The organism is Bacillus sp. V3-13 (assembly GCF_002860165.1).
Taxonomy (GTDB): Bacteria; Bacillota; Bacilli; order Bacillales; family Cytobacillaceae; genus Bacillus_BJ.
Window position 1 is genome coordinate 57,672 of the sequence record NZ_PGUZ01000022.1, and the last position, 51,188, is coordinate 108,859.

General features: G+C 45.0%; 47 protein-coding genes (1 of these 47 only partly in view). 8 read left to right on the top strand and 39 right to left on the bottom strand.

Annotated features, from left to right (window positions below; genetic code table 11):
- The 13 genes from coaE to CU633_RS08955 form a co-directional block, all read right to left on the bottom strand.
- Window positions 1–161: the beginning of a dephospho-CoA kinase gene (gene coaE, locus CU633_RS08895; protein WP_101659542.1), read on the bottom strand. It extends 442 nt beyond the left edge of the window; the window shows 161 of its 603 coding nt (coding positions 1–161); it begins with the start codon at window positions 159–161; its stop codon lies beyond the left edge, outside the window.
- Window positions 162–182: 21 nt separating this feature from the next.
- On the bottom strand, window positions 183–818 hold the full coding sequence (ytaF, locus tag CU633_RS08900; RefSeq protein ID WP_101659544.1) for a sporulation membrane protein YtaF: 636 nt from the start codon (window positions 816–818) through the stop codon (window positions 183–185).
- Between the two features lie 106 nt (window positions 819–924).
- Complete coding sequence (mutM, locus tag CU633_RS08905) at window positions 925–1,749, bottom strand: DNA-formamidopyrimidine glycosylase (protein WP_101659546.1); 825 nt, start codon at window positions 1,747–1,749, stop codon at window positions 925–927.
- Between the two features lie 23 nt (window positions 1,750–1,772).
- Entirely contained in the window at window positions 1,773–4,406 is a 2,634-nt protein-coding gene (gene polA, locus CU633_RS08910) for a DNA polymerase I (RefSeq protein ID WP_101659548.1), read from the bottom strand.
- Between the two features lie 195 nt (window positions 4,407–4,601).
- Window positions 4,602–5,537 (bottom strand): protease modulator HflC, encoded by a 936-nt coding sequence (gene hflC / locus CU633_RS08915; RefSeq protein ID WP_101659550.1) that lies wholly within the window; start codon window positions 5,535–5,537, stop codon window positions 4,602–4,604.
- Window positions 5,530–6,507, bottom strand: a complete 978-nt coding sequence (gene hflK, locus CU633_RS08920; protein ID WP_101659648.1) for an FtsH protease activity modulator HflK — start codon at window positions 6,505–6,507, stop codon at window positions 5,530–5,532. Before hflK ends, hflC begins: the two co-directional genes overlap by 8 nt.
- Before the next feature lie 257 nt (window positions 6,508–6,764).
- Window positions 6,765–8,531, bottom strand: a complete 1,767-nt coding sequence (pnpS, locus tag CU633_RS08925) for a two-component system histidine kinase PnpS (RefSeq protein WP_101659552.1) — start codon at window positions 8,529–8,531, stop codon at window positions 6,765–6,767.
- Window positions 8,528–9,244: a response regulator transcription factor gene (locus CU633_RS08930; RefSeq protein ID WP_101659554.1), complete on the bottom strand. Its 717-nt coding sequence runs from the start codon at window positions 9,242–9,244 to the stop codon at window positions 8,528–8,530. The genes pnpS and CU633_RS08930 overlap by 4 nt, the downstream gene beginning before the upstream one ends.
- Window positions 9,245–9,473: 229 nt before the next feature.
- Window positions 9,474–9,950: a MaoC/PaaZ C-terminal domain-containing protein gene (locus tag CU633_RS08935; RefSeq protein ID WP_101659556.1), complete on the bottom strand. Its 477-nt coding sequence runs from the start codon at window positions 9,948–9,950 to the stop codon at window positions 9,474–9,476.
- Window positions 9,951–10,298: 348 nt separating this feature from the next.
- Window positions 10,299–11,237, bottom strand: a complete 939-nt coding sequence (gene mdh / locus CU633_RS08940; RefSeq protein ID WP_101659558.1) for a malate dehydrogenase — start codon at window positions 11,235–11,237, stop codon at window positions 10,299–10,301.
- Window positions 11,238–11,336: 99 nt separating this feature from the next.
- Window positions 11,337–12,605: an NADP-dependent isocitrate dehydrogenase gene (gene icd / locus CU633_RS08945; protein WP_101659560.1), complete on the bottom strand. Its 1,269-nt coding sequence runs from the start codon at window positions 12,603–12,605 to the stop codon at window positions 11,337–11,339.
- A 191-nt stretch (window positions 12,606–12,796) separates the two neighbouring features.
- The gene (citZ, locus tag CU633_RS08950; protein ID WP_101659562.1) at window positions 12,797–13,918 is read right to left on the bottom strand and encodes a citrate synthase; all 1,122 of its coding nucleotides are present in this window, start codon (window positions 13,916–13,918) and stop codon (window positions 12,797–12,799) included.
- Window positions 13,919–14,326: 408 nt separating this feature from the next.
- Window positions 14,327–14,785, bottom strand: coding sequence for a DUF441 domain-containing protein (locus CU633_RS08955; RefSeq protein ID WP_101659564.1), 459 nt, complete (start codon window positions 14,783–14,785; stop codon window positions 14,327–14,329).
- Between the two features lie 200 nt (window positions 14,786–14,985).
- Between CU633_RS08955 and ytvI the strand changes: the two genes are divergently transcribed.
- Entirely contained in the window at window positions 14,986–16,107 is a 1,122-nt protein-coding gene (gene ytvI, locus CU633_RS08960; RefSeq protein WP_101659566.1) for a sporulation integral membrane protein YtvI, read from the top strand.
- Window positions 16,108–16,753: 646 nt separating this feature from the next.
- Here the strand turns inward: ytvI and CU633_RS08965 are convergent.
- The 8 genes from CU633_RS08965 to dnaE form a co-directional block, all read right to left on the bottom strand.
- Window positions 16,754–17,140, bottom strand: coding sequence for an FxsA family protein (locus CU633_RS08965; RefSeq protein ID WP_101659568.1), 387 nt, complete (start codon window positions 17,138–17,140; stop codon window positions 16,754–16,756).
- A 120-nt stretch (window positions 17,141–17,260) separates the two neighbouring features.
- Window positions 17,261–19,021, bottom strand: coding sequence for a pyruvate kinase (pyk, locus tag CU633_RS08970; protein ID WP_101659570.1), 1,761 nt, complete (start codon window positions 19,019–19,021; stop codon window positions 17,261–17,263).
- Window positions 19,022–19,054: 33 nt separating this feature from the next.
- Window positions 19,055–20,014, bottom strand: a complete 960-nt coding sequence (gene pfkA / locus CU633_RS08975) for a 6-phosphofructokinase (protein ID WP_101659572.1) — start codon at window positions 20,012–20,014, stop codon at window positions 19,055–19,057.
- A 365-nt stretch (window positions 20,015–20,379) separates the two neighbouring features.
- On the bottom strand, window positions 20,380–21,357 hold the full coding sequence (gene accA, locus CU633_RS08980; RefSeq protein ID WP_101659574.1) for an acetyl-CoA carboxylase carboxyl transferase subunit alpha: 978 nt from the start codon (window positions 21,355–21,357) through the stop codon (window positions 20,380–20,382).
- The gene (gene accD, locus CU633_RS08985) at window positions 21,351–22,220 is read right to left on the bottom strand and encodes an acetyl-CoA carboxylase, carboxyltransferase subunit beta (RefSeq protein WP_101659576.1); all 870 of its coding nucleotides are present in this window, start codon (window positions 22,218–22,220) and stop codon (window positions 21,351–21,353) included. Before accD ends, accA begins: the two co-directional genes overlap by 7 nt.
- Window positions 22,221–22,411: 191 nt before the next feature.
- Window positions 22,412–22,975 carry a FadR/GntR family transcriptional regulator gene (locus CU633_RS08990; RefSeq protein ID WP_374703359.1) on the bottom strand — a complete coding sequence of 188 codons (564 nt, stop codon included), beginning with the start codon at window positions 22,973–22,975 and terminating at the stop codon, window positions 22,412–22,414.
- A 68-nt stretch (window positions 22,976–23,043) separates the two neighbouring features.
- The gene (locus CU633_RS08995; RefSeq protein WP_101659578.1) at window positions 23,044–24,282 is read right to left on the bottom strand and encodes an NAD(P)-dependent malic enzyme; all 1,239 of its coding nucleotides are present in this window, start codon (window positions 24,280–24,282) and stop codon (window positions 23,044–23,046) included.
- 128 nt (window positions 24,283–24,410) lie between these two features.
- Entirely contained in the window at window positions 24,411–27,776 is a 3,366-nt protein-coding gene (dnaE, locus tag CU633_RS09000; protein WP_101659580.1) for a DNA polymerase III subunit alpha, read from the bottom strand.
- A gap of 189 nt (window positions 27,777–27,965) precedes the next feature.
- On the opposite strand from dnaE, the gene CU633_RS09005 reads away from it, so the two are divergent.
- Together CU633_RS09005 and ytrI are read left to right on the top strand one after the other, a co-directional pair.
- On the top strand, window positions 27,966–28,307 hold the full coding sequence (locus CU633_RS09005) for a YtrH family sporulation protein (protein WP_101659652.1): 342 nt from the start codon (window positions 27,966–27,968) through the stop codon (window positions 28,305–28,307).
- The gene (gene ytrI / locus CU633_RS09010; protein WP_101659582.1) at window positions 28,304–28,807 is read left to right on the top strand and encodes a sporulation membrane protein YtrI; all 504 of its coding nucleotides are present in this window, start codon (window positions 28,304–28,306) and stop codon (window positions 28,805–28,807) included. Before CU633_RS09005 ends, ytrI begins: the two co-directional genes overlap by 4 nt.
- A gap of 34 nt (window positions 28,808–28,841) precedes the next feature.
- Here ytrI and CU633_RS09015 read toward each other — a convergent pair whose 3' ends face one another.
- Window positions 28,842–29,777, bottom strand: coding sequence for a DHH family phosphoesterase (locus CU633_RS09015; protein WP_101659584.1), 936 nt, complete (start codon window positions 29,775–29,777; stop codon window positions 28,842–28,844).
- A gap of 126 nt (window positions 29,778–29,903) precedes the next feature.
- On the opposite strand from CU633_RS09015, the gene CU633_RS09020 reads away from it, so the two are divergent.
- Window positions 29,904–30,221, top strand: a complete 318-nt coding sequence (locus CU633_RS09020) for a YtpI family protein (RefSeq protein ID WP_101659587.1) — start codon at window positions 29,904–29,906, stop codon at window positions 30,219–30,221.
- A 210-nt stretch (window positions 30,222–30,431) separates the two neighbouring features.
- On the opposite strand, the gene CU633_RS09025 is transcribed toward CU633_RS09020, so the two are convergent.
- From CU633_RS09025 to CU633_RS09035, 3 genes are all read right to left on the bottom strand, one after another.
- Window positions 30,432–31,751, bottom strand: coding sequence for a CBS domain-containing protein (locus CU633_RS09025; RefSeq protein ID WP_101659589.1), 1,320 nt, complete (start codon window positions 31,749–31,751; stop codon window positions 30,432–30,434).
- Between the two features lie 130 nt (window positions 31,752–31,881).
- Window positions 31,882–32,130 carry a hypothetical protein gene (locus CU633_RS09030; RefSeq protein ID WP_101659591.1) on the bottom strand — a complete coding sequence of 83 codons (249 nt, stop codon included), beginning with the start codon at window positions 32,128–32,130 and terminating at the stop codon, window positions 31,882–31,884.
- A gap of 81 nt (window positions 32,131–32,211) precedes the next feature.
- Window positions 32,212–32,892, bottom strand: coding sequence for a metal-dependent hydrolase (locus CU633_RS09035; protein ID WP_101659593.1), 681 nt, complete (start codon window positions 32,890–32,892; stop codon window positions 32,212–32,214).
- Window positions 32,893–33,057: 165 nt separating this feature from the next.
- Here CU633_RS09035 and CU633_RS09040 point away from each other — a divergent pair, with 165 nt between their 5' ends.
- A complete protein-coding gene (locus CU633_RS09040) occupies window positions 33,058–34,155 on the top strand; it encodes a M24 family metallopeptidase (protein WP_101659594.1) in 1,098 nt (365 codons plus the stop codon).
- Window positions 34,156–34,241: 86 nt separating this feature from the next.
- On the opposite strand, the gene ald is transcribed toward CU633_RS09040, so the two are convergent.
- Complete coding sequence (ald, locus tag CU633_RS09045; protein WP_101659596.1) at window positions 34,242–35,363, bottom strand: alanine dehydrogenase; 1,122 nt, start codon at window positions 35,361–35,363, stop codon at window positions 34,242–34,244.
- A 265-nt stretch (window positions 35,364–35,628) separates the two neighbouring features.
- Here ald and CU633_RS09050 point away from each other — a divergent pair, with 265 nt between their 5' ends.
- On the top strand, window positions 35,629–36,081 hold the full coding sequence (locus CU633_RS09050) for a universal stress protein (RefSeq protein ID WP_101659598.1): 453 nt from the start codon (window positions 35,629–35,631) through the stop codon (window positions 36,079–36,081).
- 64 nt (window positions 36,082–36,145) lie between these two features.
- Here CU633_RS09050 and argH read toward each other — a convergent pair whose 3' ends face one another.
- Both argH and CU633_RS09060 read right to left on the bottom strand, forming a co-directional pair.
- Window positions 36,146–37,540, bottom strand: coding sequence for an argininosuccinate lyase (gene argH, locus CU633_RS09055; RefSeq protein WP_101659600.1), 1,395 nt, complete (start codon window positions 37,538–37,540; stop codon window positions 36,146–36,148).
- The gene (locus CU633_RS09060) at window positions 37,537–38,742 is read right to left on the bottom strand and encodes an argininosuccinate synthase (protein ID WP_101659602.1); all 1,206 of its coding nucleotides are present in this window, start codon (window positions 38,740–38,742) and stop codon (window positions 37,537–37,539) included. Before CU633_RS09060 ends, argH begins: the two co-directional genes overlap by 4 nt.
- Window positions 38,743–38,942: 200 nt before the next feature.
- On the opposite strand from CU633_RS09060, the gene CU633_RS09065 reads away from it, so the two are divergent.
- Complete coding sequence (locus CU633_RS09065) at window positions 38,943–39,257, top strand: hypothetical protein (protein ID WP_101659605.1); 315 nt, start codon at window positions 38,943–38,945, stop codon at window positions 39,255–39,257.
- Between the two features lie 212 nt (window positions 39,258–39,469).
- Here CU633_RS09065 and CU633_RS09070 read toward each other — a convergent pair whose 3' ends face one another.
- From CU633_RS09070 to sppA, 9 genes are all read right to left on the bottom strand, one after another.
- A complete protein-coding gene (locus tag CU633_RS09070) occupies window positions 39,470–39,985 on the bottom strand; it encodes a MogA/MoaB family molybdenum cofactor biosynthesis protein (RefSeq protein WP_101659607.1) in 516 nt (171 codons plus the stop codon).
- Window positions 39,972–40,820: an EcsC family protein gene (locus CU633_RS09075; RefSeq protein ID WP_101659619.1), complete on the bottom strand. Its 849-nt coding sequence runs from the start codon at window positions 40,818–40,820 to the stop codon at window positions 39,972–39,974. The genes CU633_RS09070 and CU633_RS09075 overlap by 14 nt, the downstream gene beginning before the upstream one ends.
- Window positions 40,821–40,961: 141 nt before the next feature.
- On the bottom strand, window positions 40,962–42,158 hold the full coding sequence (locus CU633_RS09080; RefSeq protein ID WP_101659621.1) for an acetate kinase: 1,197 nt from the start codon (window positions 42,156–42,158) through the stop codon (window positions 40,962–40,964).
- A gap of 234 nt (window positions 42,159–42,392) precedes the next feature.
- The gene (locus CU633_RS09085; RefSeq protein ID WP_101659624.1) at window positions 42,393–43,376 is read right to left on the bottom strand and encodes a class I SAM-dependent methyltransferase; all 984 of its coding nucleotides are present in this window, start codon (window positions 43,374–43,376) and stop codon (window positions 42,393–42,395) included.
- A gap of 121 nt (window positions 43,377–43,497) precedes the next feature.
- Entirely contained in the window at window positions 43,498–43,998 is a 501-nt protein-coding gene (tpx, locus tag CU633_RS09090; RefSeq protein ID WP_101659626.1) for a thiol peroxidase, read from the bottom strand.
- Between the two features lie 233 nt (window positions 43,999–44,231).
- Entirely contained in the window at window positions 44,232–44,810 is a 579-nt protein-coding gene (gene ytfJ / locus CU633_RS09095) for a GerW family sporulation protein (RefSeq protein WP_101659628.1), read from the bottom strand.
- Between the two features lie 17 nt (window positions 44,811–44,827).
- On the bottom strand, window positions 44,828–45,517 hold the full coding sequence (locus tag CU633_RS09100; RefSeq protein ID WP_101659630.1) for a DUF2953 domain-containing protein: 690 nt from the start codon (window positions 45,515–45,517) through the stop codon (window positions 44,828–44,830).
- A gap of 84 nt (window positions 45,518–45,601) precedes the next feature.
- Window positions 45,602–46,162 carry an RDD family protein gene (locus CU633_RS09105; protein ID WP_101659633.1) on the bottom strand — a complete coding sequence of 187 codons (561 nt, stop codon included), beginning with the start codon at window positions 46,160–46,162 and terminating at the stop codon, window positions 45,602–45,604.
- A 12-nt stretch (window positions 46,163–46,174) separates the two neighbouring features.
- On the bottom strand, window positions 46,175–47,185 hold the full coding sequence (gene sppA / locus CU633_RS09110) for a signal peptide peptidase SppA (protein ID WP_101659635.1): 1,011 nt from the start codon (window positions 47,183–47,185) through the stop codon (window positions 46,175–46,177).
- A gap of 202 nt (window positions 47,186–47,387) precedes the next feature.
- Here sppA and CU633_RS09115 point away from each other — a divergent pair, with 202 nt between their 5' ends.
- A complete protein-coding gene (locus CU633_RS09115; RefSeq protein ID WP_101659637.1) occupies window positions 47,388–48,188 on the top strand; it encodes an NAD kinase in 801 nt (266 codons plus the stop codon).
- A 53-nt stretch (window positions 48,189–48,241) separates the two neighbouring features.
- On the opposite strand, the gene rarD is transcribed toward CU633_RS09115, so the two are convergent.
- Window positions 48,242–49,171: an EamA family transporter RarD gene (rarD, locus tag CU633_RS09120; RefSeq protein WP_101659638.1), complete on the bottom strand. Its 930-nt coding sequence runs from the start codon at window positions 49,169–49,171 to the stop codon at window positions 48,242–48,244.
- A 107-nt stretch (window positions 49,172–49,278) separates the two neighbouring features.
- On the bottom strand, window positions 49,279–50,889 hold the full coding sequence (locus CU633_RS09125) for an amidohydrolase (RefSeq protein ID WP_101659640.1): 1,611 nt from the start codon (window positions 50,887–50,889) through the stop codon (window positions 49,279–49,281).
- Window positions 50,890–51,188: the final 299 nt, after the last annotated feature.

The window sequence follows — 51,188 nt, forward strand, 5'->3', positions numbered from 1 at the left end:
AAATAATCGACAATTTCCGTGTACGCACGCTCGCCTCTTTGGACAGCCGCACGCGCTTCTGCATCCGCATCGATTACGGTTATTCCCATTTCTTTCAGCATGTTCGCAACCGTGCTCTTCCCGCTCGCGATGCCGCCTGTTAATCCTGCAACGAGTGCCATGGCATATTCCTTTCTATCGGTTCACATTTTCCAGATTCCGATCATGATCAGAAGAATTCCGGGGATAAACGAAAATTTTTGCAGCCAGCCGTATGTTGAAAACATCGAACCTGTTCTCATCCCGATGAAAACAAACAAAGAGCTCATAATCGCGACTGTAACAGCAAGGTACAGCGGGGAAAAATCGAGCATTGCCGCGCCGGCCCCTGCACCGAATGCATCAAAAGACAGCGCAAGCCCAAGCAGCACAGCTTCAATTCCGGTAATCGTTCCCGATTTGTCAAGATCGGCTGACATCGGCTTGCGCAAAATATTGACAGCCAGTCCCAACGATTTAATTTCAAAGTTGACAATTGTTTTTTCTTCGAGTGCTCCATCTTTTGTTTTTGCCGGGCGGAATACTTGAAATAAAATCCACGCCCCCAATAGTACAAATATCAACCCTCCAATGCGATCCGCCGCAGCTGCCGATAATAAGGCTGATAAAATATGCCCTACTGCCATCGCAGCCATTAAAGAAGCGGCCGAGCAACAGGCAATGATGAGAATGGATTTAAACGGAATCCGCATTTTTCTGAGCCCGTACGTAAAGCCAACACTAAAACTGTCAAGACTGACAGCAAATGCCAATAATAGAAGTGAGATCGTCTGCGCCATTGGTAGAGCCCCTTCCTGTCAAACGCTACGATAGTATATGGAAGGAGCCCATCCAATGTGAAGCGGCGGGCAGTATCTTTAGTATTTGCTTTTTAATGAGCAAAAGCTATTTCTGGCATTGCGGGCAATAATGCGTACCCCTTCCGCCGACAACGATTTTCTCGAGCGGAAGGCCGCAATGTTTACATGGTTCATTTTTTCGTCCGTAAACAAAAAGCTCCAATTGAAACATCCCCATTTCTCCCTGCGAGTTCACATAAGAGCGAACCGTGCTTCCGCCTTTTTCAACGGCCTCTGTCAATGTCGCGATAATTTCTTTGTACAGGGTCTCCAGCTCTTCGTTTGAAAGGGAAGCGGCAAGCCGTTCCGGATGGATTCCGGCTCTGAATAATGCTTCATCGACATAAATATTGCCAAGCCCAACGACGATCGATTGGTCGAGAAGGGCTGTTTTAATTTTTCTGTTTGTTTTCGTCAGCTTCCCACGCAAAAGCTCCAAAGTAAAAGCTTCATCAAAAGGCTCCGGCCCTAGCTGAAGGAGCGGCGGTGAGAGGAATTCTTCGCCTTTTTTGAACAAGTGCATCGTTCCGAACTTGCGGACATCCCGGTACCGAAGTTCTGTGCCATCGGTAAAATGGAAAATCGCATGGGTATGCTTATCCACAACGTCTGCCTTATTAAAAAGGGCGTAGCGCCCCTCCATTCGCAAATGCGAAACAAGCGCATAATCATTCGTATAAAAAATTAAAAACTTTCCCCGTCTGCCAATCTCGATGATGCGCTGCCCTTTAAGGGCATCTGCGAATTGCGCAGCTTCATCAGGGAGTTTAATGATCTTTGGCCAAAAAACGGTGACGTGTTCAATCTCTTTCTGAAGCACTAAGTTTGTTAATGTTCTTCTGACTGTTTCTACCTCAGGAAGCTCCGGCATATTCTCTCTCCTTTTTCAGGCCGTTATTTTGCATCAAACCAGGTCGGTCCGTAAGCATAATCGACTTTAAGCGGAACCTTTAATTCTACGGCATTTTCCATTACTTCCGGCACAATCTTCTTCAGCCGGTCGATTTCGTCTTTTGGCGCTTCAAAAATTAATTCATCATGGACCTGGAGAAGCAATCTCGTTTTCAGCCCTTCTTCTTTTAAACGGGCGGCCATGTCAATCATTGCTTTTTTAATAATATCAGCAGCACTTCCCTGGATCGGCGTGTTCATCGCTGTCCGTTCCGCAAAGCTGCGCAAATTAAAGTTGCGGCTCGTAATTTCCGGGATATACCTTCTGCGCTGAAGCAAGGTTGAAACATACCCTTTTTGCTTCGCTTCCTTGACGATATCTTCCATATATTCTTTAACACCGGGATAGCTCTCAAGATAGCGTTCAATAAATTTTCCGGCTTCTTTCCGGGTAATCCCCAGGCTTTGCGATAAACCGTAATCGCTGATTCCATAAACGATCCCGAAGTTGACCGCCTTCGCATGGCGGCGCATATTCGCTGTGACTTCATCGGCGCTGACATGGAAAACCTGCATCGCCGTATTGGTATGAATATCAAGGTCTTCCTGAAAGGCCTCGATCAATTTTTTATCACCGGAAATATGGGCAAGCACCCGCAGTTCGATTTGTGAATAATCAGCAGCGAATATAACCCAATCGGGCTCCGATGGAACGAACGCCTGACGGATTTTCCTGCCCTCTTCAAGCCGGATCGGAATATTTTGCAGGTTCGGATCCGTCGAACTGAGCCTGCCCGTTTGCGTAAGCGCCTGGTTAAAGCGGGTATGAACCTTCTCCGTCCGCGGATCGACAACCTTCAGCAGCCCTTCAATATATGTGGATTGAAGTTTGCCAAGCTGGCGGTAGTGGAGAATATCCCTGACGATTCCATGCTCGTGTTCCAATTTTTCCAACACATCGGCCGAAGTTGAATAACCTGTCTTTGTTTTCTTAATGGCAGGCAGTCCGAGCTTTTCAAATAAAATGACACCAAGCTGTTTTGGAGAGTTAATGTTAAAAGCTTCGCCCGCCTGTTCGTGGATACGCTCTTCTATTTCTTTCAGCCTGATCGTTAGTTCGGTACCCATCGTACGGAGCCTTTCAAGGTCAACCTTTACACCTTGTGACTCCATATCGGCAAGAATCAGCGACAATGGCAGCTCCAAATCGGTGAACAGCTCATACTGCTGGTTATCCTTTAATTCCGCGGTTAATTTTTTCTCAAGAGCTTCCATCGCTTCGGCTTTGCGGACCAGATGTTCGCCAAGCTTCTCTTCGGCTGGAATTCTCCGTTTCGCTCCTTTGCCGTAGAAGGATTCATCAGACTGCACATTTTTTATTCCGTAGCGGTGGGCAATCGTTGCAATATCATCGATGGGCTCTGCCGGGTTAATAATGTAGGAGCCAAGCAAAATATCAAATATAACACCCTTCAGGTGAATATTATGGTGGCGAAGCGCGACTTCAGAGCGTTTTGTATCATAGACCGTTTTCTGTTTGCTCTCATCCTCAGCCCATTTTTTAAAAGCTTCCGAACGTAAAGCTGTTTCGGTTGGGATAAAATACTTGCCTTTTTCACTGACAACGGAAAAGCCGATAATATCTGCATAATGGTAATTATCCTCAAGGATCTCAACATAAAACGAGGTTTCATAGGCGAACATTCCGTCTGTCACTTCTTGAGCTACTGTATATTCAATCTTTTCAAGCTTTGCATCTTCCGTTGCTTCCGTATCTGCGCCGAGCTTGTCCAGCAGCGAATTAAAACCAAGCTCTTTAAAGATTTTAATCACTTTCTCCCGCTGGTAACCTTCATATTCCGCTTCAGCAATCTTGATCTCAACTGGTGCTTCGGTTGTGATTGTAGCCAGCTTTTTGCTCATTAATGCTTGATCTTTAAATTCCTCGAGCTTTTCCTTCAACTTTTTTCCGTTTACCTGGTCAATCGAGTTAAGCAGATTCTCCAGCGTCTCAAATTCCGCGAGAAGCTTGATCGCTGTTTTTTCGCCGATGCCCGGAACACCCGGAATATTATCGGAGCTGTCGCCCATTAAGCCTTTCATGTCAATGATTTGCCCGGGGGTAAGCCCGTATTTCTCTTTTATGTGGTCAGGCGTATACGCTTCAATATCGGTAATTCCTTTGCGGGTAATATTAACGGTCGTCCGTTCCGAGCTCAGCTGGGTCAAGTCTTTATCCCCGGAAATGACTTTAACGGAATAGCCCTCTTTTTCAGCTTCCTTTGAAAGAGTGCCAATGATATCATCGGCTTCATAATTTTCAAGCTCATACGTTTTGATACTATAAGCATCAAGCAGCTCGCGGATAAACGGAAACTGTTCGGATAGTTCCGGCGGTGTTTTCTGCCTTCCGCCTTTATATTCACTGAATGTTTGATGCCTGAACGTCGTTCTCCCGGCATCAAAGGCAACAAGGATATGCGAGGGCTTTTCATCCTCAAGGATTCTCATTAGCATCATCGTAAAGCCGTATACCGCATTCGTATGGATCCCTTTATCATTATTCAATAATGGCAAGGCAAAAAATGCCCTGTAGGCAATACTGTTTCCATCAATTAAAACAAGCTTTTTTCCCACCGGAATTCCTCCTTGATTTCACAACATCATCTATATTTAAGAAAAGTGCCCAGGACACAGATAGTCTCGTCTCATAGCTTCTTATTAAATATTAAAAACCGCTATTTCCCTTCTTTATTCTATCACGAGTAGAATCAGAAAGGGAAATAACGGTCATTGACGCATTATCCTGCTAAATGCGGACATGTATATCGATTACTGTGTGTTGCCCGTTAATAAGCTTGCATATGGAGAATTAGACGGAAGCACGATCACCGTTTCGCCGTTAATTGTTTTCTTGTATGATTCGAGTGTTCTGAACAACGAATAAAAATCCGGATCTTTTGAGAAGGACTGATTATACACCTTTGCCGCTTCCGACTCTCCTTCTGCACGAATCGTTTCTGCATCAGCCTGGGCTTTCGCCAGCATTTCCTTCACTTTTCTGTCTGTTTCCGCCTCAACCCGATTCTTTTCGGCATCCCCCATTGAGAGATATTGCTGGGCAGTTGACTGCCGTTCGGAAATCATCCGCGTGTAAACCGATTCTTCGTTTTCGGCCGGTAAATCCGTTCTCTTTATTCGTACGTCTGTCACTTTAATTCCATAATTTACATTGGCAAGCAGCTCATTGACTTTGTCGGTGACCCGGTCATTTAATGAACCGCGCGAAGATTTTTCATCGTTAATGATCTCATCATAATTGAGCTGGCCAAGCTCTGTACGAACGACTGAGTAGATGAACTCTTCCATCCTCGATTCCGCATTGATAACCGATCTGGCATTGGCAATCATTTTTTTTGGATCACTGATTCTCCAGACTGCATAATTATCAATGAGCATTCTCTTTTTATCTTTCGTATTGATTTCAGCCTCAGAAACATCGTATGTCATTTGGTGTTTTGGAAGGGTTGTAACACTTTGGACAAAAGGAATTTTATAGTTTAATCCCGGCTCGCTTTCAATCCTGACAACCTCTCCAAACTGGCGGACAACCTTATACTCGCCTTCCTTAACGATGAACAGGTTTGTAAAAATAAAGACTAAAACAAAGATAACAATGATGAAGAATATACCAACTTTAATATAATTTCGCCATTGGAAACCGTTTGCGAACCGTTCCTTCATGTTAATCACTTTTCGATCAGCCATTATTCCCGCCCCCTTCCTGTTTCTTTTCGGCTTGAACCTTCGGCTGTTCTGTTTCAAGCGGCCTGATCGGGAAATACTTCATCGTATTGCCATCATCATTCATAATGTAGATTTCCGCTCCAGGCAAAACTTTCTCAAGCGTTTCGAGCACAAGGCGCTCTCGTGTGATATCCTGGTTGTTTTGGTATTGATCATAAAGCTTATCAAATACAGCTACTTCCCCGCGCGCCCGTTCAATTCTTTCGGTTTTATCGCCCTGCGCTCTGGAAAGCAGGGCATCTCTTTCCCCTTCAGCTTCATTCGTGCGCTGATTCTCATACTTTTTTGCCTCATTGATTTTTGTATTCATCGTCTCACGGGCACTTGTGACATCTGTAAATGCCTTGCGGACTTCTTTATTTGGGAGTTCGACATCCTGAAGCTTCACACCCAATACAGAAATGCCAATATCATACTTTTCAATTAGGGTCGCCAGCAGTTCTCTGACTTGCGCCTCAATTTCTGCTTTTCCCGATGTTAAGGCATCATCAATTTTCGAGCTTCCTATGATGCTTCTTAACGATGCAGAGGTCGTATCATAGAGGATTTCTTGCGGATCTTCGGCATTATACAAATACTTGGCAGGGTCAGTAATTTTCCAGTTCACAACCATGTCTGCCAATACGATATTTTCGTCCCCTGTAATCATTTTTGTCTCATCCGGAAATTCTTTTATCTCTCCATCTTTTTCTTCATAGCCAAATTGAAGGCTGAATGTTTCTTTCGAAAGTTTTTCGACACTTTGAATCGGCCAGGGCAGCTTAAAATGCAGACCAGATTCGTCGATTGCTTCCTCGACTTTCCCAAATGTAAGAATAACAGCCTGGTCGGACTCATCAACTGTATACCAGGTAGTAAAACCAACAATGCTTAACACAATCACAAGCAGAACGAGGCCGGAAATCGTGTAAATTCTTTTCAGGCTAATCATTTCCCCTGCTCCCTCCCAAAATCTTTTCTCTTTTCTTTGTAATACGGGAAACAAGACGAAAGGTTTCAAAAAATAATTGGCAGCTCCGGACTTATAAAGTTTCACAAAATAGAAAAAGACGAAAGCGGGGTCTGCTTTCGTCTCTCTCACTTGGCTCCTTGGATGAAGGGGTTTTTCAAATATGATTGTAACAGCGCAATGTTAAGAAAAAATAAACACTATGTTAAAGTACTGTAAACTTCATCCAATCCGGCAAATTATTTATTTAACCGTTTTAAAAGTTCAATTGTAAATTCTGTCCCTTTACCGACGTCACTCCTGACAAAAATGCTGCCTTTATGCGCTTCGATAAGGTGTTTAACAATCGCAAGACCCAGGCCGGTACCGCCTGAATTCCGGCTTCTTGCTTTGTCAACCCGGTAAAAGCGTTCAAAGATGCGCGGAATTTCTTCTTTTTTGATTCCAATCCCGGTATCCTTAATCTGCACCGTGACCGTTTCCTCTGCGTCCTTGACAGAAACGGTGACATTACCACCCTCGGGAGTATAGGTGATCGAGTTATTGATTACATTGATGAACACTTGCTTCAATCGGTATTGATCTCCTTCAATCTCGAGCTCTTCTTCAGGAACTTCAAGGTTCAAAGCAATATTCTTTTCCTTCGCTTTTCCTTCTAAAATAGCAAAGACTTCATCTAATGTTGAAATGAGATCGAGAGGCTGAACATTTAAAACAAAGCCCTCTTTCTCCGTTTTCGATAAGTCGAGTAAATCCTGAATCAGCGACTGGAGCCTGTCGCTTTCTTTTAAAATAATATTCAAAAAGGCTTCAAGCGTGTCTCTGTCGTTCATGGCTCCGTCCAAAAGCGTTTCTGAAAAACCTTTGATCGAAGTAATCGGTGTTTTTAATTCATGCGAAACGTTGGCGACGAAATCCTTTCTCATTATCTCGAGCTTTTTCAATTCTGTAATATCATGAAAAACAAGCAAAATCCCTTTCCAAACATCGTTCGTTCCGATGATCGGCGCTCCATATACCTCAAAGTGACGCCTCTCAATTGAGAGGGGGATGAGCATTTGCTTTTTCACTCTTTGCTCAGTCATAAAAATTTCTTCAACCAGCTTTGAAATTTGTTTATGTTCAATCACTTCGTAATAGAGCTGGTACAAATATTTGGAAGGATCAACATTAAAAATCTCTTTGTAGGTACGGTTTATCATGTTGATATAGCCACGGCTGTCAATCAGAATCATGCCGCTGCCCATATTTTCAATTAATGTTGTCAGCCTGTCCTGCTGCATTTCCTGGGCTTTCATCATATCCTGAAGATTTCGGGCCAGCACATTAATGGATGCGCTGAGCATGCCCGTTTCATCAATGTGGTCTTCATATGTGCGGGCCCGGTAATTCCCTTTTGCGAGTTCAATCGCAACATTGGTTGCCGCCTCAACCGGCTTCGTGTAGCGGGTCGTAATTCTGATTCCGAGCAAAATAATCACAAACAGGGAGATCCCAAGGCTGACGATTAACAGCCACCAAATTTGCGTATATGCTTTTTTCAACTCATCCATTTTTGTACTTAAAAACAGATAGCCCTGCTGCTTCCCATCTTGCACGATTGGCTTCCAATAATAATGGACGTCATAGTCCCGGCCCAATTCATAACCTGCCGCTTCATCTTCACTGTCATCGACAATTTTGCGGATAATCTCGTCATGTCTTGTCACTTTTGCATTACTTAGTTCTCCGCTATCAAAAAGAATGTCGCCTTCCAAATTAGCAAACGTCACGCGCGCATCAAGCATATCGGCAATTGACAGGAATCTTTCCTGGCTGAATGCGGCAATTCCCCCGCTATCCTCAATGTATATCGAGACAAGCTCGCTTTCTTTTTCAAGTCTTTCGTTAAAAGAATTTAAGTAATAGTTTTTAAATAATTGTCCAAGCAAAAGCCCCAGTCCAAGCAATACAGCCATAATTAACGTAATAAGTGCAAAAAGGAGCCTCGTCCGAAATCTTGTCATTCCCCTTTAGGTTCCTCCAGTTTATAACCGAGGCCGCGAATCGTCTTAATATAGACCGGTTTTTTTGTATTCGGTTCAATTTTTTCACGGAGATGGCTGATGTGCACGTCGACGATTCTTGTATCGCCGGCAAAATCATAATTCCAAACAGCGCTTAAAAGCTGGTCACGGGTTAACACCCTGCCCTTATGCCTGGCCAGGTACAACAACAATTCAAATTCCTTCGGTGTCAGTTCTATTTGCTCTTCGCCAAAATACGCTTCATAATGCTCAGGATATATTTTGATTTCCGCAATTTTAAGCGCGTCCGATTCTTCGTGCCCGGTTTCTTTTGCTTCTGCTTGGAACTGCGATCTTCTTAAAATCGCTTTAACCCTGGCAATCACTTCGCGCGGGCTGAAAGGCTTGGTCATATAATCGTCTGCCCCTAATTCGAGGCCGAGGACTTTATCAAATTCATCGTCCTTTGCCGTCAGCATTAAAATGGGCGTCATTACCTTTTGCTGCCTTAGCTGTTTGCAGACTTCGATGCCATCAAGCTTCGGAAGCATTAAATCAAGAATGATCAGGTCGGGTTCTTCAAGCAGGGCAAGGTCTTTCCCTTCCTCGCCATCCATGGCCGTAACAACCTCGAACCCAGCCTGCTCCAAATTATATTGAAGCAATGTTACAATCGATTGTTCATCATCGACAACCAGCACTTTTTTGTCCATAAAAGCCTCCGATATCATTAAATTACCCCATCTATTCCTTTAATCCAGGATCCATACGTTTATTATAATATATTTTTCGCGCATAAGAGCAATTGATGTATTAAAGTGCACTAAGCCTGCGCTTAATTGCCCGGGAATGACGATGCATGGGCGAACAGTCCGCCCACTTCAGCACGGCAATCTGTAAACAAAAAATGAGATATGCGTTTGCATATCCCAAAGAAGATGATCAAAAATTATCGAGCGCCTGCCCATCCATCGCTTCCGGTTCGTATGGAGGACAAACGAGAACGGAACCATTAATAACGGTTTCGCCTTGCTCATCCGTTGCGTGGACGGTGATTTGGACAGTACGGTTTTCCTTGTTTATGTTTGTCACTTCAAACAGAAATTGAACGGTTCCGTAATGATAAACCGGCTTTGTAAATTCAATCTCAGTTTTTAAAATATGGCTGCCGGGACCGGGTAAATATTTTGAAACAGCTGATGTTATAATACCCGTTAACATGATGCTCGGAACAATCGGTTTTTTATAAGGCGTTTGCGATGCGTAATCATGCTGGATATAAAGTGGATTTGCATCATTTGTTAACCCTAAAAAGAGCAGCAAATCTTTATCCTCAATTTTTTCTGTTAATGTCAGCTTTTCACCGACCGAAATCTCTTCGATTCTCCTGCCGAGTTTTCGCTTTTTTCCGAGTAACATTCGCCTGCGCACCCCTCTTTACATATTATCGTGAACATAAAAGCAGACCTGGCCATTCTCATTGCCTCGAGTCTACTTTATTTATTCTAATACTATAACATGCTTGCCAGTTAAGAAAAGCGCAAGCGCCTTGGTCAGCCCCGACAAGCGCTGGAGGGCCTGACAGTGAAGTCGCTTTTTGACTTCATTGGCAGGACCGAAGCGACTCGAGGGGCTAGGCGCTGGAGCTGGACATCGAAACGCCCAACTATATTTAGAAACGTTTATACTTTCCTATAGCTTAAAAAAAATTCGGGGGAAGCCCCCGAATTTAGTAACCCTTTTTCAAGAAGAGCCGGCAGAGCTTCTTTAAACGAGAACCGCCATAACATTGCGAACCGCTTCGGCTGATTTATCAAGCGCTGCCATTTCATCTGCAGTTAATTCAAGTTCGATTACTTTTTCAAGGCCATTACCGCCAAGAATCGTCGGTACGCCGAGATAAATTCCGTCGTAACCATACTCTCCTTCAAGATAGGCAATCGAAGGGAGAATCCGGCGCTGGTCTTTAAGAATGGCTTCGCACATTTCAACGAGAGAAGCAGCCGGAGCGTAATAGGCGCTTCCATTGCCGAGCAGGTTGACAATTTCTCCGCCGCCTTTCCGCGTCCGCTCAACAATTGCATCAAGGCGCTCTTTCGGTATAAGCGTTTCCAAAGGAATGCCGCCTGCATAGGAATAGCGGACAAGCGGTACCATTTCATCTCCATGTCCGCCAAGTACAAAACCAGTGATGTCTTTAACGGATACATTTAATTCCTGGGCGACAAATGTCCGGAACCGTGCTGAATCGAGAACTCCCGATTGGCCGATGACCCGGTTTTTAGGGAAGCCTGATTCTTTAAAAACGGTGTACGTCATTGCATCGACCGGATTTGTCAGAACAATAATTAAGCTGTCAGGTGAATATTTAACAATCTCCCGGGCAACACTTTTCATAATTTTTTGGTTTGTCTGGACCAAATCATCGCGGCTCATCCCCGGCTTCCGCGCGATACCTGCAGTGATGACGACAATATCGGAATCCTTGGTGTCCTCATAGCTGGAAGTGCCGGTAATATTTGCATCAAACCCTTGAATCGGGCTTGCCTCAAGCATATCTAAAGCCTTCCCCTTAGTTGGATTTTCCATTTGCGGAATATCGACGAGCACAACATCCCCCAACTCCCTTTGCGCAAGCAAAAAGGCCGTTGTTGCACCAGTAAATCCCCCACCAATTACAGAAATCTTTTTGCGTTTCAATGACATTGCAATTTCCCCCTTTGTTTTTGCTTGATCCCATTCCATTTGTTCATTGCGCAAGCGGCCGTTTGTTTAAGAAACAGCCGCCCGGTTCATTTGTTGATGTTATTCCATATTCTTGATTAATTCATCGCCGAATTCAGAACATTTTACCTCTGTAGCACCGTCCATCAGGCGGGCAAAATCATACGTAACCACTTTCGAAGCAATTGTTTTTTCCATCGATTTGACGATCATATTCGCCGCTTCTGTCCAGCCTAAATGTTCAAGCATCAATACTCCGGAAAGGATGACAGATGAAGGATTCACCTTGTCCAATCCGGCATACTTTGGTGCAGTTCCATGCGTTGCTTCAAATATGGCATGTCCTGTTTCATAGTTTATGTTGGCGCCAGGGGCAATCCCAATTCCGCCAACCTGTGCAGCAAGTGCATCAGAAATATAGTCGCCATTCAAGTTCATCGTCGCAACAACATCAAACTCTTTCGGACGGGTCAGGATCTGCTGCAGGAAGATATCTGCAATCGCGTCCTTGATAATGATTTTGCCGGCTGCTTCAGCATCGGCTTGAGCTTTATTGGCAGCTTCTGTACCTTGCTCGTCTTTAATGCGGTCATACTGGGTCCATGTAAAGACTTGATCGCCGTATTCCCGCTCTGCCAGCTCGTAGCCCCAATTTTTAAAGGCGCCTTCTGTAAATTTCATAATATTCCCTTTATGTACGAGAGTGACAGACTTGCGGCCTTCCTTAATCGCGTACTCAATCGCAGCACGGACTAAGCGGCTCGTACCTTCCTGTGAAACAGGCTTGATCCCGATTCCTGAAGTTTCAGGGAAACGGATTTTATTTACGCCCATTTCATTTTGCAGGAAATTAATTAATTTCTTCACTTCATCCGAGCCTTTTGCATATTCAATCCCCGCATAAATATCTTCCGTGTTCTCGCGGAAAATAACCATGTCCGTATCTTGCGGGCGCTTAACCGGTGATGGTACCCCTTCAAACCAGCGGACAGGACGCAGGCAGACAAACAGATCAAGTTCCTGGCGCAGTGCCACGTTTAATGAGCGGATGCCGCCTCCGATCGGTGTTGTTAACGGCCCTTTGATCGCGATTAAATATTCATTAATCACTTCCAATGTTTCTGCCGGCAACCATTCGCCAGTCTGGTTGAACGCCTTTTCGCCTGCCAATACTTCTTGCCATACGATCTTGCGCTCGCCTTTATAAGCTTTTTCTGCTGCTGCATCCAAAACTCTTGAAGCTGATGCCCAAATGTCCGGTCCTGTACCGTCCCCCTCAATAAAAGGTACAATCGGATTATTTGGCACGTTTAATGCCCCGTTTTTAACCGTAATCTTTTCACCCTGCATTCTTTTTCCCTCCATGTTCGTTGAAAAGCCCCGGGCCATTTGTTGTTTGTGCAGTCCTTTATTTGGACGCTAAACCAGTTTGAGCCGGGCCTTTCTATACTGAATCAAAGGTTGGAAGGCTTTATACTTCCAACCTTGTTCCCTCTTATTCTACTACAGCCATTTTTCACAAAAAAGTAAAACGGGATTCTTTATGACAGCCTTTGCTCGATCGGCACATACTTCTGCATTCCAGGGCCTGTGTAATCAGCGCGCGGGCGGATTAACCGGTTGTTTTCATATTGCTCCAGAATATGAGCAAGCCAGCCGGACACACGGCTTACAGCAAAGATCGGTGTAAAAAGATCATGATCAATGCCAAGGCTGTGATAGACGGATGCAGAATAAAAATCGACATTAGGCGGCAGGTTCTTTTCCCCGGTAACAATCGCTTCAATTTTCGTCGACATCTCGTACCAGTGCGGTTCGCCCGTAAGATGAGTAAGTTTTTCTGACATCTCCCGCAAATGCTTCGCACGCGGATCACCCTGACGGTATACGCGGTGCCCGAAGCCCATGATTTTCTCTTTCTTTTCAAGCTTGGCCCGGACGTAGGATTCGACATTATCCAACGAGCCAATTTCAGTAAGCATCTTCATCACTGCTTCATTCGCCCCGCCATGCAAAGGACCCTTTAACGCGCCGATTGCCGCGGTTATGCCGGAATATACATCAGACAATGTTGCCACACAAACGCGGGCTGTGAATGTTGAAGCATTCAATTCGTGGTCGGCATGGAGAACCAAAGCTTTGTTAATCGCCTCGACCGCAATATCTTCAGGTTCTTTTCCTGAAAGCATATACAGGAAGTTGGCTGCAAAGCTCAAATCCGTTCTTGGCGCTATAGGCTCAAGCCCTTTTCGAACACGGGCAAACGCCGTAACAATTGCCGGCATTTTCGCCTGTAATCGGACGGCTTTTCTATAGTTGGATTCTTCATCCATGGAATCTGCTTCTTCATCATACAAACCCAATAATGACACTGCAGTACGAAGAGCAGCCATCGGGTGGACTTTGTCGATGGAATACATTTTAAAATGGTCGAGTACTTCCTTTGGCAATGCAGCATTTTCTGCAAGCTGTGTTTTCAATTCGTTAAGCTCGTCACTGGTTGGAAGCCTGCGGTGCCATAGAAGGTAAATAACTTCTTCAAAGCTGGCGTTTACTGCCAGATCATCAATGTCATATCCAACATAGGTTAAAGTGTCATCGATGATGGAACTAATTGAGGAAGTTGTAGCAACTACCCCTTCAAGACCTCTTGTTACTGTCATAAGAATCTCTCCTTTACGTATAAAAATTCCCCATTCCCATTCGTCTGTAAACATATATGGATGCCGGAACCAACCATTTCCAGCGGATCAGAAATTAAGCTTTTCTGATATTGTGTATAAGGCCAGGAATATGGCCCAATAAGCCGGCTTTATGGGCCGGACGACAGACCTGACTATGCATCTATTATCCTATATTTGCTAAATTGAGCGGTTGCTCAGGAAACGGCGAAAAGAAAATGCTTACATTTCCAGATATATAAAAAATAGATATAGCACGCGCTTACAAGTCCTATTATAAACAATTATCAGATTTTTGTGAACGAAAAGAATCCAAAATGTGAAAAAATTATTATTTTATAAGAAAAATAAAGGCCAAAATTGCATAAAAAGAATGAAAGCATCACGCTTTCATTTGAATAACTCAATTATTTTCATCGCCATATAGGCAATGCCTGCTCCAATCAGCGGACCTACCGCTATGCCTTTGAAAAGAGAAACCGCCAGAATCGTTCCGAGCACAAGGGCAGTCGTAATATGGGGATCTTCCGAGAGCAGAGTGATTCCTCCTTTTGCAATGAGAGCAACGGCCATTCCGGAAAGCAGGGCGATCCAGGCATATGGCGATTTGAAGGCAGCAGTTAAATCCTTCAGGCCAATTTCTCCGGCCGCGATCGGGGCCAGAACGGCAATCGTAATGACGGTAACTCCCCAGTTGATCCCTTTCGACTGAATATAAGTGAAAATTTTCGAGTCAACTCCGGTGAGCTTTAACACTAAAAGTACCGCCACAGCAAACATTAACGAGTGGTTTTTCGCTATAAACCCGATTACCAATAGTATAATCAAAAATATTAAAGGCCCTGACATATGAATCACCCTTCCGATGGTATATTATTGCAGAATAGCAAAGGAGTTTCAACTTCCGCTGCCTTTAACTTTTTTCATAAACCTGGACGTTTAGCGTTCGCAACAGGAAGGAAAAAAATGCGGCTCTCGAGACTAAATGTTAAAATGATACATACAAATATTTAATTTGAGCCAATGTCCTTTAAATAGGGGGAGTATTTTTGAATCCGTTATACATACAAAGAACATTAAGATTCATTTTTGTTATTGCGATCATCGTTTTATCCGTGATTGCTGTTTATCACGTATCAAAAGTAACTTATCCGTTTCTGATTGCCATTCTGATTGCGCTCTTCATTAATCCACTCGTCGGGTTTCTTGAAAAAAAAGGGCGTATCCCAAGGGGCCTTGCTGTCATTCTGGCTTTAACGATCATTTTTGCGATTTTCGCCGGACTGATCACTTTGCTTGTGGCCGAAATTGTCTCCGGAGCGGATTATCTTGCAAAAATGGTACCAACACATCTGGAGAAGCTAATCGATTACATTGAAGAATTTTTCGTTGCCCAAATCATCCCTTTATACAATCAGCTGACAGGCTTATTCAACAACCTTGGCGCAGGACAGCAGGATACGATCATCAGCAATATCGAGAATGCCGGCAGAACAATCGGGACAACCGTAGGGGCTTTTATCAAAAGCTTTTTTGAAAACATCCCGGGCATGATCTCGTGGATTCCAAACGCGGCGACCGTATTAATTTTTTCCTTGCTGGCAACTTTTTTTATCAGCAAAGACTGGAACAGGCTTTCCGCATGGGTCGGAAAGCTTATTCCGGGCCGTGCCAAAACGAGCGGAAAAAAAGTGTTTGCAGACCTGAGGAAAGCGTTATTTGGCTTTATAAAAGCCCAGGCGACTTTAATCTCGATTACAACCATTATTATTTTAATCGGACTGCTTATCCTGCGTGTGGACTATGCGATCACCATTGCCCTTGTCACCGGGCTCGTTGATATCATCCCATATCTGGGGACAGGCGCTATATTTGTACCGTGGATCATCTACTCGATCATCTCGGGAAATGTCAGTCTTGCAATAGGCCTTGGCGTCCTTTATATTATCGTAATTGTCCAAAGGCAGATTATGGAACCAAAAGTTCTTTCTTCAAGCATTGGAATAGATCCGCTCGCAACACTTGTTGCTTTATTCGTCGGTTTTAAGCTGATCGGCTTTCTTGGCCTGATCATCGGTCCCGTTACGCTTGTTATATTAACGACTCTGCACAAAGCCAATGTTTTCCGCGACCTCTGGGCTTTTATTAAGGGAGAAGACGAGCCTGTATAAAGGCTGATTAATCTTCTTGGGGAGCTCATTATGTTAATCGGAGACTCCCCTTTTTCATGTTCAGTTTGCAGTTTTACATTTATCCCGTTTCAATAAGAAAACTCGCCTATCGGCGAGTTGAAGGCTGAAACTATTGAGATGGCCGCTCAAAAACTGATAGTGTGACTCATGCAAAATAGCGATTTTAATCATAAATCTGCAGGTCCGATCATAAATTTCGAAATCCGCTCATAAATCCGCCGTTCCGCTCGTAAATCTCGAGTTCCGCTCGTAAATCTCAAGTTCCGCTCGTAAATCTCAAGTTCCGCTCGTAAATCTCAAACTCCGCTCGTAAATCTCAAGTTCCGCTCGTAAATCTCAAGTTCCGCTCGTAAATCTCAAATTCCGCTCGTAAATCTCAAATTCCGCTCGTAAATCTCAAGTTCCGCTCGTAAATCTTAAGTTCCGCTCGTAAATCTCAAACTCCGCTCGTAAATCTCAAATTCCGCTCGTAAATCTCAAATTGCGCTCGTAAATCTCAAGTTCCGCTCGTAAATCTCAAATTCCGCTCGTAAATCTCAAGTTCCGCTCGTAAATCTCAAGTTCCGCTCATAAATCCGCCGTTCGATCATAAAAACCGAAATCTGCTCATAAATAGAAGATTTCTTTATCTGATAATGGTGACACGCCCTTTATCGATCCACCTTTTAAAAGCTTTCAACATGAAAATTTTTAAAACCTTTCTTGTTGGCGGGGCCAGCAACAGGAAGCCGGCTACATCTGTAATAAAACCAGGAGTGAGCAGCAAGGTCCCGCCGATTAACACACAGGCCCCATCCAAAAGGGCATCGCCGGGAAGTTGACCATAGCGAAGCTGCTCCTGAATTCTTCGAATTGTCTCCAGCCCCTGCTTCTTTGCCAGGTAGGCTCCAAGCACTCCGGTAAACAAGATTAAAAATATCGTCGGCCAAATGCCAAGAGTTTGGCCAGACAGCATCAACACAGCGATTTCCGCTGCAGGTATAATGATCACTAACAAGAATATAAAACGCATATTTTTTACCTCCAGCAATCTTCATAAAAACATGTCCGTTTACTATTATTATACGTTCACTTTACAAAAAAACCAAAACAAAAAGAGAGGCGGTGCTTCCTCCGCCTCTCCCATATTGTATTAAAGAACGCTTGCGTGACCGTTATAAATGACTCCCCTGGCGGAATCAACGGTTATTTCCTGGCCGTCTTTGAACAGCTTTGTGGCATCCTGGACACCGACAATAACAGGAATGCCGATATTTAATCCTACTACAGCTGCATGGCTTGTCAGTCCGCCTTCTTCAGTGATTAACGCACTGCATTTTTCGATTGCAGGCACCATTTCCCGGTCAGTTCCAATTGTTACTAAAATTGAACCATCTTTCACCTTTGCAAGTGCTTCCTGGGCGTTCTGGGCTACAACAACCTTGCCGAATGCCGACTTGCGGCCGATACCCTGCGCTTTTGCGAGAATATCACCGACTACATGAATTTTCATCAAATTCGTCGTACCAGCCTCGCCGACCGGTACTCCTGCCGTAATGACGACCAAGTCGCCAGCTTTCACGATTCCGCTGTTTAAGCTTTCTTCTACGGCTCGATCGAGCATTTCATCTGTCGTTGTTGATTCTTTACCCAATTGAGGATACACACCCCAGACAAGCGCCAGGCGCCTGCATACATAATCATTCGACGTAACCGCTACAATCGGGGCCTTCGGGCGATATTTGGAGATCATTCTTGCAGTATGGCCGCTTTCAGTTGGTGTAATGATCGCATTCACATCCAGATTCAAGGCCGTATGGGCAACCGATTCCCCAATCGCATCGGTAATATTATGCTCGTTATCCTTACTGCGCTTTGACAGGATCTCTTTATGGTTTAATGCCGTTTCCGCACGGCGGGCAATATTATTCATTGTTTGGACCGCTTCAACCGGATACGAACCTGCTGCCGTTTCACCTGAAAGCATAATCGCATCAGTTCCGTCAAAAATCGCATTCGCCACGTCGCTTGCTTCCGCCCGGGTTGGACGCGGATTGCGCTGCATTGAATCAAGCATTTGCGTTGCCGTAATAACCGGTTTACCCAGTGCGTTACATTTTTTGATCAACTGCTTTTGGACAAGCGGCACTTCTTCTGCCGGAATTTCTACGCCAAGATCACCACGGGCAACCATTAGGCCATCAGAAACCTCAAGGATTTCATTGATATTATCGACGCCCTCCTGGTTCTCAATTTTCGGGATGATATGAATGTGTGAAGCATTATTATCCTGAAGAAGCTGGCGAATTTCCAGAACATCGGTCGCCCTGCGCACGAAAGAAGCCGCAATAAAGTCAATCCCCTGCTCGATGCCAAACAGGATGTCGTTTGCGTCTTTTTCTGTAATACCCGGGAGCTTAACTGCGACGCCGGGAACATTCACACCTTTTTTGTTTTTCAATACTCCGCCATTTAACACCTTTGTCTGAATTTCATTGTTTGCTTTATCAATTTTAATAACATCCAGAGCGATCAGGCCGTCATCAAGCAGGATTTTTGAACCCGTATGAACATCGTCAATCAATCCTGAATATGTAACCGAGAATTTCTCTTTTGTTCCGAGAACCTCGTTCATTGACACTGTGATTTCCTGGCCGGCTGTTAACTCAATTGCACCGTTTTCCATATCGTTGGTCCGGATTTCCGGTCCTTTTGTATCAAGCAGAATCGCAACGGTTTTCCCGGTGCGTTCCGCCGCTTCACGAATATTTCTGATCCGCTGGCCATGCTCCTCGAAATTGCCGTGTGAAAAATTTAACCGGGCTACGTTCATCCCCGCTTCTATTAATTGGCAAAGCTTTTCGACCGATTCACTTGCAGGGCCAATCGTACAAACGATTTTAGTTCTTCGCATCTTCATTAAACCTCCTGTAAAATGAGGGACTTATTATATTGAAAGTTCCTTTGATAATTTATATAAGTCAAGATCCAGCGTATGCTCTTTTGCCAAAGCCTCAATAATATCATAATCTACAAGCCGGTTCTTCTCTATTCCGACAGCGCGTCCGCCTTTGTCTTCCAATAAAAGCTCTACAGCACGAGCTCCAAGGCGGCTTGCGAGCACACGATCAAAAGCGGTCGGTGACCCGCCGCGCTGTACGTGCCCGAGCACGGTAACGCGCGTATCAAAATCAATCGCTTCTTTTATTTGTCTTCCAAATTCTTCTCCGCTCATCACGCCTTCGGCGACCACGATAATACTGTGCTTTTTCCCGCGTTCCTGTCCTTTTTTCAGGCGGTCCGCGATCTCATTTATATCATAATCTTCCTCCGGGATCAGGATCGTTTCCGCGCCGCCTGCAAGACCAGACCATAGAGCAAGGTCCCCGGCGCCTCTTCCCATGACTTCAATCACAAATGTTCTTTCATGGGAGGAAGCAGTATCGCGGATTTTATCGATCGCGTCAATAATTGTATTTAAGGCTGTATCAAAGCCGATTGTATATTCAGTTCCCGGAATATCATTATCAATCGTGCCTGGAACACCGACACATGGGAAGCCCTGCTCAGTTAACGCTTTTGCCCCCCGGTACGAACCGTCACCGCCAATGACAACAAGCCCGTCAATGGAAAGCTTTTTTAATTGCTCAATTCCTTTTTGCTGGCCTTCCTTCGTTTTAAACTCTTCGCAGCGCGCTGAATAAAGAGCAGTACCGCCGCGGTGAATAATGTCCCCGACAGAGCCAAGTTCAAGTTTTTTAATATTGCCGCTGATCAGCCCTGCATATCCTCCATAAACACCGTAAACTTCAATATTATGGTATATGGCTTTCCGGACAACCGCGCGAACAGCTGCATTCATTCCAGGCGAATCACCGCCGCTTGTCAATACTCCGATTCTCTTCACTGTCATCACCCCGATTTAGTAATAAAAATATGTAAAAGAAAATAAAACCCGCATCACACGCAGGGGCAACCGGAACACTCAATCCCCGTGCCTGACGATTCCCGTATACAGGGTGCTTTCTCCGATTTGTAACGGTCCGCTGCCGCTTTTCTATTATGAACAGAACACCCTTGAATATTTCTAAAATACCATGAAGATGCCCTTATCTCAACTGAATCCTCAACATATCCGATATAGACGGAATTGTCGGTTAACTGGAAGCGTTTTATTGGAGATATTAAGCTGCAAAGCCCATGTTAACAACATTAACGTGGTGAAAACAATACATTTCCTAAAAAAGAAAACGTGCTGTAAAAAGCACGCTTTTAGTTTACCCCGGCCACTTCATTTAAAAACGAATAATCACCAATTGCTTTATACTTTTCATAACGATGGGCGGCAAGTTTATCACCACTAAGTCCGGACAATTCTTTTAATGATTGTTTCAGGATTGCATTGATTTCTGCCGCCTGTTGCTTGACATCATTATGGGCCCCCCCTCTGACTTCGGGAATAATTTGATCAATGATCCCGAGTTCCTTCAAGTCAGGGGCGGTAATTTTCATGCTTTCGGCTGCGCGTTTTGCCTGGGATGCATCCTTCCATAATAAGGCGGCTGCTCCTTCGGGGGAAATCACTGAATACGTCGAGTTCTCAAGCATGTGGATGTGGTTGCCGACACCAAGCGCAAGCGCCCCGCCGCTTCCTCCTTCGCCGATGACAATGCATACGATCGGAACTGTTAAGCTCGCCATTTCAAAAAGATTGCGGGCAATTGCCTCACTTTGTCCTCTTTCTTCAGCGGCTTTGCCGGGATAAGCGCCCTTCGTATCAATAAAGCAGACAATTGCCCGGTTGAACTTCTCAGCCTGCTTCATTAGCCTTAATGCCTTGCGGTAGCCTTCAGGATGGGGCATGCCAAAATTGCGGCGAATGTTTTCCTTTGTATCTTTTCCGCGCTGGTGGCCGATCACCGTGACAGGCATTCCATGGAATTTGGCAATCCCGCCAACGATCGCTTCATCGTCACCGAAAGCACGGTCTCCATGGCATTCAAAGAAATCGGTGAACAAAAGCTGAATATAATCAAGCGTTGTCGGCCTGTTTGGATGTCTGGCAATTTGAACCCTGTCCCACGGTTTTATATTTTCGTATATATCCTTCTCAAGCTTTTCAAGCCTTGTTTCAAGCTTTTCTATTTCCGAAGACAAATCTACATCGGTGCTTTTCGTAAATTCCTTCAGCTCGGTTATTTTTTTCCTTAATTCGATAACCGGCCGTTCGAATTCGAGCTCTCCTACCACTTCAGGTCACCTCCAGGTGTATGGATATCAAGGATTAACCCGATTTGGTCCTTTAAATCTGCCCTTGGGATGACAGCATCAAGCTGGCCATGCTTCAGTAAAAATTCTGCGGTTTGAAAGTCCTCGGGCAGCTCTTCGCGAATTGTTTGTTCAATGATTCTCCGACCGGCAAAACCAATCAGTGCCCCAGGCTCGGCAATATTATAGTCACCAAGGGACGCAAAGCTTGCTGACACTCCGCCAGTTGTCGGATGGGTCATAATCGAGATCGTTAAACCGCCGTTGTCGCTGAATTTTTTCAGAGCGACACTCGTTTTCGCCATTTGCATTAAACTGAGCACCCCTTCTTGCATTCGGGCACCGCCTGAAGCCGTAAAGATAATAAACGGCACCGACAGTTCATCTGCTTTCTCAATCGCCCTGGTAATCTTTTCTCCGACGACCGAGCCCATGCTGCCCATTCGGAAGGTTGCATCCATGACAGCTGTAACGGTCTTAATCCCGTTAACAGCACCGGTCCCTGTAATGACGGCCTCATTTAAATTCGTCTTTTGCCGGTCTTTTTCAAGCTTTTCTATATAATCGGGAAAGCCAAGCGGATTATTCGACACCATCTCTTTATTTAATTCCTGAAAGCTTCCTTCATCGAGGAAGCTTTCGATCCGTTCCCGTGAATTCATTTGATGATGATGACCGCAGTGTGTGCAAACCTTTAAATTTTTCACAAGCTCTTTCGTGTACATGATTTTCTTGCATCTCGGACATTTCGTCATGATTCCTTCCGGAACATCCTGCTTTGCTGTTTCCGATGGTATAGTCGCATATTTTTTCTTTTTTGATTTTGTGAAAATCTCTTTGAGCAAAGTGAAACCTCCCTTGTTCGTAACGCTCAAGCAATTGGTCAAAAGAGCGGAGCGAAATCACGATCAATAAAAAATATTTAATAAGAACAGTAAAAAATCATTTAACGGCCAGGCCACTAAAGCCTTAAGTATGCCAAAGGGTTGTCTATAATATATATAAATAACCCTTTAAAACATGTAGGAACCTGTCGTCAGTCACTCGACAAGTTTCTTAATTTCCTGTAAACAGCAAGAGAATGATTCTGTTCTTTATTCATCATTGCTTTAACTAAGGAAAGATAATCATTTTTGGTGAGATGATCCTGCGATAAATTTAAAGAATTATAATAATCCTTCAAGATTGTCCACATTCGCCAAAACAAATGATTATCAGAAAGCTTGACAACTTTTGAAAAAAAATCGTCTTCAGTAACATCTGAGTCCTTCACCCATGTTTCAAGGTCATGAAGTTTTTCAAGGGGATTTCTTTGCCGGATCAGCCGCAGGCAATCCATTTCGATTAAATGCTTTGTTTCAGTAATATCCCGCTTGGCTTTATCGTCCTGAAGAATAAATGTGCTGAGCAATTCGACAAGCTGATGTCCGCGGAAATCGCGCAAAAATGTCCCTTCACCGCGTCTTGTTTCAATCAAGCCCAACAGTTCGATTGCCCGCAATGCTTCCCTCACGGAAGAGCGCCCGACATTCAGGCGCTCCGAAAGCTCGCGTTCAGAAGGAATTTTGTCACCAGGCTTAAGCCCGTCTTCTTCAATCATGTTTCGAAGCTGCTTGACAATTTCAATGTAAATCTTCGAATGGCGCTCTGAGGAGTTCACTTTTTTCTTCACTCGCTTTTCCCGATAATGGCAAGGTGCCGGGTCTTTTCTTTTATTTCCTCAGGATCGACTTTAATTCGCGCAACACCCGTTTCCATTGCCGCTCTCGCTACAGCCGCTGCCACTGCAGGTGCCACCCTTGCGTCAAACGGGCCGGGAATCACATAATCGGCATGGAGTTCATCCTCGGTAATAAGGCCGGCAATCGCTTCTACTGCGGCCACCTTCATTTTTTCATTGATATGGGTAGCCCGGACGTCAAGTGCCCCCCTAAAAATACCCGGAAAGGCAAGGACATTGTTCACCTGGTTCGGAAAATCGGATCGGCCGGTCCCGATTACCTTTGCTCCTGCTTCTTTTGCATCTGCAGGCATGATCTCCGGATTCGGGTTGGCCATTGCAAAAATGATTGGATCGGGATTCATTTTTTTAATCATTTCGATTGTTAAAGCTCCCTCAACCGAAACGCCAATAAACACATCGGCACCGCTTAGCACATCGGCAAGACTTCCTTCTAATTTTCCCCGATTCGTATATTTGGCGACATCTTCCTTAATGCTGTTCATTCCTTGAGGACGTCCTTCATATATGGCGCCTTTTGTATCGCACATGATAATATCCCTGACCCCGTAGCTGTATAACAGCTTAATAATCGCAATACCAGCCGCTCCGGCACCGTTTGCAACAACTTTGATTTCGTTCATTTTTTTGCCGACAATCTTCAGGGCGTTAACGAGCCCGGCAACGGTAACGATTGCAGTGCCATGCTGATCATCATGAAAGATGGGAATATTCGTTTCTTTTTTCAATCGTTCTTCAATCACAAAGCAATTTGGAGCGGCAATATCTTCAAGATTCACCCCGCCAAAGGTCGGTTCAAGAAGCTTGACTGTTTCAATAATCTTGTCCACATCCGTCGTTCCAAGACAAATCGGAAAAGCATCGACTCCTGCAAAGCTTTTAAATAGAACAGCCTTCCCTTCCATTACCGGCAAAGCAGCTTCAGGGCCGATATTTCCAAGACCCAAAACCGCAGTCCCGTCGGAAACAACCGCCACCATGTTGCCTTTCATCGTATAGTCATAGACCGTTTCCGGTTTGTCATAGATTTCTTTGCAAGGTTCGGCGACACCCGGTGAATACGCAAGACTAAGGTCTCTGGCATTCTTAACCTCGACTTTGGATTTCGATTCTAATTTGCCTTTATTAACGCGATGCATGTGCAATGCTTCTTCACGTAAACTCAAGTTTCCCCACCCTTTCATTCTTCAAAAAACATCAGCATATCGCAGACAAGGCTCAGGTAACGCCCCATCCAGTGGTCAGACCACGCATCTTCTTATCAATATACCATACTTGAAAAGGATGTAAAGAACTATTCTTTTAAAATAACATTGCTTTTTCCAAGAAAAGCAGTTAATTCAGCAAGACAATTTTTTGAACCATCGACTTTGATAGTGTCAGCCAATCGCACCGTTTTTTCAGTACTTTCATAATGAAGAACGACATGAATGCCGCCTTTGAAGGCCTTTAAGATCTCCTTTAAGCGGTTGAGCTGCTCCGGATTTTCTTTATCGCGGCTTATTTTTAAATACAGGGCCGGTTTATTTTTCCCCGATTGTTCCGCCCAATCCTTCAAAGAATGGACGGCCTGAATGATCAGCTGCTTTTTCCCGTCTCTTTCCTCAAGCTTGCCATCAAGCAATACGGTGTTTCCTTGTTTTAAGAGGAGCGCATTTTTGCTGAATACTTGCGGAAAGGCAACCGCTTCAAGCTCGGCACCTGGATCGCTCAATGTAACAAAAGCCATTGCCTCGCCTTTTTTTGTGCGGATTTTATTCACCTCCGTGATATAGGCAGCGGTGCGAACCCTTTTTCCCGGAACAGTTAAATCCCAAAGCGACGGGATTTTCGCAGCTCTTAACTGCTGCTCGAATAAGGATAGCGGGTGGTCTGATAAATATAGGCCGAGCACTTCTTTTTCGGACGATAGCTTTTCTTCAATTCCGATCGGATCCACTTCAACATGCTTCGGTTTAGGGAAGAAATCATCATCAGCGAATAAATCGCCATTCTCCACCCCTTCCGGTTTTACGAGCAGGGCATGATCGAGCGCGACATCTATGCTTGCAAGCAGCACTGCCCGATCGTGGCCAAATTCATCAAAGCAGCCGGAATGAACGAACGCTTCAAGCGTTTTGCGATTGGCTGCTTTTGCAGAAACGCGGAGACAAAAATCGAAAATATCTTCAAACCGCTTCTGTTTGCGGGCCGAAAATATCTCCTTTAACGCAGCTGCCCCTACTCCTTTGATCGCTGCGAGACTGTAGCGGATCGAATCTTGTTCGACGAGAAATGAGTACCCGCTTTTATTGATGGAAGGAGGCAGGATGCTGATATTCATCTGTTTCAATTCGCGAATGTACTGGATCAGCTTGGACTCGTTCCCTGTGGCCGACGTTAACAGCGCTGCCATGAAGAACAACGGATAATGAGCCTTCAAATAGGCGAGCTGGTAAGCAATAAAGCTGTAGGCGACCGCATGGCTCCGGTTGAATCCATAATTGGCAAAGCGGACGATCAAATCGTACAGCTCATTCGCTGTCTGCTCATTGTAGCCTTGCTTGAGCGAACCTTGAACGAAATGGCTTCTTTCTTTATCGAGAACTGCTTTTTGCTTCTTGCTGACGGCCCGCCTGAGCAAATCTGCTTCCCCCAATGTGAAGCCTGCCATTTTGGAAGCGATTTGCATAATTTGCTCTTGATAGACGATCACTCCGTATGTGTTCTTCAAGATCAGCTCAAGGTCGGGATGCGGATACTCGATTTGCCGGCGCCCGTGCTTGCGGTCGATATAAAGCGGAATATTCTCCATCGGGCCCGGACGGTACAGGGCGTTTACGGCAACGATGTCCTCAAAGTGTGTCGGCTTTAACCTTGTCAGCACTTTGCGCATCCCCTCTGATTCAAGCTGAAAAATCCCCGTCGTATCGCCGCGGCTTAACAGCTCAAAAGTTTTGCTGTCGTTAAAAGGGATGGAATGAATATCAATCTTCGTGCCGGTCTTTCTCTGAATATCGTTTATAACCGATTCAAGGAGAGACAGGTTTCTGAGGCCAAGAAAGTCCATTTTTAACAGTCCGATATCTTCCAAATGCTCCATCGAATATTGGGTCAGGAACACTTCGTCATGCCCGCTCTGAATCGGGACAAGGTTGATTAGCGGCTGCTCACTGATCACAACACCGGCAGCATGGGTCGAAGTATGCCGCGGCAGTCCTTCAATTTTCTTTGCTGTTTCGAAAAGACGCCTGTTAAAGTCTGATTCCTCGACAAACTGCCGCAGGGGAGCCGATTCCTCGTACGCCGTTGCCAGGCGGATCCCCAGCTTTGAGGGGATCAATCTCGACAGCCTGTCCAGCTCCTTTGTATTCAAGCCAAATGCCCTTCCAGTATCGCGAACGGCCGCTTTCGCCGCCAGTGTCCCGAATGTCGCGATTTGCGCAACATGGAGTTCGCCATACTTTCTGGCAACATATTTGATGACTTCATCACGGCGGTGATCTGGAAAATCAATATCGATATCAGGCATGGAAATCCGTTCAGGATTCAGAAACCGTTCAAATAATAAATCATGTTCAATCGGATCGACATCCGTAATATATAACACATAGGCCACGAGTGAGCCGGCGGCAGAGCCCCTGCCCGGGCCAGTCAGAATCCCCGCGTCCCTCGCGTACTTCATAAAATCCCAAACGATTAAAAAGTAATCGCTGAAATTCATTTTTTGGATGATTCCAAGCTCGAAGGCAAGACGATCACGATGCTCCTTGCCCGGATTTCGATACCTTTCTTCCAAGCCTTGATAACAAAGGCTTTCAAGCATATCCTCCGCCGACACTCCATGTTCAACTGGATACTTGGGAAGATATTGTTTATTCATTTCAAGGAGCACATTGCAATTTTTTGCGATTTTGATCGTATTTTCTAAAGCGTCCGGGTAATCCGCAAACAACTCGGCCATTTCTTTGCCCGTTTTCAAATAAAATTGGTCGCTTGGGAGCTTTTCACGCTGCTGATCGTGGAGTTTTTCACCATTCTTGATCGCCAGCAGGCATTCATGGGCAAAAGCATCCTCTTTGTCCAAATAATGAACCCGGTTTGTCGCGACCGCCTGAATGCCTGCCGAACCGGCAAGCTTGACCAGCTCCTCAATCGACCCGGGTCTTTCCGGAGCGCCGTGCTTTTGCAGGCTGATGAAAAAATGCTCTTTTTCAAAGATTGCTGTAAATGCCGCGGCGACTTCAAGCGCTTTTTCAGGTTCACCGTTTAATAAATATTGCTCTATTTCACCTTCTTCACCTGGCGTTAGGGCAAAAATTCCTTCTGCATAATGCTTGAGCCATTTTACGGGAATTCCTCCGGATGATTTCGTTTGCACAACACTTGTTATTTTAATTAAGTTTTTAAAACCGTGTTCGTTTTTAGCCAGTAAAACGAGAGGGTATGCGCTATCACCGCTTAATCCGCTGATCACATCGACTGTCAGCCCAAGGATCGGCTTGATTTCTTGTTTAAGGCATTCTTTATAAAAAGCAACGGCTCCATACATCACATTTCGATCTGTCAGGGCAAGCGCATGAAAGCCGCGTTCCTTTGCGCCGCGCACGAGCTGTTCGATTGTTGCTGTACTGTTAAGGAGACTATATGAACTGTATACATGAAGGTGGATAAATGACAAATGACTCACACCCTTATTCTTCTTCTCTTAACCATTATAGAACTTGCTATTTCAAAAAGAAAATATGTTTTCTTTTCTTCAGTTAAGCCGGCCTTATTTCCTGACAATCTTATAAACATATTTAGCGGGGATTGTCCATATGATGAATTATCGGAGCCTTTATCATCAAATAGAGGGATGGATAAAACTATGGAACATAAACAACCCTTTTTTGTCGGTTTGATTGAAAGCTATTTTATTGCCCTCGGTGTCTTGCTCGGGGGAGCCCTTATCGGCGGGTTGGCCGCTTTTTTAACCGGGAAGCCGCCGCTGACGGAGATTGCCAGACTTGGTGCCATGATCCGAATCTGGGCGATTATCGCGGCAATCGGCGGAACATTCGATACTGTCTACAGCTTTGAGCGAGGCATACTTGAAAGTGAAACAAAAGATCTTTTCAAACAATCGCTGCTGATTCTTTCGGCTTTCGGAGGCGCGAAAACAGGGGCTGTTCTAATTAATTGGCTGACCCAGGAGCATATTTCCCAATGAGAATTCCTCAGTATTACCGCCAGCCGGGCTGGCAGCGTTTTATTGCCGGAATGGCAATTGGCGGTTTTATCAGCTGGTTTATCTTTTTGTATATATTCGGAGTCTGGCAGGAGGAATACAGTAAAGATATTAAAAAACTGAGAGATGATATTGAAGAGCTGGAGGAAGATAAAAAAATTTGGCAGGAAGAATACAAGGAGTTAAACAAAAAAAATATCGAGCAGCTGACCGTGCAGGAAATAAAAGTGGAAATAAGCAATGGCGAAAAATATCGCCTAGATCCTTTGAGTGTGTTTGAGGCTGAAAAAAGCGTAAAAGAGGACATCAGAATGATGCTTGCAAAGGATTTGGAAACCGTTTATAAAAGCAGGGAACTATTAAAACGAGTCATCGAAAATAAACCCGTACCCATAAACGATAAAAGGTACAACATGAAGGTTGAGGAAGTATTCATCTACACAACTTTGTATATTAAGCTCCGTCTCACTCTTGAAGAATAATGGATGTGGCCCTGCTTCGTACAGGGCCTGCTGCTTATTGTAAACACGCCTCGTCAATTTCTTTTAACACAGACTCGGCCTCAGACCAGGAATAGATCGAAGCACCAGCGGCAAGCGGATGGCCGCCTCCTTGATAATTTCGGGCAATCCCGTTGATCACAGGCCCCTTGGAGCGGAGCCTGACGCGGATTTGATCTTCTTCCTCAATAAAAAACACCCATGCTTTGATTCCTTTTACATTTCCAAGCTCCCCGACTAACAGCGATGCTTCTGATGGAACGACATCAAACCGGGCCAGCAATTCCTTTGTCAGGAACATCGATGCCGCACCAGTTGGGCGCATTTCGAAATTTTGCAGCACATAGCCATTCAATTTGACGAGATTTGGCTTTTGCTCATACATTTGATCGTAAAGCTCTGTTCGGGAAAAATCATAATGGATCAGCTCACTGGCATACTTGAACGTCTTTTCTGTCGTGCTTGGAAACAGGAATCTGCCCGTATCCCCGACTATTCCGGCGTATATAAGCCTTGCTGCCTGGTTGGACATTTTTAAGCCTTGATCTTTTCCCGCCAAATAAAACTCGTAAATCATCTCACTTACTGAGCTGGCATCCGTGTCAACCCACATTAAATCCCCATACGCATCCTCGTTTGGGTGGTGGTCGATCTTAATCAGCTTATCGCCGAGTTTATAGCGGCTGTCACAAATTCTCTCTTCATTTGCCGTATCACAAACGATTACCAGTGCCCCTTTGAATACTTCGTCAGCTATGACGTCAAGCTCATTTAGAAAGCGGAGGGACGGATCTTCTTTTCCTACGGCATAAATTTTTTTATCGGGGAAGGATGTGCGCAAAATCCCGGCAAGACCGCCTTGTGACCCGTAGGCGTCAGGATCGGGGCGAACGTGGCGGTGAATAATAATCGTTTCATATTGGCGGATTGTATTTAAAATTTTTTCGATCATTATTTAACTCCTTTTGGTCAGCATCAATATTTTTGAAAAATGAACCAGTTTCACATGCAAATAATAGCTTTTCCAGTCCAAAATAGTTAAAATAAGAGAAGCTTGTCGAATTTGGAGGAGTAAAACATGCCAGTTCTGGTCATCTTAGTCGTCATATCTTTCTCATTTTACTTATTTTATAAAGTTAAATTTTTCAGGACCAATCGTCCTCTTGAAAAAGCATGGATTTCCTCAAAGTCGAGGATTGCCCTTGGCGCTTTCGTGGCCCTGTTTGGAATCAACCAGCTGTTTCTATACGGATCAACGGTTTCATATATTGTTGGTGCCGTCTTTATTGTCGTCGGCGGACTAAGCATCTGGGCCGGGTATAAAACTTATCAATTTTATCTGCCTAAAGCGATTGAAGAAGCCGAAGAGCTTGCAAAAAAAGCAAGTAACACCTGATTTTATCCATTCGAAATTGAACAGAGATTAAGGCCGGTTTCCCATCAGCGGGAAACGGCTTTTTTAAACTATAGGAAATATAAGCTTTTCTTATAGTTGGGCGTTTCGATGTCCAGCTCCGACGTACAGGACGTACTAGTGCCGACAATGCCACAGGACGTGGCGTTCTTGTCGGCCAGTGCCTAACCCCTCGAGTCGCTTCCGCTTTTCTTATTGCCGGTCAATGAGCTGGCACATCATCATCGCCTTGCCGACAAGCATTCCCTCGTTAAAGACTTCGACATCGACTTTCCCAAATTTCCTTCCGACTTCAAGAACTTTCGGGTAAATCTCGATAACGCTGTCTATTTGCACAGGCTTGATAAAGTATATGGTCATATTTTCAACAACCATGTCCCCTTTTTTATAGCCCCTTAGAAACCGGTTCGCTGCTTCGGACACAATCGTCGTAAAAACTCCATACGAGATCGTCCCGAGATGGTTCGTCATCTGCGGGGTAACCTCACAGCGGTAAACATCGTCGCCCTTCGTTTTTCCTTTTATTAACACAAGCTGGTTTGTGACAATATCATCAATCGTTTCACCGACCTGGGGCTGGCGCTGGACCATTTGCAGCGCTTTTAGCACATCCTGCCTGCTGATAATCCCCTCAAGCTTGTTTCCGTCATCGACAACCGGGAGCATTTCAATGCCTTCCCATACCATCATATGCGCCGACGATGCCACGCTTGTTTTTCCACTGACCGTCATCGGGCTTTTTGTCATAATTTTATCGATCGGGGTGTCGGGGCTGTGGCCGAGGATATCTTTGGAAGTCACGATCCCCTGCACCTTCATATTGTGGTCGACAACCGGGAAACGGCCGTGCTGCGTCGCCTGGTTATGCTTATGCCAATCAGAAACTTTTTCATCCGTTCTTAAAAATATCGTTTCCTGAAGCGGAGTTAAAATATCTTCCACAAGGACAATTTCCTTTTTAATTAACTGGTCATAAATGGCCCGGTTGATCATCGTCGCCACCGTAAATGTATCATAGCTGCTTGAAATGATCGGAAGCTGCAATTCATCGGCAAGCTTTTTGACATCTTCATCCGTATCAAAACCGCCTGTTATTAAAACGGCTGCGCCCGCTTTTAAAGCATGCTCGTGCGCTCTCGTCCGATTGCCGACAATCAGCAGGTTGCCTGCCCCTGTATAGCGCATCATCGCGTCAAGCTTCATCGCACCAATGACAAATTTATTAAGCGTCTTATGTAAGCCGGCTCTCCCCCCCAGAACCTGGCCATCAACAATATTGACCACTTCCGCATATGTGAGCTTTTCAATGTTTTCTTTTTTCTTGCGCTCAATGCGGATTGTCCCGACCCGTTCGATCGTGCTGACATAGCCTTTGTTCTCGGCATCCTTGATCGCCCTGTACGCTGTGCCTTCACTGACAGCGAGCGCCTTGGCGATCTGGCGGACAGAAATTTTTTCACCGACCGGAAGCTCATCGATATATTGCAGTATTTGTTCATGCTTTGTTGTCAAGACCTTCACCCTCTATAAAAATTTCCGCGGATTGTCCTAGAAAATTTTTCTTTTCTTTTATTATAAGGTCTTTACACCCATGAATACAATTCGATATGCAAGCTTCCGGTAAAAATGTCATCGAACAGTCTTAACTCCCGTAAGAGCGGATTTTCTTTTTCGCCCCTTTAGATCCGGAAAAATGCCGGTTTCCCTGCTGTTTTATTGGAGCATGCATAAGCGCGGTTAAATTGCCGGCAATCACAAAAAGCGCGAACACGAGCCAGCTTACTGCAAACCGCCCTTCCAGGCCCCCGGCAAACACAGAAAGGCGCGGAACTGCGATATAGAGAAGCAAGCCGCCCGCCAATAAACAAAACAAGTATCGGTTCTTTTTCACGTTTGTCCCTCCTCTTGTTTCATTTTTATGCTTACATAGATAAAAAAAGGACAGTTCAGACTCTGTGCTTTTTATTATTGCCTAAAGTTCGAGCGAGTCTCCTGCTTGTAATACCCTCCCTTCCTGGCCCTCAAGCATACTGATAAAACGCCCGGGGTCCTGCTTGATCGGCGGGAAGGTATTATAGTGAATCGGTACAACCAATTTCGGATTTAGCAGCTTTGCTGCATAGGCGGCATCCTCAGGTCCCATCGTAAAGTTATCACCGATCGGCAGGAAGGCAACGTCGGCCGGATGGCGTTCGCCAATTAATTTCATATCTGAGAATAAAGCGGTGTCTCCGGCATGGTAAATCGTTTTGCCTTCCGCCATAAACAAAATCCCGGCAGGCATGCCAAGATAGATGATTTCCTTGTTGTCCGTCTCCAGGCTTGACCCGTGGAAAGCCTGGGTCAATTTGACTTTGCCAAAATCAAACTCGTATGCGCCGCCAATATGCATCCCATGTGCTTCAATACCTTGCCAGCTTAAGTATGTAGCAATTTCAGCGTTTGCCACGACCAACGAATTGTTTTTCTTCGCCAATTCAACCGTATCGCCGAAATGGTCACCATGGCCGTGAGTTAACAAAATAACATCGGGCTTTACATCGTCCACCTTCAAATCAGTTAAGCCATTCCCGTTTATGAATGGGTCAATCAAGATCGTTTTATGATTGGTTTCAATTTTAACAACGGAATGTCCATGATAGGATACTTTCATTTTTCCTGGCCCCTTTCAAAAAAATTCATAATATTACTTTCAACAAAATCAAAACTGATTCCTGCCTCGTTTTTCTTTTTACCCATAAGCGCAGAAATCTAAAAGTTTACTTTCTGCATCTGTCTTGCTAACCTAAAACTATGAGAGACAGAAAGGGGTATGGCCATGAACAGGCGATTGCAGAAACTGGCAGAGTGGATGAAAGAAAACGAGGTTCACGCAAGTTTACTAACGTCCCCGGAAAATGTTTTTTATTTGAGCGGGTTTAACTGCGAACCTCACGAACGGGTGCTGGCACTCGCGGTTTTTCAGGACGAAGAACCATTCCTCGTTTGTCCCGCAATGGAAACGGAGGAGGCAAAGCGCTCTGGCTGGGAAGGCGAAATCATCGGCTACAGCGATATTGACCGCCCGTGGGAAATGGTTCAAAACGCGATTGGCGCGCGGAAACTGGCTGTTCGCAAAGCGGCGATTGAAAAGGAGCATATGAACGTAGAACGCTTTGAGATTTTGTCACAAATGTTTCCTAAAGCGAAATTCATTTCAGCTGAAGAAAAAATGAGAGTCCTGCGGATGATCAAGGATGAAAAAGAATTGGGCAAAATTCGCGAAGCATGCGAGCTGGCCGATTTCGCCATCGAAACAGGTGTGCAGGAAATTAAAGAAGGCAAAACCGAGCTTGAGATTCTTGCAGCCGTCGAATATGCCCTTAAGAAAAAAGGCGTGACAAAGATGTCATTCGCGACGACCGTGTTGACAGGTGCGAATGCAACGTCACCGCATGGAACTCCGGGAATGGCAAAAGTGAAAAAAGGAGATTTCGTCCTTTTTGACCTTGGAGTAGTCGTCGACGGCTATTGTTCCGATATCACGAGAACCGTCGCCTTTGGAGAGATCAGCGAAAAACAGCAGAAAATATATGAGACCGTGCTTCGCGCCCAGTTGGCAGCAGTTGCCGCCAGCAAACCGGGTGCGACCGCTTCACAGATTGATTTGGCAGCCCGATCGATGATTGCCGATGCTGGTTACGGACAGTTTTTCCCGCACCGGCTTGGCCATGGCCTCGGAATAAGCGTCCATGAATACCCATCCTTAACCGAAACGAATCCGCTTCTTCTTGAAGAAGGAATGGTCTTCACGATTGAACCGGGGATTTATGTTCCTGGTGTTGCCGGAGTCAGAATTGAGGATGACGCCGTGATCACTGCAGATGGAGCCGAAATCTTGACAAAGTTCCCGAAGGAGCTGCAGATCGTCAAATAAACAGGCGGCATTCGATTGATTGCTGCTGTAATAAAGAAAAACCCGGGCTTGTCCGGGTTTTTCTTTTTTTCATCGGCATATACTTTTTAAAGTTGCTCAAGCAGTGTTTTTGTATTTGAATATTCAAGGTTATGTGCTTCAGCCACAGCCTGATACGTTACATAGCCAGCGAGCGTATTGATCCCTTTCAGCAAGGCCCCATTATCAAGGCACGCTTGTTTGTACCCTTTATTTGCGATTTGGATCGCATACGGTACGGTCACATTCGTCAGCGCAATGGTCGAAGTGCGCGGCACCGCCCCCGGCATATTGGCGACAGCGTAGTGAACAACACCATGCTTTTCATAAGTAGGATTGTCATGAGTTGTAATTCTGTCAGTTGTTTCAAAAATCCCGCCCTGGTCAATCGCAATGTCAACAACCACTGCACCAGGCTTCATCGATTGGATCATTTCCTCTGAAACGAGCTTTGGCGCCTTTGCCCCTGGAATTAATACCGCACCGATCACGAGATCCGAATCTTTGACCGCTTCCGCAATATTGTAAGGGTTGGACATGAGGGTTGTGACATCTGTTCCGAAAATATCGTCCAATTGGCGCAGACGCTCCGGATTCAAATCGATCATCGTCACCTTTGCCCCGAGGCCAATCGCCATTTTCGCAGCATTTGTCCCGGCAACGCCCCCTCCGATAATCGTCACCTTGCCTCTTTGCACACCGGGAACGCCGGAAAGAAGAATCCCCATTCCGCCATTTACTTTTTCTAAAAATTGCGCGCCAATCTGCGGTGCCATTCTTCCGGCAACCTCGCTCATCGGCGTCAATAAAGGAAGCGCCCCATTTGGAAGCTGCACGGTTTCATAAGCGAGCCCGATTACTTTATTTTCGATCAGCGCTTTTGTCAGCTCCGGTTCAGGTGCCAAATGCAAATATGTAAATAAAATTAATCCTTCACGAAAATAACGGTACTCACTCGGCAGCGGTTCTTTCACCTTCATGACCATATCCATCGACCATGCTTCCTCGGCTGTATTCACAATCTTTGCTCCGGCAGCAACGTAATCCTCATCAGTGAAACCTGAGCCTGCACCGGCATTTTTTTCAATATATACTTCATGGCCAAAATTAATGAGATTAACTGTTCCTGCTGGTGTCATCGCCACGCGGTTTTCATTGTTTTTGAGTTCTGCTGGCACTCCGATTCGCATTATTCAAACCTCCCATAATATCTTCAGACCGAAAAGATTATCTAAGCAGTTACTAATATAACACCTTTTTATAAGAAAGAGGAAGAAAAATTTCCCTCTAATGATCAGACTTTTTGGAAATTCCGCATCTTGAACTGACCCCGGCGAACAGGTCGGAACCCGCTTGTTCAGCAAAAAAACCGCTTGTCCCCAATATTGTTCGTTTTTTTGCTACAGATATTCACAGCGAAAATATTGTATAATTAAGGCAAAGGAGGAGAGGACAATGAAACTGGCGTATAAAAATATTTTAGTAGCCGTTGACGGTTCCAAAGAAGCGGAATGGGCTTTTAAAAAATCGATTGAGATTGCCAAAAGAAACAATGCTTCCCTCATTTTAGCTCATATCATTGATACAAGAACCTTCGCCACTGTAGAAGCGTATGATCGGGCAATCGCGGAAAGGGCACAGCTTTTTGCCGAAGAGCTTTTGAAAAATTACCAGCAGCGGGCTTTGGATGCCGGAGTCACAGATGTAAAATACGAAATAGATTATGGTTCACCGAAGGTTAAAATTCCGAAAGATGTTGCCAAAAAGCATCAGGCCGACTTAATTATTTGCGGTGCAACCGGGTTAAATGCGGTTGAACGCTTCCTGATCGGCAGTGTTTCAGAGCATATTACCCGCTATGCAGCTTGTGATGTCCTTGTTGTTCGAACCGAAAAAGGTCTGGATTAAATACTAGTGTAATATTATCATTTTTACCTTAATGTCAGCAGATAAAACCAAAAGCACGCAGCCACTAGCGGCACGCGTGCTCTTTTATTTCCAAAATCAGCTTTGCTTTTTCAATCGCTTTTTGCACCTGTTCAAATCCTGTCCCGCCGGCGCTGTTGCGACGCTTGACGGCCGTGTATGGATCAAGGGCGCTATAAATATCTTCTTCAAATAGTTGGTTTGCTTCTTTGAACGTTTCGAGCGGCAAATCGGCAAGGAAGCAGCCTTTTTCAACACAGGCAAGAACCAATTTTCCAACCACCTCATGTGCCTCCCGGAATGGCAGACCTTTATCCGCCAAATAATCGGCAAGCTCGGTTGCATTGGAAAAATCATTTTTTACGGATTTTTCCATCACTTCGGTATTGACCTTCAGCGTCTTCATCATGCCGGCAAATATCTTTAATGAACCGGTAACCGTCGTCACCGTGTCAAACATTCCTTCTTTGTCTTCCTGCATATCCTTATTATAAGCGAGCGGCAGCCCTTTTAAGACCGTCAACAGCCCGATTAGGTTTCCATATACCCGGCCAGTTTTCCCGCGTACCAACTCTGCCATGTCAGGATTTTTCTTTTGCGGCATAATACTGCTTCCTGTGGCAAATGCGTCGTCCAATTCGATAAACTTGAATTCCTGGCTCGCCCAAAAAATAATTTCTTCGCTTAATCGGGACAAATGCATCATTAAAATGGAGCTTGTTGATAAAAATTCAACGATAAAATCGCGGTCGCTGACGGCATCAAGGCTGTTTTCATAAATTGCGTCGAAACCGAGCAGCTCGGCACTGTAATAGCGGTCGATCGGAAAAGTCGTGCCTGCCAGTGCACCGGCTCCGAGCGGCGATATATTAATCCTTTTTAAGCTTTCCTCATAGCGCTGTTTATCCCGTTCAAGCATCCAAAAATACGCCATTAAATGGTGCCCGAAAGAAATCGGCTGGGCCCTTTGCAGGTGTGTGTAGCCCGGCATAATTGTTTCAACATGCGCCTCGGCTTTTTCGACGAGCTCCTTCTGCATTTCGATAATTAATTCAATGACCACTTCCGTTTGCGTGCGCAAAAATAAGTGCATATCGGTGGCAACCTGGTCATTGCGGCTTCTGGCCGTATGAAGTTTGCCTCCGACGGCGCCAATTTCCTCCGTGAGCAGGCTTTCGAGATTTAAATGAATATCCTCCAATTTCACTGAGAAAGGAAGCTCGTTTTTGCCGGCCTTTTCCTTTAAGTTTAGCAGCCCCTTTTTAATGAGCCCGCCTTCCTGTTCGGTTAAAATTCCGCATTTCGAAAGCATCTCTGCATGCGCAATGCTTCCGTCTATATCTTCGTTTACGAGCTGATGGTCGAAAGAGATCGATGCGCCAAACTCATCGACCCACTCCTCGGCACTTTTTGTAAATCTTCCGCCCCACAGTTTTTTCACACAGTCACCTTCTTGTTTTGCACAATGCTTTGTACTTTTGTTGGCAAGCCCCATAGCTTGATAAACCCTACGGCCGCTGTATGGTCAAACTCGTCCTCCGCCGTATAGGTAGCCAGCTTCTCATCGTAGAGCGAATAAGGAGATTTTCTGCCTTCAACAATCGCATGTCCTTTGAAAAGCTTGACACGGACAGTCCCGGTAACATGCTCCTGGGTTTCTTTCAAAAACGCTTCAAGGGCACCTTTTAAAGGAGAGAACCAGAGACCCTCATACACGAGCTCAGTCATTTTTTTCTCAATCACCGGTTTGAAATGGGCAACTTCCTTCACAAGTGTCAAGTCTTCCAGCTCTTTATGCGCTTTAATTAATGTAATCGCAGCGGGACATTCATACACTTCCCTCGATTTGATGCCGACCAGACGATTTTCAACATGATCGATTCTGCCGACCCCGTGCTTTCCGGCCAGCTTATTTAATTGTAAAATAAGTTCGGATAATGAGTAGTGCTTTCCGTTCAGTGATACAGGAACTCCCTTATCAAAGCCGATTTCCACTACGTCAGCTGTATCGGGCGCATCTTCAAGACTTGCTGTCAGCTCGTAAGCCTCCTCCGGCGGAGCCGCCCACGGATCTTCCAAAATGCCGCATTCATTGCTTCTGCCCCAGAGGTTCTGGTCGATCGAGAATGGGCTGTCCAAGTCGATCGGAATCGGAATTCCTTTTTCTTTTGCATATTCAATTTCTTCTTCCCTCGACCAGCTCCACTCGCGGACTGGAGCCAATACTTTCAACTCCGGGTTCAACGCCTGAATCGCAACTTCAAACCTGACCTGGTCATTTCCTTTTCCTGTGCAGCCATGGGCAACTGCGACCGCACCTTCCTGCTCGGCAATTTCCACGAGCTTCGCGGCAATCAAAGGACGCGATAAAGCTGAGACGAGCGGATATTTTCCTTCATATAAGGCATGAGCCTGCAAGGCGATCAGAGCATATTCCTTTGCAAATTCTTCTTTTGCATCAATCACGTATGACTGAACCGCACCAACCTGAAGCGCTTTTTGCTGGATAAATTCCAAATCCTTGCCTTCACCGACATCAAGGCAGCAGGCAACTACCGAATATCCCTGGTCCCCCAGCCACTTTATTGCGACAGATGTATCCAGGCCACCTGAATATGCAAGTACTACTTTTTGATTTGTCATAGAAGTTCCTCCTCTAAATCAACGAATAAATATTCATTTAAATATATTTTTATTCAATCATCTGTTTTTCACTTTACCAAGTTTTCGGTTACTTTTCAATACTTATTCATCAATTTGTATAAAAATGATTTTAATTGATATGGAAGACAGCAGGGGATTGTTGTAGAATGATAGCAATAACACTTCATGGAGGCTTTAAAATGGATGATTTCTTTTCATTTAATCAAAGGCTGGGCATCCCCATACCCGATGCTCATAAAAGCTGGAACACGTACAGTGAAGAAGAGCAACAATCAATTTTGCTGATATGGGAAAAAGTCAGGGGAAAAATCCCTGATCGAATCTCCGATTTGGAGGGCATCATCAATATAAAACAAGCAGCACTTTCCGATGAAAGCGACTTTAAGCGCTCCTGCCAGCTCAACAATGAGATTGCCGACCTCGCGTCGATCATTAATGATTTATGGCTCTGGTACCGCACCAACCAGGATATCTCAGGCAAGGTTCATCAATAAGAAAAGCGCAAGCGCCTTGGTCAGACCCGACAAGCGCTGGAGGGCCTGACAGTGAAGTCGCTTTTTGACTTCATTGGCAGGACCGAAGCGACTCGAGGGGCTAGGCGCTGGAGCTGGACATCGAAACGCCCAACTATATTTAGAAACGTTTATACTTTCCTATAGCTCTAAAAAGACCTCTTCACTCTGAAGAGGCCTTTTATCCATTCAAGCTATTTTAAATCCTTCCTAAGCTCTCTGACGACGTGCCCGAGTTCAGGCAAAATCAGCTTGTTCATCGCGAGCTTTACGGCGCCCGGGGATCCGGGCGTTGAAAAAACCGCCGTATCCCCGATCACTCCGGCAATCGCTCTTGAAAGAATCGCGGCTGATCCGATATCCTCCTGGTAGCTGAGCATTCGAAACAGCTCGCCAAATCCCGTTATTTCTTTATCAAACAGCGCGCGAACCGTTTCAATCGTGACGTCCCGCTTCGCGATGCCAGTACCGCCATTTGTAATGACGACATCAACGGCGGTATTCCCGGCGCCTTTTAAAACTTCCGCACGAATCGGCTCCGCTTCATCTTTTACAATGGCGTAATCCACTATTGAATGACCGGACTCCTCAAGCAAATCGATGATTAACCGGCCGCTTTTATCCGTTTGTTCATCTCTTGTATCGCTGACGGTTATCACCATGCAGCGAACCTGCTTCGGCGCTTCCTTCTTATGTTCAGCTGTGCTCATCGGCCCGCTCCTTTTCCAAAAAATAACGCATTTGATAATACTGGTGGGCGAACTCTGTCACCTTTCTCGTCAGCTGATAGTTTACTCCGGCCCCAATCGCCATGCTGATCAGCGGCATTCCCTGAACAGAACGCTTTTTTAGCAACAAAATCGCAATTCCTTTAAAGACCTGCTTTAGCGGATGCTCAAGCCACGTCAAATCAGTCAAATCTTCTTTTCCGTCATAAAAGTAAAACCCTTCGCTGCCTTCAAGCTCGTTCATTAATTCGGTCCAGGCCTGTCCCTGCATGCGCGGCGGCAATGTTGCACCGTGGAAAACTTTTAATGAAGTCATCATTTCAAAAGGAGTGTTCACTTCAAAACCGTAAGTCATCGCAATCAGCTGGACAACCCTGAGATTTATCACAGCCATTGCGGGAATGTCCGATCCAAGCAGCAATGCACCGCCTGTGCCGGATAAGCCACCCTGCGCAAACGAGTACAAGCGGTGCCTTGAAATTTGTTGATGGGCTATGTATTTAAGCTGGTCGATATCAAGCGAGCGGAGATCCTTCACTGCCTCAATGTCCGGATTAAACACCCTTCCGGCAGTAAGAATCCGTTCTTTTGCATCATGCTGGATTTGCGCACTTTGAATAACAGCATGAAGGTGGAAAAGCCAGTTATCAAGTGCAGAAAATATTTGCTTCTGGATCTGTTCCGGAAGCAGCGAAAATGATCGCTCCAAATATTTTTCATACGTCAATTCGAAATCATTCGGCTCATAACTGGCCAATCTGGTTTCCCAATCCCTTATTCCGTCAAGCGCCTTTTTTTCCCGATCTGATAAAGCCAACCGTATTACCTCCAGTCTTGCCGGCTATTTTTTAATCATTATAGCATAGAAAAACATCCCGTTTCCTTTTTGACGCGTACTGGGGTTTTTCAAACAAAAAAAGCAGCTTTATCCCGTGGCCGAGAATAAAGCTGCTTTTTATTATCCGCGAATTTCCCCTTTTTCGACAACGTCCCTGGCAATCATTACTTCTTCATTGGTCGGGATGACCATAACTTTAACAGGTGAGTGCGGGTAGTTAATAAACGCTTCTTCACCGCGGACTTTGTTTAAAGCCGGGTCCCAATAAACACCCATAAATTCCAGGCCTCTTAACACTCTTTCACGAATGGTATCGCTGTTTTCACCAATTCCAGCCGTGAAAATAATCGCGTCTACTCCGTACATGCGGGCTGCGTAAGATCCGATATATTTGTGGATTCGGTTTCCAAACACTTCAAGAGCAAGTTCAGCCCGTTCATTGCCTTCACCCGCCTGCGCTTCAATATCGCGAAGATCGCTCGAAAAACCGGATACGGCGAGCAGTCCGCTCTTCTTATTTAAAACATCAAGAACTTCTTCGGCGGTCATTCCTGTTTTCTCCATAATGAACGGAATCAGTGCCGGATCAATGTTGCCAGAACGGGTTCCCATTGTCACACCAGCCAATGGCGTAAATCCCATTGAAGTATCAATTGATTTTCCGCCCTCAATTGCCGCGATGCTGGCACCGTTCCCCAAGTGGCAGGAAATGAGGCGCAATTGTTCGATCGGACGACCAAGCATTTCAGCAGCCCTCTGCGATACATATTTATGCGAAGTGCCATGGAAGCCGTATTTACGAATTCCGTATTTTTCATAATATTCATAAGGAAGACTGTAAAGGAAAGAGCTCTCCGGCATTGTTTGATGGAAAGCCGTATCAAACACCGCCACGGCAGGCACGTTTGGAAGAACGCGCTGGAATGCCCGGATTCCCGTTACATTCGCCGGGTTATGAAGCGGGGCAAGGTCTGACAATGCTTCAATTTGCCGGATCACTTCCCCGGTAAGCAAAACAGAGTCATTGAAGGCTTCACCACCGTGCACAACGCGGTGCCCGACACCATCAATTTCTGATAATGAAGAAATGACCCCGAGGTTGGTCAGCTTATCAAGCAGCAATTTTACAGCTACTTCATGGTTTGGTATATCGGTAACTTCCTGAATTTTTTCTCCGTTTACCGTTATATTAAAAATTCCATCATTCAGGCCGATCCGTTCAATCAGACCCTTTGTAATCACTTCTTCACCAGGCATTTCAAACAATTGAAATTTTAGAGAAGAACTGCCTGCGTTTATTGCAATAACCTTTGACATGATTGCTACCGCTCCTTTTGTATAACACGATCATCAATAATATTCTTTGCTGGTACAACGTTATTTTGTACAACCGACACCGAATATATCTCTCAATTCCCCATTTAAGCACTGTCTATGACACTTTTCAAGACGCACGTGTGATTGTTACCGTTTTCAACACAAATTAAATATATTCTGATATTTTATCGAAAAAAACCGCTGCAATTTCTGCATGCGGTTTTACTTTTCCTCTTATTTGTTTTCGGCAAACCAGCGATTTATTTTTTGGAGGATGCGGTCTACTGCAGCTCCGTTTGATAAATCAGGCAAGTTAACAAGCAAAGCTTCTTTGGGAGGTTTGATATTTTCGCCTTTCTTTTGCAGGATTAAAATACTTTTTGCACCCGCCTCGTTTTTAAAAAGGTTTAAAGGAAGCTGGATAAAGTTTTGTATAATCAAATTCTCTTTTACAAAAGCATGCAAATTTCCGGCTTGTTCACTTTCAAACAGGCCATTCGGGATGATCAAAAACAGATAGCCGCCCGGTTTTAAATAACGGGTGCTCTGTTCGATAAACAAATGGTGGGCATATGTATGCCCGGATTCAGCCCGAATCTCAAACTCGGCGGCCCGGACATCATTTGGATAAAAGCCGACAGGCAAATCGCAAACGACAGCGTCAACAGGATCAACAAAGAGCGGCTCCAGGCTATCCTGATTAAATAACTGAATTGGATGTGATTGCAAATTGGCATTGACATAAGCCAGCTTTACCAGCAAATCGTCGATGTCGACCCCGACGGCCTCAACCTTTTTATTATCCTGGTAATTGATGACCGTCGTTAATAGATTGCCCGTGCCGACTGCAGGATCGAGCAGCCGAAAAGCATTCTTCTCTACAAACTTATTGACCAGATAGCCAACAAGCATCCCAACTGTATCGGGAGTCATCTGGTGGTTTGGCTGGACATACTCTTTCATTCCTTTTAAAATCGCGAGCTGAAACGCTTTACGGTATTCTTCGTTTGAAAAACTTTTTGCCGCAACCGAATTATAGTTTTTCTCAAGCCTTTTAGCGGTTACCTCACTCAACTCTTCCTGAATAATCGTCTTTTGAAAGATATTTTCCCCTGTTTCAGCCAGGGCTTCCAAATATGTACACTGCAGCTCTTCCTGCAGGATCGCAGCTGTTCCATCAAACACTGCAAATAATTCTTCTACTGGAGAAACCTCCACTTCACATACCTCCCGAGGTCTTTCTTCCACTATTGTAACGATCAAAGTGTTGATTCACAAGCAGGCAGGCCTGTTTGAAAATAAAACACCCCCGCTATCCATCAGCGGGGGCCACTCTTCATTATTTTGCTTGTTTCGCGGCTTCAACAGCTGCTTCGTAGTTTGGATGATTGGTTGCTTCGCTGACATACTCTGCGTATGTTACGGTATCGTTTGAATCAACGACGAATACCGCGCGGGCAAGCAAGCGAAGTTCTTTAATCGCAACTCCATATGCTTCGCCAAATGAAAGGTCGCGGTGGTCGGAAAGCGTTTGGACATTCTCAATTCCATTTGCTCCGCACCAGCGTTTTTGCGCGAACGGAAGATCGACACTCACCGTTAAAACCTTAACATTATCAAGTTTTGCTGCCTCTTCGTTAAAACGTCTTGTTTGCGCGTCACATACCCCTGTATCGATTGACGGCACAACGCTGATCAGCCGGACAGTACCTTTTGAATCATCAAGAGTCACCTCTGATAAATCATTGGCCAGCACGACAAAATTTGGTGCTTTGTCACCGACTTTCACTTCATTTCCCAATAAAGTAACCGGATTTCCCTTAAAAGTTATTGATGCCACTTAAACCATCCTCCTCAACATTTAATCTTGCAAAACGCCTCGTCTTGAAGTTATAAGCCGCTCCTCGCCGGCAATGAATTCCGGCATGCAAGCACGCTTATTTTCTCATTATGTACAGTGTAAATGATAGCTTTTAAGAGCATTTTTTGCAAAGAATTAAGCTTTCTTTTTAGAAAAAACAAGTAGACATATTTCTCTTATCATAAGAAAAAAGCTAACCCCAATTGTAAGAGTTAACTTCCGCCTTGCTGACAATCTTGATTCTGGTTTTGATTATTATTGTTGTTGTTCGATTGGTTTTGATTATTATTGTTGTTGTTCGATTGGTTTTGATTATTGTTGTTGTTCGATTGGTTTTGATTATTGTTACCCTGTTGCCCCCTGCGTGATTCATTTTTATTCGCAAACATTTGCTGGATTTTATCGACAGCCTGTGGAGCGAGCTCCAATATTTTTTCATAGATATGAGTGCTTTCATCCAGATGCAGCATTTTTACTCCACTGGAGCTGACGATTAAAAAAGCAATAGGTGTAATCGAAACACCGCCCCCGCTTCCGCCGCCGAACGGATGCTTGGATTGTCCCTGGCTCTGGCTGCTCTGACCTTGCCCCTGGTCTTGAGAGGAACTTGAGCCATCCAGCTTAAATTCACTGCCGCCTGCGGCGAAGCCAAAACCAACCTTTGAAACCGTTAAAATGACGCTCCCGTCCGGGGTTTCTACGGGATCCCCAATAATCGTATTGACATCAATCATTTCTTTTAAACTTTCCATGGCAGTTGTCATTAACCCTTGAATCGGATGCTCGGACACTTCTGCTTCCTCCCCATCTAAATGGATTTAGCCTTATTTTCAGAAAGAGCGGAAAAAGGTTTTTTCCTAAACCTGAGGCCTGCGCCCTTCCCAAATTTAATCATTTTCATTCCGGCAACCATAGCATGCCCGATTCTAAATTGAAGCATACATTTAAAGGATGTTTCAAAAACGACCTGCTGAAACGCGGGCGTTATCGACAACACCGGCATCATTTTAAGCTTCATATAATTGCTGAGTATCCCGATAATACTGCCTTTAAGCGCCCAGAACTCGCCCGTCAGTACCGCGGTCGATGCAGCATCACCAAGCCCGGCAACCGAATGCCATTCCAATTGTTTAATAGCGATTTGCTTCAAAAAATTTTTAAGAATACGATGTAAACTTCCAAAATGGTCAACCAGCTTTTTGACGTCCGTTAAACCAGTTTCCAAACGACCCGCAGAATCCTTGCCGTATTCTTGTTTCGGTGTTGTTTCATCATGCTCAATTTCATCGCTTAAAACAGCTGATCCGGAATCTTTATTGGCCGGGACATCAACTTTATATTTTATCAGGCCAAACCATGCTTTAAACTCGCACTGTAAATGGTTGTTACCGTTGTAATGATTGAAGTGTATAAAAACGGTTAATTTGCTCATGACAATGATGACCATAAGGATAATGACAGCAATCAGGATGATCAATCCAATCAGGACCCAATTCACGATGAAATCACAACCTTTCAGCCTATTATTATCGGCTGAAATTAAAAAAATAAACCTGCCATTCGTTATGGCAGGTTTACGTTTCTATCTTTCGTGAATTACCGTTGTGTCTGCAAAAAGATCGTGCAGCCCCTGTTTTTTCGGTAAAAAGGCGACAATCACATAGCCGACTACGATGGTTGATGAAATGAAGCGGCCAATCCATTCTCTAAACAGAACGGTTCCCCATGATAAACTGCTTCCATCCAAATCAACGACCTTTAGCCCAAACACCATCTTCCCGAGCGTTTGCCCGAAGAACTTCGTCATCAGCACAAAATAGGCATAGAAAGTAATCGCTGTTGCAATGGTGATTGGCGCGAAAATTCCCGCGTCGTGAAGGGGAATATCAAGCACCCTGAAAATCGGATTCATGATTAAGCGATCAATGCTTCCAACGACGATTAAATCTAAAAGATATGCCCAAAAGCGCATCCAGAAACCGGCAAAAGGCAGTTGAGGCGCCGGAGGAGCGCTGACCTCATAGCCCGGATCAGAAACTCGATCAGCATTTTCAGCTGGAAAAGTTTCGCCAGCCGCCAAGTTTTCCCGGGTTACGGATTCCTGTTGACCGGGATTTTTTTCTGAAGAATCGTTAACACTCATTGGTTTCCCTCCTTATTCAGCATATAAGTACATTAGACGCGGAGCATATGGCTGGGATAACAGCTTCATAATTCCCGCCATTTCCAGCTCTTCTCCCATAATTTTGTGCGCCCCCATACTGAATAACGAGCCAAAGCCGAGATTTTCGGTGTATTGGACAACCATCGCATCGCCTAAGTCATGATCTTTTTTCAATGCTTTAATGACATCCTCTAAATAACCGAAATCATCAATCAAGTTCAATTCCTTCGCCTGGCGTCCGTCATAAATGCGTCCGTCGGCAATTTGCCTTACCTGCTCCTCGGACAGTCCGCGGCCTTCAGCGATAACGTCCACAAAACCTTTATAAGAATTATCAATCATCGCCTGGAGGATCGCGCGTTCTTCTTCCGTCATCTCTCTCGTTGGGCTCATAATATCTTTAAATGGGCCGCTTTTGATTGTTTCAAAATCGACGCCATATTTTTCAGCCAGTCCGCTATAGTTTATGCCTTGCATAATAACCCCTAAAGAACCGGTCATTGTCTCCGGACTTGCATAAATTTTATCTGCAGGAGCTGAGATGTAGTAACCTCCTGAAGCCGCCATCGTTCCCATTGATACATATACCGGTTTTTTCGTTTCTTTCTGAATCTCGACAAGCTTATCATGGATTTCGGCACTTTCGACCACTCCGCCGCCGGGCGAGTTGACACGAATAATCATGGCGCTTACGGTATCATCATCCTTTACTTGCTCCAGTTTTTCCATAAAGGCACGGTGGTTATATCCAGGGGTTGCAAGCAGTGAAGATGCCTCGCCTGTATCCTGAATCACTCCATCCACGTTGAGGACAGCAATTTTATTAAACTCGTCGCCTTCCTCAACAACCTCTTCCAGGAATAAATCATCGGAAGTTTCAAATACCTCCGCAAATGTTGTTTCCCAATCATTCAATGCAAAAGCTGTTGCAAAATTAACAATCACTGAAACAAAAAATAATCCGGCAGCAATTCCAAGTGCTGCCCAGCGTTTACCGTTCATGCTGTCTCCCCCTTTTTGTGACTCCATTTTAATACGGACTTACTTTCAAAATGTTTCAAAAACATGGTAAACTAATGTCAACATCTAATATTTTAGCAAAATAGCAACATCTTTGGTTTAAAAATATGAACGTATTGCAAATTCATTTTTTTCAGAAAATGAATCACCTAAAAATCCTACTTTATGCTTGGAGGAATGAAAAATGCCTAATCGCCGCAACTTATATTTTTACCATAAGCGGGATATTGAAACTCTGGAAAAAGTAGCACCCCTGTACGAGCTCGCCAAAGAATACGGGTTTAATGTTGTTAAAGATTTCAACACCGCGAATATTATCGTCAGCATCGGCGGTGATGGTACATTTCTGCAGGCGGTCAGAAAAACAGGCTTTAAAGAGGATAGCTTGTATGCAGGCATTTCGACAACGGGCAGCTTAAGCCTCTACTGCGACTTTAATATTGATGACACCGCGAAAATGATTGAAGCAATGACCAATGAACAGATCGAGGTTCGCCGCTATCCGACCATTGATGTCACAGTCGATGACGAATCGACCTTCAGCTGCCTGAATGAGTTCAGCATCCGCTCGGCGATCATTAAAACCTTTGTTCTTGATGTCTTCATCGACCAGATCCATTTTGAAACCTTCCGCGGTGACGGCATGATTGTCGCAACGCCAACCGGAAGTACAGCCTATACAAAATCGGTTAATGGCTCAATTGTCGATCCGATGCTGCCGTGCTTCCAGGTAAGCGAGCTTGCATCATTAAACAACAACCGCTACCGGACGCTCGGATCTTCTTTTATATTGAGCGGAGACAGACAGCTTACCCTGAAAGTGGCCCAGGTCGGCAATGACTACCCGACAATGGGGATGGACAATGAAGCATTGAGCATCCAGCATGTCGAAAAAATTGATATTAAGTTAAGCGGCAAAGTCATCAAAACCGTTAAATTGAAGGACAATTCCTTCTGGGAAAAAGTGAAACGGACTTTTCTATAGAAAGCTGGACTAAATAATGTAACGAAAGAGAGCCCCGAAACGGACTCTCTTTCTCACATTTCAAGGCCTTTGCTTTTTTTCCATTTCAACTCAAGCGCTGTGACCGCTTTTGTGCGCGCGATTGAATAAATCGTTAACGCTGCCCAAATAAATGTAAAGGCGAGCAGGTGGCTTCTTGTAAAGTGTTCACCGTATACAAAGACGCCGAGAAGGAGTGTCAAGGTTGGCGCGATATATTGCAGGAATCCAAGCATTGATAACGGAATTCGCTGGGCTCCTTTTGCAAAAAACAACAACGGCAAGGCAGTAGCAACACCTGCACCAATCAGCAGCAGGTCCGTTGAGACGGAAACAGCGGCAAAAGCGTTGTTACCATTAAAGAAAAGTACGCCGATATAAATCGCGGCGATCGGAGTGACCATCAAAGTTTCAAGCGCCAGGCCAATTTCCGAATCGACTTTAATCAGCTTTTTCGCCAGTCCGTATAATCCAAATGAAACGGCAAGCGTCAAAGCAATCCACGGGAAGCTTCCATACGAAACCGTCAAAACGAGTACGCCAATCGCTGCAAACAGCACGGATAAATATTGCGCCGGAGAAAGCTTTTCTTTCAAAACGAGCATGCCGAGCAAAACGCTGACAAGCGGATTAATGTAGTAGCCAAGGCTGGCCTGGATCATTTGATCGGTATTAACGGCCCAAATATAAATAAGCCAGTTGATGCTGATTAACAACGAGGCACAAGCAAGCGCTGCCGCTTTTCGAATGTTCTTCAACTCTGTCAGCTGCTGCAAGAAGGCTTTCTGCTTTCTTAAGACAAACAGGACTGCAAGCATAAAAATAAACGACCAGACAATCCGGCTAGCCAGAATTTCATAGGCGCTCACATGGTGCAAAAACTTCCAATAGATCGGAAGCAATCCCCATAAAATATAAGAGAAGCCCGCGTAAATGACTCCTAATCGTTGTTCATCATGATTCATTTCTTTCGTTCCTCTATTCTTTCTAGTTTCGAAATATTTTTTATTATACAGGAAAACAGCTGAAAGTGGGCTAAAATTGCTTGGATAAAAATGAGAAAAGCCGGAGATTATGCCTCCGGCTTTTCCACGTTATAAACGATTTTCCCATCAATAACCGTCATCATGACCTTTATGCCGGCAATCTGATGCGGATCAATTTGAAATATATTTTCGGAAAGAACAGTGAAATCGGCGGTGTACCCTTCCTTAATAAGACCGCGGTCATGCTCATGGCAAATCGCATAAGCACTTCCTTTCGTGAACAAACTGACAGCTTCATAAACCGATAACGCTTCTTCCGTCTTATATTCGATCTTTGCGGGATCATCGACGTTCGTCCTCGTTACGGCGGCATGGATGCCAAGCAGCGGATCAGCCGGTTCAATCGGCGCATCCGACCCTCCCGCGCAAGGAATGCCTGCGTCGAGCAGAGTTTTCCATGCATAGCAATATTGCATGTGTTCCTCACCAATTCGCTCGACTACCCAGGGAAAATCGGATGCTGTAAACCTTGGCTGGATATCGAGAATTAACGGGAGCTTTTTAGCGCGCCCGATTAAATCGTTCCGTAAAATCTGGGCATGGATCAGCCGGTCCCTTCCCCGGCTTTGCAAAGGGCTTTTCTCCAGTGCATTTAAAGCATACTCGAAGGCCAAATCGCCGATCGTATGAATCGCGACAGGCATCTCGTGTTCCCTGGCATTTTTGACAATATCGAGGAGCTGTTGTTCCGTAAAAATGGCGACGCCGCTCGTTTCGGGGTCATCGGCATACGGGTGGCTGAGCAAAGCTGTTCTTCCACCCAGCGCTCCGTCCGCAAATATTTTAATTGCGCCAAACTCAATCCATTGATTTCCGCCGAGAAAAGCGCCACCCGCTTTATAGAGATCGGCGGCGACTTCATGGTGGACGAGAAGATGGGCACGGAACCTCAGTCCTTCATCTTCAATGACATGTTTAAATGTTTCATATGTCTTTTGAAAACCGCCATAATAATTTAAATCCTCCGTATGGGCCCCGGTCAGGCCAAGACGCCAGGCGTTTTTGATCGCTGCCCGCAACGCTGTTTGCAAATATTCCTCATCAACATCTGGCAGAGCAGATAAAATTAGATCCTGGGCCTGGTCCTTCAGAAGTCCGGTCAATGTCCCCGAATCATTCTTCTCAATTACCCCGCCGGGAGGACAGATTGTTGCCTCGGTTATGTTCGCCTCCTTTAAAGCCAACGAATTAGCGACTAAAGCATGGCGGCAGACACGCTTGAGTAAAACGGGATGATTCGGAACAAGAGCATCCAGCTCCTCTCTGGAAATAACCTCAGGATTTTCCCACAGATTTTCATTCCAGCCTTCCCCGATGATCCATTTGCCCGCTGCGGTTCGATCCGCATAATCCTTGACAGCTTTAAATACAGCTTGCTTCGAGGTTTGCCTGGAAAGATCAAGTCTGATCAGCGTCTCGCCATGGCCGATCAGATGCATATGGCTGTCAACAAAGCCTGGCAACATGGTTTTTCCATGTAAATGATTGATCTCAGAAATGTCGTATTGATATTTTTCCAGCAGGCCCGCCACGGTTCCCGTTGCGATAATCGTGCCATTTTCCGTATAAACCGCTTCAACCTGCTCGCCTTCCGTCTCCATCGTATAAATCAGTCCACCATGCCAAAGCGTTCCCATCATTCATTTCCCCTTGCTGTTCCATTTGAAAATGCAGACGGAATACGCCTGCATTTTTTGAATAAAAAAGTATACCAAATATCACGAAAAAATAATCATGCAAATTGAAGATGCCGGTCACTGGCATGGACCTTCAATCTGGAATAGGACTTACCTCATTTTGTCATTATCTTGATGAAGGACGTTTCCCCGGCTAACTTACACAATTTGTCCTTCATCACCTGGATGAAGGACTCTTCCCCAGCTCACTTACCTCTTTTTGTCCTTCATCACCTGGATGAAGGACGTTTCCCCAGCTC

Coding starts and splice junctions, on each gene's coding strand:
- CU633_RS09125 (WP_101659640.1), bottom strand. CDS start 50,889: ATGGGAACGCTTTGGCATGGTGGACTGATTTATACGATGGAGACGGAA.
- CU633_RS09050 (WP_101659598.1), top strand. CDS start 35,629: ATGAAACTGGCGTATAAAAATATTTTAGTAGCCGTTGACGGTTCCAAA.
- sppA (WP_101659635.1), bottom strand. CDS start 47,185: ATGAACGGTAAACGCTGGGCAGCACTTGGAATTGCTGCCGGATTATTT.
- ytrI (WP_101659582.1), top strand. CDS start 28,304: ATGAGAATTCCTCAGTATTACCGCCAGCCGGGCTGGCAGCGTTTTATT.
- mdh (WP_101659558.1), bottom strand. CDS start 11,237: ATGTCATTGAAACGCAAAAAGATTTCTGTAATTGGTGGGGGATTTACT.
- hflC (WP_101659550.1), bottom strand. CDS start 5,537: ATGGCTGATCGAAAAGTGATTAACATGAAGGAACGGTTCGCAAACGGT.
- CU633_RS08930 (WP_101659554.1), bottom strand. CDS start 9,244: ATGGACAAAAAAGTGCTGGTTGTCGATGATGAACAATCGATTGTAACA.
- CU633_RS09040 (WP_101659594.1), top strand. CDS start 33,058: ATGAACAGGCGATTGCAGAAACTGGCAGAGTGGATGAAAGAAAACGAG.
- CU633_RS08955 (WP_101659564.1), bottom strand. CDS start 14,785: ATGTCAGGGCCTTTAATATTTTTGATTATACTATTGGTAATCGGGTTT.
- CU633_RS09070 (WP_101659607.1), bottom strand. CDS start 39,985: ATGAGCACAGCTGAACATAAGAAGGAAGCGCCGAAGCAGGTTCGCTGC.
- CU633_RS09080 (WP_101659621.1), bottom strand. CDS start 42,158: ATGTCAAAGGTTATTGCAATAAACGCAGGCAGTTCTTCTCTAAAATTT.
- CU633_RS09060 (WP_101659602.1), bottom strand. CDS start 38,742: ATGACAAATCAAAAAGTAGTACTTGCATATTCAGGTGGCCTGGATACA.
- mutM (WP_101659546.1), bottom strand. CDS start 1,749: ATGCCGGAGCTTCCTGAGGTAGAAACAGTCAGAAGAACATTAACAAAC.
- CU633_RS09035 (WP_101659593.1), bottom strand. CDS start 32,892: ATGAAAGTATCCTATCATGGACATTCCGTTGTTAAAATTGAAACCAAT.
- CU633_RS09105 (WP_101659633.1), bottom strand. CDS start 46,162: ATGAGTGTTAACGATTCTTCAGAAAAAAATCCCGGTCAACAGGAATCC.
- rarD (WP_101659638.1), bottom strand. CDS start 49,171: ATGAATCATGATGAACAACGATTAGGAGTCATTTACGCGGGCTTCTCT.
- CU633_RS09005 (WP_101659652.1), top strand. CDS start 27,966: ATGGAACATAAACAACCCTTTTTTGTCGGTTTGATTGAAAGCTATTTT.
- CU633_RS08935 (WP_101659556.1), bottom strand. CDS start 9,950: ATGTTACTCGGAAAAAAGCGAAAACTCGGCAGGAGAATCGAAGAGATT.
- icd (WP_101659560.1), bottom strand. CDS start 12,605: ATGCAGGGTGAAAAGATTACGGTTAAAAACGGGGCATTAAACGTGCCA.
- pyk (WP_101659570.1), bottom strand. CDS start 19,021: ATGCGAAGAACTAAAATCGTTTGTACGATTGGCCCTGCAAGTGAATCG.
- CU633_RS09020 (WP_101659587.1), top strand. CDS start 29,904: ATGCCAGTTCTGGTCATCTTAGTCGTCATATCTTTCTCATTTTACTTA.
- hflK (WP_101659648.1), bottom strand. CDS start 6,507: ATGATTAGCCTGAAAAGAATTTACACGATTTCCGGCCTCGTTCTGCTT.
- citZ (WP_101659562.1), bottom strand. CDS start 13,918: ATGACAGTAACAAGAGGTCTTGAAGGGGTAGTTGCTACAACTTCCTCA.
- CU633_RS08990 (WP_374703359.1), bottom strand. CDS start 22,975: ATGATTGAAGAAGACGGGCTTAAGCCTGGTGACAAAATTCCTTCTGAA.
- pnpS (WP_101659552.1), bottom strand. CDS start 8,531: ATGACAAGATTTCGGACGAGGCTCCTTTTTGCACTTATTACGTTAATT.
- CU633_RS08965 (WP_101659568.1), bottom strand. CDS start 17,140: ATGCGTTTTATATTCTTGTTAGTGATCATTATACCTGCAGCGGAAATC.
- CU633_RS09015 (WP_101659584.1), bottom strand. CDS start 29,777: ATGATCGAAAAAATTTTAAATACAATCCGCCAATATGAAACGATTATT.
- ytaF (WP_101659544.1), bottom strand. CDS start 818: ATGGCGCAGACGATCTCACTTCTATTATTGGCATTTGCTGTCAGTCTT.
- ald (WP_101659596.1), bottom strand. CDS start 35,363: ATGCGAATCGGAGTGCCAGCAGAACTCAAAAACAATGAAAACCGCGTG.
- CU633_RS09115 (WP_101659637.1), top strand. CDS start 47,388: ATGCCTAATCGCCGCAACTTATATTTTTACCATAAGCGGGATATTGAA.
- CU633_RS09065 (WP_101659605.1), top strand. CDS start 38,943: ATGGATGATTTCTTTTCATTTAATCAAAGGCTGGGCATCCCCATACCC.